This is a genomic window from Streptomyces sp. NPDC002088 (assembly GCF_040296605.1).
Lineage (GTDB): Bacteria > Actinomycetota > Actinomycetes > Streptomycetales > Streptomycetaceae > Streptomyces.
The window spans coordinates 1-53,332 of the sequence record NZ_JBEOXO010000045.1 but is presented as its reverse complement, the minus strand read 5'-3'; the positions used below and the strand labels follow the sequence as shown (position 1 = coordinate 53,332).

Genomic DNA, 53,332 nt, shown 5'->3' with positions numbered 1-53,332 from the left:
CGGCGCCGGCCCCCCGGGGGGGGGGGGGGCCGCCCCGCCGGGGCCCCCCCCCCCCTCCCGCCCCGCGGGGGGGGGCCCCGGGGGGGGGGGGGGGGGGCGCGCCCCCCCCCCCCCCCCCCGACGATGGCGGCGAAGTCGCGTGGCGGCAGGTCAGTTCCTCGAACGCCCAGCCGCGCCCGGTCGGAGGCGGGATGACGACCTCGGTGAGGAGCTCATCCGGTTCCACGGCGGTCCGGAAGGTCGCGACGAAGAAGTCCTCAGCGGTGACCGTGCGGGTGCCGCGCGGTCCGGCGATGACGAAACGGGCGTCCAGTGCCAGCGCCGTGGCGGGCAGTTCGGCGGCAGGGTCGTGGTGGGCGAGTCTGCCGAAGACGGTGCCGCGGTTGCCGAACTGTGGATGCCCGATGTGCTCGCTGGCGGCCGCCAGCAGGGGCCAGCCATCGCGCACCGCGGGGTGCGCGGCGGCCCGGGCCTGGCATACGGCGGCGCCGATGTGCAGGGCTCCGGACGCGTCCACGCCAAGACGGTCGGGCTCGGGCACTCGGCCGCGACGCGACGCGGACGTCCTGGCGGGCGGCGCACCGGCCCGCGAGCGGTACGGCGTCGGTGACGACGACGCCTTCTCGGCGGGACTGACCTGCGATGACGTTGTGCGACGCCCGACCCGCCTTCGCGGATGCGCACCGGTTCCCGGACGCCCACGAGGTCGTCATCCAGGAGTTCGCCCATGGCCCCGTTTGACGCGCCCGCCGATCTTCTGCAGCTGCGGCACCCCAAGGCGGTACGTGCGTGCTCCTGGGCCCTCCCTGCGCTGCCTCGGCCTCAGGCGTGACGACGGGTCAGTTCTCCCGGCATGCCACGTCGCTGAAGCCGGCAAGCGCGCAAACGGCGGGCCGCCCGTCAACGGTGCGGGGAGCGCCCGCCCACCCAGCACCGTGCCGAACGGTACGTCACTGTGTCACGAGCACGTCGTGTCACGTGCGGGGAGTGTCCCGTCGAGGAGGTAGGTGTCAACTGTCCTGCTCGCGCACTGGTTTTGGGGATACGACCCGTGGCCTTCGGCCCGCACGGTCAGCAGGACGCCGACCTTCTCGCCCAGCTCGCTCACCATGTGCCCGGCTCCCGCGTACGGCGTCGTCGGATCGCCGGTGTTGGCGACGACCAGGATCGCAGGAGCACCGTCCGCGCTGACGTCGGGGGTGGCGCGCTCACCGTGGAACGGCCAGTCGTAGCAGAGGTAGACACTGAGGGACCAGGCTTCCCCGAAGACGGGAGAGGCCGCCTCGGTCTCCTTGATCCATTGCTCGGCCCGGGTGTATCCGGGGCGCAGGTTGGAGTCGGCGCAGGTGATCGCGACAAGGGCGGATGTGCCATTGCCTCCTGTGGGCTCACTGCGGGCGCCGGCCCGGGGCAGGGCCCGGGCGCCCGGGGCGTGGTCGTACGCCTTCTTCATCAGTTTGCTGCCGGTGCCCTGCTCCATGACCTCGCGGAGCGCCTTCACCAGCGGCCCCCAGCCTTCCTTGCCGAGGTCCAGGTAGTTCGAAATGGCGTGGGCGGCGAGGTCGCCGTCGAGTTTCTCGTCGCCGCCGGTGGCGGCGGGAGTCTTCTTGAGCTTGTCCAGCAGCTCGATGACGCGTTGGTCGGCCTGCTCGGGGTCGCTGCCGGTGGGGCAGTCGTCGTAGGCGTCCGCGCAGTGGCGCGCGAAGCGGTCGAAGGCGGACTGGACGGCCTTGACCTGGCTGATGTTTTCCTGCAGAAGGTTCTGCGTCGGGTCGACCGGGGCTTCGAGCACGAGCCTGCCGACGTTCTTGGGGAACAGGTGGGCGTACACGCCGCCCAGTTCGGTGCCATAGGAGACACCGAAGTAGTTCAGCTTCTGGTCACCGAGGAGATAGCGCATCAGGTCCAGGTCGCGCGCCGTCTGCGCGGTGCCGACGTACGGCAGGAGCCTTCCGGAGTGCTTCTCGCAGACGTCGCTGCCCTCGTACGCCTTCTCCCCGCAGTTGACGGGGATGGTCCCGCCGACACCTCGCGGATCGAAGCTGACCAGGTCGTAGCGCTGCCCCAGCGAGGCGTAGTCGCCCGCGAACTCGGGGAGCCCCATGACACCGGACACGCCCGGTCCTCCGAAGTTCAGGACGAGCGAACCGATGCGCTTCCGCTCCGGTCCGGTGGCCCTCTTGCGAATCAGGGCGACGTCGATCGCGCGGCGGCCGGGCCTTCGGTAGTCCAGCGGCGCCTTCATGGTGGCGCATTCCCAGTCACCGCCCGGAGCGTCACCGCCGCCCTGAGCCGCGGAAGGTGCCGGGCAGGCGGACCAGTTGAGCCGCTGGCCGGCGGTGAAGGCCGCGGGCAGCCCCGCTGGCGGGTTCGTCGCCTTGGCCGACGTGGGCGGACGCGAGTCCGAGCCCCGGTCCGAGAGGGCATCGCACCCGGTCCCCGCCGCCACCACGACGACGGCGAGCAGGCCCGCGGCAGCGCGGCGCCCCAGAGCGGCCGACACCCCGCCCCACCGCACACGCCAGACCGAACACCCCGATATCCAGTTCCGCGCACCCATCCCCGAGTCCCCCACCTCCCGGCACACGTGAACGCCGTGTCCCCTCAAACGCCGCTCGCAGAAGCCTACGCAGCCGGTGCACCCACACGTACTTCAGGCCGGGACTCACGGCCGCGCCCCTCACCTGATGCACTGTGGTGCCGGGCAGGCTCGGCAGCGCAGCGCAGTCCGTGACGGACTCCGTGCCGGCCCGGCCCCACGGCAAGCGGACGACCCCGTCGGGATCCACGAAAGCGGTTCCGCGAGGGCACCGTGCTCATCGTGGACGGCACTCTCGTGCCCACCCGGGACCACGCCGTCGCCGAGCAGTCGAAGAATTATCGGTACGCCACCAACCACCAGGTCGTCATCGACGCCGACAGTCAGCAAGTTGTTGTCGTGGGTCGCCCGGTGCCCGGCAACCGCAACGACTGCAAGGCCTGGTCCGAGTCCGGAGCAAAGGCGGCGGTCGGCAACCAGAAGCAGGTGCGCGCCGGCGTCGAGCACGTCTTCGCACGGATGAAGACCTGGAAGATCCTGCGCGATTGCCGACTCAGGAGCGACGGGGTCCACCACGCCATGCTCGGCATCGCCCGCCTGCACAACCTCGTCCAAGCCGCATAGCGGGCTACCCCATTCGGCGTTCGATGGAATGGTCACAAGTGGCCATGCTCCCTGCCGCCGTGATCAGGTGCCTGATACCTCAGTACACTCTGATCCCGTGGTTGACGAGTGACCGCACCTTTGTCTCGCTCTCGAAATCGACGAACGTGGGGGCTCACTCGTGGATGGAGCACTGATTCGGCCGCACGCTTCGCCGTAGCTGCCGGAAAGGACCAAGGCGTTGAAAGAGTACATCCTCTTCGATCACGACGGCGTTCTGGTGGATACCGAATTCTGGTATTACAAGGCCGGCGAACGCGCCCTGGCGGACGTCGGTCTGACTTTGGATAAGGATCAATACCTCCGGGACATGAACCAGGGATTGGGTACGTGGACCCAAGCCAGGGCGGCAGGCATTGACGAACAGACCATCAGCAGGCAGCGCGTGGCTCGCGATGATTATTATCAGGAATATCTGAGAAAAGAAGCCATTGAGATCGAAGGCGTCGTCGAAGCTCTTGCCGAACTGTCAAAATACGTTCGCATGGCCATCGTGACGACTGCGAAGCGTCGGGATTTTGAAGTTATCCACGAAAAGCGCCAGATGAGACAATTCATGGATTTTGTCCTTGTTCGCGAGGACTACAAGCTCGCCAAGCCGCACCCGGAACCCTACCTGACCGGCCTCAAGCGCTTCGGAGCCACCAAAGAAGAGACGCTGGTTGTAGAGGATTCGGCCAGGGGGCTGAACTCGGCTGTGGCGGCCGGTATCGATTGCGCCATCGTCTATAACGACTTCACAAAATCACATGACTTCTCGCAGGCCAGCCATCGCATCGAAGCCCTGATCGAATTGAAGGACATCGTCCGTCATGTGAACTGAAGAAGCATTGATCAGCGTGCATCGGCGTCAGCCCCACGAACGCTCCGAGATCCGTATCGACAATCGGATCGCGACGGCGGCATGCGCCCTCGTCATCCGGAGTGAGTTCCTTCGCGCGTGGTGCGCTCGAGCCCCTCGACGTCGATGTGGCGGGTGGAGTACACGCCGACTCGCGAGCTGATCGGCCCCGAGGTTTGGGAGCCGGGTCGGCTGGAAGTGCACGACAGCGGCTCAAGGAGCACGGTCGCCACGACCAACGCCGCAGCCAGCAACCGCCCGAAGGGCAGAACTGGAGGTGACTCCGGGGAGTTGAGCGTTTCCCGTTCGGTTGGTTTGACCACCTGTTAGCGTGCGCGGATGGAAGATCTGGGACCCATAACCTGGCCGCCTGAGCCGATCAGGACCGAGAGGCTCGTACTCCGTGAGCCCGAGGCCCGGGACCGTGCGGCGTTCATCGAACTGCTCGCCTCGCCAGAGGTGCACACCTACCTCGGCGGCCCCCGGCCGCGTGACGAGATTGAGCGCGAGATGCCCGAGGTGCCCGAGCGGTGGCCGGGGAGTTTCGTCGTTGAGCTCGACGGGGCGATGATCGGCCAGATCCTGCTCAGGAGAGCAACGGGGCACCGTCGCCCGGCTGCCGCGGGGAAGGCCGATCTCGGCTACCTGTTCCTGCCGCGGGCGTGGGGATTCGGATACGCCGCCGAGTCGTGCGCGGCGGCACTCGGCTGGCTCGCAGGCGTGCTTCCCGGCGAGCCGGTGGTGCTCGCCACCCAGACTGCCAACGTCGGCTCGATGCGTCTCGCGGCGAAGCTGGGGTTCACTGAGGTAGAGCGGTTCGAGGCCTGGGGCGCCGAGCAGTGGCTCGGCCTGCGGTCCCCGGTCACACCGTCCGCTTGAGCCCAAGGTCGCCAGGTCGGGTAGCCCGAGGGTGAGACTCCCTCGGGCTACCCGACCTCGCGCGGGTGCACCCACAGAATGTCCAGGTGGTCGGTGCGGAGCCGGCGCAGCGACGCCTCTCCCACGGTGCCGACGGTGTCATGCTGCTGGCCCTGCGCGAGAACGATCCACTGGCGAAGGTGGCCGAGGCAGGGGGCGTCCCTGTCGTGCACGGAGGCCGCCCCCTGGACCGGGCCCCGCGCTGGTACGTGGACGCCGACAACCGGGGTGGGGCCCGCCAGGCCGTGGAGGACCTGATCTCGACGGGCCGTCACGCCATCGGCACCGTCACCGGCCCGCAGGACATGCACGCGGGTGTCTCCCGCTACCTGGGCTTCCGCGAGGCGGTCGCCCTGGCCGGTCTGACGGACCATCGTGTGGTCCACTCCGACTTCAGCGAGGCGGGCGGCGCCGAGGCGACCGCCCGCCTGCTCGACGAAACCCGGATCTGGACGCGGTGTTCGTCGCCTCGGACGCCATGGCGGCCGGTGCCCTGCGCGTTCTGCGCCAGCGCGGCCGTGCCGTCCCCGAGGACGTCGCGGTCGTCGGGTTCAACGACATCCTCACTGCCCAGCACACCCAGCCGGCCCTGGCCACGATCCACCAGCCCATCGTGGCCCTCGGCAGCGAGACGACCCGGATGCTGGTGCGCGTGCTGAGCGGCGAGGAGCCGACGCCCCTGCCGACAGAACTGGTCACCAGGGGATCCGCGTACCGCGACTGTCCCCACCTGTTGGAGCGCACGGCGACGGCCCTGTCCTCGTGACGCGCGGCCGCCGCCGTCCTTGGTCCCACAGTCCCTCAGTCCCAGAGGATCAATACGCCGTCGTCCGGGACTCCAGATAGTCCTTCAGGAACGCGTACTTGGCGTCGCTGTCGGCCGCCGGGAGGGTGGCGAAGTGGTCGCCGAGTTCCATGGAGAGCGGCTTCGTCGTACGCAGGGCGGGCCAGGCGGGCAGGGAGCGGCCGTTGGGGTTGCCGGTGGCCACGAAGTTCGCGACGTACGAGGACGTGGTGTCGGCGATCGCGTAGTCGGCGTCGGTCCAGGGGCGGTCGGTGCCGTAGAGGTTGCCGAAGAGGTAGTACTTCTCGGCGCCGTGGTACGCGCCGGCGCCGTTGGCGGGCTCGATCGGGTTGGTGGGGTCGGAGCCGGGCGGGGCATGGGTCCACCAGTAGTTGTAGATCGGGCTGCGGTTCCCGGCGGTGTTGCGGAACTGGGTGCCCCACAGGAAGGTGGAGACACGTTCCTCGTCGCGCGCGTAGTTGTTGTACTGCGCGGACGCCTCCGCGTCGGTGGTGGCGGGGTAGAGCGCGAGGAAGTCGGCTGCCTTGTCGCCGAAGGTCGTCGAGGCGTACGCCTGGTACTGGGCGACGGTCATCGCCAGGGTCACCGAGGCGCCGTTCTCGTCCTTGTTGTTGCCGGTGAACACCGGTACGTCGGCCTCGGCGCCGGACTCCATGGCGGCGGTGTAGCTGGTCGGCAGTACATAGCCGTCCAGGACGTTGCCGAAGTCGGTGCCAACGGCCGGTGCGCCGGACGCGTAGACCTTCGCCACGATCTCGTCGGCGGTCAGCGCCCGCAGGCCGGCCAGCGAGGAGGCGCCCATGTAGGTGCCGAACGCGGTGCCGTTGGCCTCCGCCGCGGCGAGGGTGTCGTAGCCGCCCGCCACATGGCCGAGCGCCGGGTCCTTGGTGTACTGCACGCCCGCCGCCAGCAGCGCCCGGTGGTACAGGCCCCGGGCCAGCTTCGAGATCATCAGGATGTTGACGAACGACGAGCCGTGCGACCAGCCGGCGATGGTCACCCGGTCCGGGTCACCACCGAACGCGGCGATGTTGTCCCGGATCCACTTCAGTGCCGCCACCGTGTCCAGCACGCCCCAGTTGCCGGAGCCGCCGTGCCCGCCCTCGGCGCTCAGTTCGGGGTGGGCGAGGTTGCCGAAGGCGCCGACGCGGTGGTTGTAGGTGACGACGACCGCGCCCTTGGCGGCCAGGTTGGCGCCGTCGTAGACCGGCTGTGAGGCCCACATGGCGGAGTTGCGGCCGCCGTAGATCCACACGAACACCGGGCGGCGCTCACGCGAACCGGCCGCGCCCGTCCAGATGTTGAGGTTCAGGCAGTCCTCGCTCAGCGGCGGCACCTTTTCGGCGGCGATGCCTGTGACCGGCTGGGGGCAGGCGGCGCCCCAGGTGTCGGCCGCGCGTACGCCCTTCCAGGACGGCGCGGGCTGCGGCGCGCGCCAGCGGTTCTCGCCGGCGGTCGAGGCCGCGTAAGGGATGCCCTTGTAGACGGTGATCCCGTCCAGGGCGGCCGGGACACCGGTCACCAGGCCGGATCGCGTGCGCACCGGACGGTCGGCGGCGGCGCGGGAGGTGGCCGATGCGGGCCCGGCCGTCAGGCCGCCCAGCAGAGTGGCGCCGGCCGCGGCGCCGACGGCGCTCCCGAGTACACGGCGGCGGCCGATGCCCTCGGTGTCGTGGTCGGGGTGGGGGACGTCTCTCAAGCTCACAGGGGCTCCCTGTCGCAATGGAGGAACGGACGCTCCAGACGCACGGCTCGGCGTCCGTCCCGTCTTCGGTTGAGTCGTCTCATGCTGTGGTCGTTTCAAGAAGTGCAACAAGCGGTGTCACATGGACTCACAGCTTCCACTGCGCACCCTCAAGTTGCGTTCCATGCGGTTGACAGCGCCGGGCTTGGACGGGGTGAGGCACTTGCCTTCACTTTTCGTGGCCAGCATCCCGAATCCGCAACTTAAGCATTCGCTCCCGAGGTGGACGGCTCCGCTTGGCTCCGTCCTAACGTGACGGCCCCGCAAGGTCGTTTGACGTGGAGGACTGGCATGAGCAGAAGCAGTGGACGTTCCCGTGTGCTGGGCGCAGCGCTCGTCATCGGGCTGACGGTGTCCGCCTGCTCGGGTGGGGGAACGGCCGCGCAGGCCGGAAAGGTGGCCAGCACCGACGGGGCCGCGCCCAAGGGTGTGACGCTCACGCTGTGGCACAACACAGCCGATTCGCAGGCTCTGTTGGACCTGTACAAGGCGTACGAGAAGAAGTCCGGCAACACGATCAAGCTGGTCGACATTCCGGCCGACAGCTTCCCCAGCACCGTGCAGACCAAGTGGGCCACCGGCGCCCGTCCGGACATCCTGGAGTGGCACGGCAACCAGACCGATGCGCTCTCGCTCAACGCCGCCGGAACCATGCTCGATCTGAGCGAACTCCCCTTCGTGCAGAAGGAGGGCGACCTGGCCGACGTCTCCGGCAGCGTCGACGGCAAGACCTACGCGGCCACGATCGGCCCCCTGTCGATTTCGGGGATCTTCTACAACAAGCAGGTCTTCGAGAAGGCCGGCCTGGAACCTCCGCAGACGTACGCCGACCTGGCCGCCGACTGCAAGGTCCTCAAGGCGAAGACGCCCGGTGTCGCCCCGATCTTCGAGGCGGGCGGCTCCCAGTGGCCGCCGCAGATCCTCAGCGCCTTCAACTACCTGGCCGACACCAACGAGAACCAGACGTACGACACCGCGGTCCTCACCGGCAAGGCCGAACTAAGCGACGCGAACGGCCCGTTCGTGGCCGGTCTGACCGCCTACGACCAGCTGCGCAAGGCAGGCTGCTTCAACGCGGACCGCACCACCGCCAAGTGGGAGGACCAGATGAAGGCGGTCCTCGACGGCAAGGCAGCGATGGTGGCGCAGAACTCGGACAGCATCGGTCTGCTGAACGCCGACGCGAACGGCGACACCGCCAAGGCCGACGCGGCGGTCGGCTTCGTCGGCGTCTCGGCCACCAAGGCGGTCACCACCTACGCGCCCAGCCCCCTCGGCACCTACTACGTGCCGAGCACCGGCGATTCACAGAAGGAGCGCGCCGCGGTCGACTTCATCGAGTTCGTCACCGGAGACGGGTACGCGGACTACGTCGCGGAAGCAAAGATCATCCCGACGCTGTCCGGTGTCACGACGCCCGAACTGCAGGGGCTTCTCCAGGATGTGAAGAAGGCGTACGACCAGGGCTCCACGCTCTCCTTCAACTCCGAGATCCCGGGCTTCGGCAACTTCGGCCCCGAGTCCTCCAAGCTGCTGGCCGCCCAGGAGACGCCCCAGCAGACGGCGAAGAAGATGCAGGCGTTCTACCAGCAGGCCGCGGCCGCGGCCAAGCAGTGACGCGGCTGGTGAGCAGCGAGATGACCTCACGTCGCCATGCGCCCCCGGCCGCCGAGACCGATACCGGTGGCGGGCCGGGACTCAACCGGCCCCAAAAAGGCGGAAGTCGGCCGACGGACCGCTCCCTCCTGCACCCGCGTCGCAGGCTGTACCACTACGCCTTCGCGCTGCCCTCGATCTGCCTGGTGCTCGTCTTCTTCGTCGTCCCGTTCGTCGCCAACGCGTTCTTCGCGTTCGTACAGTGGACCGGCTACAGCAGCACGCTGACGTGGACCGGTCTGAGCAACTTCGAACTGCTGGACCAGGTCGGCCTCCTCAAGCACGCGATCACGGTGACGGCCGTCTACGCCGTCACCGCGATGGCGGTACAGAACGCCGTCGGTCTCGCCCTGGCCACCGCGTTGCAGCGCACCAGCCGCGTCAACACGGTCTTCCGCTCGCTCTTCTTCGTCCCTGTCCTCATCTCCCCGCTGGCCGCCGGCTACATCTGGGCGGCGGTCCTGGACGAGCACGGCCCGGTCAACGCCTTCCTGTCGGCCGTGCTGCCGGGCGACTTCCACTACGCGTGGCTCGGGCACGACACCTCCGCGCTCCTGCTGGTCGCCTCCATCGACGCCTGGAAACTGAGCGGACTGATCACGCTGGTGTACATCGCCGGACTGAACCGGATCCCCGAACAGGTCCTCCAGGCGGCGACCCTCGACGGCGCGGGCGCCTGGCGCCGGTTCTGGTCGGTCAAGCTTCCGCTGCTCGCGCCGGCCGTGACGTTCAACGTCACCGTCTCGCTCGTCGGCGCGTTCAGCGCACTGGACGTCGTCTTCTCCACCACCGCGGGCGGTCCCGGTGACGCCACCACGCTGCTGAACGTCGCCGTCTACACGCAGTACGGGCAGAGCTTCTTCGGCACGGCGAGCGCGCTGAGCTTCGTCGTCACCCTGATGGTGATCGTCACCGCCGTCCCGCTCATGAGCTGGCTGCGCCGACGAGAGGTACAGATGTGACAGGGGTACAGATGTGACTACGACCCACCTGACCCCCAAGACGGCAGGGCGGCTGCGCACCGGCGTCCGCTACCTGTTCCTCACCCTCTTCGCCATCCCCTGGATCGCCGTCCCGTTCTGGCTGCTGATCGTCAACTCCTTCAAGACGCAAGGTGATTCGAGCGTCCTGTCGCTGAGCTGGCCCGAGCACTGGAACGCCGGCGCCAACTACCGCACGGTGATCGAACAGGGCTCGTACTTCCTCGGGCTGCGCAACAGCCTGCTGCTGGCCGCTCCGACCATCCTCGCCGTACTGCTGCTCGGGTCGATGGCTGCCTGGTCGTACGGCCGGTCCGGGTCCCGGGCGCTGCGGCTGGCGTACTACACCTCGGCGCTGTCCATCGTCCTGCCACCCGCGATCATTCCCACGATCTACGTGCTGACCCAACTCGGCCTGAACGGCACGCAGTTCGGCTACATGCTCGTGATCGCCGGAACCCGGCTCGGCGTGGTGATCTTCCTGACCACCGGTTTCGTACGCACCCTGCCGCACGACTTCGAGGAGGCGGCGCAGCTCGATGGGGCGAACAAGTGGCAGATCTACTGGCGGATCGTCCTGCCCATGCTCACGCCGGTGCTGTTCACCGGCGCGGTGATGCTGATCATCTCGGTGTGGAACGACTTCTACTTCGCGCTGTTCCTGCTGCGTGGATCCGAGCGGGCCACCCTGCCGCTGACGCTGTACCAGTTCGCGTCGACGTCCACGCACGGCGTCGCCTGGAACCTGGTCTTCGCCCATGTCGTGCTCACCAGCCTGCCGTTGATCCTCATCTACGTCGTGCTGCAGAGACGGGTGCTGAGCGGGCTCACCGAGGGAGGCGTGACCGGCTGAGCAACCTTCCGTAGACCTACTCAGAACCCCGACTTCATCGGAAGGCATCCATGCGCCTGACACCCCTGCACGACCTGACCGAGGAGCAGACCCGGCTCAAGTCGGGTCTCACGGCTCGCCGCGGCGGGGTCCACGGTCCCTTCGGGGCTCTGCTCCACAGCCCTCGCCCGGGAGAGCTGGTGGAGGAACTCAGCTCCTACTGCTCACGCGAATCCCGGCTTCCCGAGCGGCTGCGCGAACTGGCCCTGCTCGTCGCCGCGCGCTGCTTCGACGCGCAGCACTCGTGGATCGCCCACGTCGACAAGGCCGTGGCGGCCGGCGTGGACCGCGCCGCACTGGAGCGGCTGGCCCGTGGCGAGGAACCCCGGTTCGCCCGGTCCGACGAGGAGCTTCTGCACCGGTTCGCGAGCCAGGCGCTGCTGGAGCACTTCGTCGACGACGACACGTATGCGGGCGCGCTCAAGGAGTTCGGCGAACCCGCACTCGTCGACCTGGTCATCTCCCTCGGCACCTTCACGACGCTCGCCCTGATCCTCAACACCTTCCAGGTGGACCTGCGGCCCGACCGTGAACCGCCCTTCCCTGACGTCCGCGGCTTCCAGCGGCTCCACCCCTGACCCCCTCGGGAGAAACCCTTGCCCACGGAGTACTCGCAGCTTTCTCCGGACACCACCGGCCAAGCGGCCCCCCGTCTGCGCGCCGGGGCCGTGAAGGCCGAGATCACCCCGGACGACCTCACCAACCTGCACCCCATGCCCGGTGAGTTCTCCGGCGTGCACGACCCCCTCTTCCTGCGCGCGCTGTATCTCGGCGACGGGGAGACGGAGACGGCCCTGGTGTCCCTGGATCTCATCGAGGCCGGCGACATCACCCCGCTGCGCGAGCGGATCCAGCGGGAACTCGGCATCCCCGCCGACCACGTCGTCGTCACCGCGACCCACACCCACAACGCCCCCCGGATCGCGGACGTCTCACCCGGGGCGCTCGCCCACGCGGGGGGCCCGGAGTCGTACGCGTACACCGAGGTCGTCTACGACCGTGTCGTCGCCGCGCTCCACAAGGCCCGCGCCGAAGCCCGCCCCGCCCGCTTCGGCGTGGGGACCGGCACCGCCGACGTCAACGTCAACCGGGAGCAGTACGCCGACGGCAGATGGATCCTCGGGCACAACCCCGAGGGGCCGTCGGACAAGACGGTCTGGGTGCTGAAGTTCGAGGCCCTGGACGGCGATCCGATTGCCGTGGTGGTCAACTACGCGGTGCACTCGACGGTGGTGTTCGGCTCGGGCGAGATCAGCGGCGATCTGGCCGGTGCCGCCTGCCGTTACATCGAGGACCACTTCGAGGACTTCAGCGAGGGCCACCGCGACGGCGACACGGTGGCCCTGTGGACCCCCGGCCCGCTCGGCGACCAGGCGCCCCGCGTGGACCTCGGGCTGCCGTTCGGCGTCGCACCCACCGAGCGGCACAAGGCCCGCGCCTACGCGGCCATGGACGCCCAGGGGCTGATCGTCGGCGCGGAAGTACTGCGCGTGGCGGCCACCATCACCGAACTCACCTCCTCCGTCCGGATCGGCGCCGAACAGCGCACCGTGCCGTGCCCGGTGAAGGAGGGCCAGGACGTCATGTCGACGATGCGGCAGGAACTCGTCGACACCGTCCCGCTGCGCCTCGCCCTCATCACACTGGCCGACGTGGCCCTGGCCGGCGTGTCCGGCGAGGTCGTCACCGACATCTACCGGCGTCTGGCGGGACGTTCCCCGCTCGCCCGCACGCTGCTGATCTCCATCGCCAACGACCGGATCGGCTACCTGCCCGACGACGCGCGCTTCGACCGGCCCGTCCACTCGGTCAACGGATGCCCCATCGCGCGCGGCCACGCCGAGACCGCCATCGTGGAGGGCGTGTCCGACATGATCGCCCGTCAGCTCCGCCTGCTTCAGGAGGCTGCACGGTGACCGCTCCCGGGCGCTCCTTCACCGCAGGCGCCGGGAAAGCCGCCGTAGAACTGCCCTTCTCCCTCCTTCCCGTCGACGGCTTCAGCTCCGTCCATGACCCGCTCCAGGTACGGGTGCTCGTCCTGGACGACGGCGAGGCCCCGCTCGCGATCGCGGTGATCGACCAGACCTCGATCTTCGACGACCAGCTTGCCCGGACGCGGAAGATCCTCCGGCAGACGTGCGGGGTGCCGCCGGACCGCTGTCTGATCGTGGCGAGCCACACGTTCTCCGCCCCCCACGTCCTGCCGCCCGACCGCGTGCCCGAGGCCGAGCGGAAGAAGAACGAGTTGCTCGCCGCCGCCGTCGACACCGCGGTGGCACGGGCCGCACACGATGCCGCGCGGACGCGGGGACCGGCCCGGACCGGCTTCGGCCGCGGCATCTGCCGCGTGGGCGTCCAGCGGGACGTGCCCACGCCGCACGGCTGGTGGCTCGGCGCCGACGACGCCGGACCGACCGACGACAGCGTGGGCGTGCTGCGGATCGACCGACCCGACGGCCGGCCGGTCGCGATCCTCGTGAACCACGCCGTCCAGCCCTCGGTGATGAACGGATCGGTGACACGGTCGGGCGAACGCCGGATCACCGCCGATCTGGCGGGCGCGACCGCCGAACGCATCGAACGACGGTACGGCGACGGCACGGTGGCGCTGTTCCTGATCGGCGCCGCCGGTGACCAGGCCCCCTACCTGACCGCCGTACGCACCACGGTGACCGACGACGGCGCACTGCTCCGCACCGACGTCCACGACGACGGATTCGCCCTGGTGGAACTGCTCGGCGAACGGCTTGCCGACGAGGCCGTGCGGGTCGCCGAGCGGATACGCGCCACCGCCGCCGTCCCACCCCTGCGCGTGCTCCACGACCGGGTGAAGGTCCCCGCCCAGGTTCCCCCGGCGGGCCTGCACGCCCTCCACCCGACCAAGGAGTACGACTTCACCCCGGCCGGCGACACCGACGCCCCGATCGTCGTCGCCCGCGTCGGTGACGCCGTCCTCGCCTGCGTGCAGGCGGAGTTGAACGCCGGCACCGGACTGGACATCAGAGCCGCCTCACCGTTCCCCGCCACCTGTGTCGTCACCATGACGAACGGCGCCGCCAAATACCTTGCGGACGCCATGAGTTACGACCGGATCACCTACGAGGCCATGAACTCCCGCTATGCGAGGGGCGCGGCCGAGAGGGTCGCCGAACGGATCTCCGAGTTGCTGCGCTCGCTCCGTCCTTGGGCGTCAGACGCCGACGGCTGAAGGATTGACGCCCGTCCTCACCCCGAGCCGCTTCAAGAATTGTCGGAACTTTTGTCATGCATATTGCTCACAATATTGCTGCGCGGTTACGTTCTCGTACGCACCGTCACTCGCACAAGCCCCACTGATGCGTCGGCCAAGTGATCTGGGAGACCAGTCGCCATGTCGCACACCACAACGCGCCGCAGAACACTGGCTCTACGGGCCTTCGCCGCCCTGACAGCCGCCTTTGTCCTCACCGCCGGCGGCAGCAGCGCCCCATCCACCGGCAAGCACCGCCTCTCCCCCCAGATCATGCACACCGGCACCGGCCCCACCGGCTACCAGGTCACCTTCCGCTACCAGGACCCCGACGCCGACCGTGTGCAGATCAAGGGCGAGTGGTACTTCGCCGACCCCTACGAGCTGTCCACGCTCACCACCGACGACGGCACCGCTCTCGAAACGCCCGGCACGCTGCCCGCCCACTGGCAGCCCGGCGACATCCCGATCGCGTACCCCAACTCCCCAGCCGCCAACTGGCCCGTGATCGACATGAAGAAGGGCCGCGACGGCGTGTGGACGTACAGCACACCGCTGCCGTCCGGAGTCTTCACCTACTCCTTCTACGTCGACTGCGCCGACGCCACCCAAGCCACCTGCACCGCCGTCTCCGACCCCGCCAACCCGCCGTGGAACGAGCAGGGCGGCAAGGTCTCCGGGACCACCGAGCGCACCAGCCAGGTGTACGTGCCTTCGGACGCATCGTTCGGGACGGTCGACTACGCCTGGCAGGGCCCGAGTTCGACCAGCGGGCACGGCACGCTCACCCACGTCACGTATCCGGCCCCGACCTCGGTCACCCCGCCCGGCGAAAACCACCTCTCCGTGTACACCCCGCCGGGCTACAACTCCGGCCGGGAGAAGCCGTATCCCACGCTCTATCTCTTCAGCGGCGACGCTACCGAGATGGACTGGAGCACACAGGGCGACGCGGGCCGCATCCTCGACAACCTCATCGCCACCAGGCAGATCCCGCCGATGGTCGTCGTCATGCCCAACACGGCCGGCTTCCCCGACTCCACCGGCTACATGTCCTTCGACCAGAACCTCACCGACACGCTCATCCCATACGTCGAGTCCCACTACCGCGTCTCCACCGCCGCCACCGATCGCGCCGCCGCCGGCCTCGGCTACGGGGCGTCCCTGACCAACTCGCTGCTCTTCGGGCACACCGCCGAGTTCGGCTCGTACGGCGTCTTCGCCCCTGGCCGGCGCGGCAACTACACGCTGCCCGACGCAGCGTCCGTCACCAGCGCCCAGGTCGCCGCGCTCAAGCAGGCCCGCATCTACGTCGGCGGCGGATGGCAGGACCCGAGCCACAACTACCACGCCGGCGAGGTCTCCCTCCTGACCGGCCTCGGCGTCTCGGTCACACCCGGCTTCGTCAACGGCGGCCACAACTGGTTCGCATGGCGCATCAACCTCAGGGACTTCCTCACCCGTACCGCCTTCTTCCCTCCCACGGCGGGGTGAACAGCCGCCCCGCAGCCCCTCCACTCAGTGATCGGGAGACCCGTATGACCGCACCAGACAGCCATGACGCCCACCCGCCGGACTCCACCCTGCGCCGACGGGAGTTCCTCGGCCGCACCGCGGGTGTCACCGCGGCCGCCGCCCTCCTCGACGTCGTAGGAACACACCCCTCGTCCGCGGCCGCGGCACAGCCGCTCGGCAGCAGACCGGTGCGGACCCAATCCGGCCTCGTCGCCGGCGTGCCCGCCTCGGCATCCGGTGTCACCGTCTTCAAGGGGATTCCGTACGCGGCTTCCACCGCAGGAAAGAACCGGTGGCGCCCGCCGCAGCCGGCGCCGTCCTGGACGGGCATCCGCAAGGCCGACACCTTCGGCGACGCACCTCCGCAGGCGTCCAGCACGCTCACGATGAGCGAGGACTGCCTCAACCTCAACATCTGGACCGGCGCCACGAGAAACGGGGAACGGCGCCCGGTGTACGTGTGGATCTACGGCGGCGGGTTCTCCGCAGGAACCGGCTCGGACCCGAGCTTCGACGGTTCGGTCCTGGCCGCCAAGGGCATCGTCGTGGTGACCTTCAACTACCGCCTGGGCGCCCTGGGTTTCCTCGCCACACCCGAACTGAACGCGGAGTCCCGCCACGACGTCTCGGGCAACTACGGTCTGCTCGACCAGATCGCGGCCCTGAAGTGGGTCCGGCGGAACATCGCCGAGTTCGGCGGAGATCCGCGCCGCATCACCGTGGGCGGCCAGTCCGCCGGCGCCGGCTCCACGAACATGCTGTCCATGTCCCCGCTGGCGACCGGACTCTTCCAGCGCTCCCTCGCCGAGAGCCAGGTCCGCTGTCCCAGCGACCCCGAACTGCGCTACCTCGGCGTGTCGCTACGCAAGATGGACACCGCCCTTGAGCAAGGACCCGCCTACGGCGCGGCGAAGGGCGCGACCACACTCACGCAGCTGCGCGCCCTGCCCTGGCAGGACTTCACGGACGGCGCCTCCCTCAAGGACGAGACGGTCGACACGAAGTCCGTCGCGAAGCCTCCGCTGTTCCGGCCCGTCGTCGACGGCTGGGTGCTCCCGGCCGGCTATCGGGCGACGTACGCCGCCCATGCCCAGAACGACGTCTGGTACCTGGCCGGCAACAACCTCGACGAGAGCGGGGCCGTACCCGAGACCGCCTTCGACTACTGGCGCGAGGCGGGCTACCCGGACCGCCCCGGCGCCCCGCCCGTCCACGTCACCCTGGACGACTACGTCACCGCCGCGCGGCGGAAGTTCGACACGATGGCCGACGAGTTCCTGCGGCTCTACCCGGCGAGTACGGACGACGAGGCCGCCCTCGCCAGCAACGACGCGGTCCGCGACAACTCCCGGGTCTCGACGTACCTGTGGGGCACGGAGTGGACCAAGGGCGCCGACCGGCCGGTGTACACGTACTTCTGGACGCACCGCCCACCGGGCCCCGACCACGACATCCGGGGCGCCTACCACGGCTCCGAGATCGTCTACTTCTTCGGCAACCTCTACCCGGGCACCCAGGGGTGGACCGACCAGGACCGCGAGATCGCCGACACCATGTCCTCCTACCTGGCGAACTACATCACCACCGGCAACCCGAACGGCCGCGGTCTGCCCCGATGGCCCGCCTACAGGCCCGATTCGCCGACCGTGATGGAGGTCGGCGAGCACTACGGGCCGATGCGGGTGGCATCCCCCGAGAGACTCGCCTTCTGGAAGCGGTACTTCGCAACGCAGGAAGCCTGGTAGAGAGGAGCGCTTCAAGTCACTGACCAGACGCGCGGCAGCCCGCCCCATGGCTGCCAGCATCGGCGCCGCATCCTTCATCGCGTCGACCGTCGAAGCAGCACTGGCATCGGCCCGTCAGGAAGGAGTTTTCCGTGTCCAGCTCGCGGTTACGTCGCTCGAGTTCCTTCAAGCGCGACCGCTCGGAGAAAGAAATACGAGCCCGACATGTTCCCCGGTGAGGATCGCGAGCCCGCCGCGGCGGGCACACTGTCCACGTCGGACGACGTAGGCGCGGACGAAGGGCCGGCTCAGGACCAGTCGCGTGTAGAGGCTGGTGATGATCGCGGGCGGAGCCCCGAACGCGGAGCCGAGGACGTCGGCGAAGACCTCGTGCTCGTCCTTCCGCAGCGGCCGCACGGACGCCGACTCCCGGGCGGACTCCTGCGCGACCCGGTCGTCCGCCGGCTTCAGCAGCATGAAGGGCTGCCGCGTGAGCGTCGTGAGCCCGTGGTCGGCGGCGACGGCGACGACCCCTTCCTCCGGCTCGCGACGCAGCCGGATGCTCCACGGAAGGCCCTGGACGTGCACCTCGGCCGCATCGCAGAGCAGGGCGATCTCCGCCTTGTCCGGGGTGGGATCCACGCTCGTGATCCCGTTGAGCGAGGAATCAGCGAGCCGGTGGTGGCCAGCAGAGCGCCATCGGGGCCACGCTCATGAAATCCGTTCGGGATGACGGCGGCGAGCTCTTCCACCGCCGTCTGAAAGGTCTGAATCACCTTCCCGGAACTGGTCCGCGACTTCCGCGAGTTGCTGGAGAAGATCTCCCACCAGCTGGATCACGTCCTCGGCAGCCGAGTGGTGATCGCCGTCGACGGACTGGACCGCCTGGGCGATGGCCAGACGGCCCGCAAATCCCTCGGCCAGTCGGTTTCTCACCGCCGCCTGCGGGCAGCCCGTACGCCCCCGATCACACTCGCCCCCGGGCGGGACGAGATCGCCAGGCTCTCCAGGGCGTGCCGGAGCATGCGGGAGTTCGGCTTCCCGTCCCCGAACTGTGGAGGAGCACCCAGGTCTTCGCCGCTTCGAAACCATTCGTGTGTCCGCGGCGAGTGACGCCGAACAGGTCCCGTCCGCTCGGGGGTGCACAGGTCGCCCGCGCGCACCGTGCGGCCGGGCTCAGACCCAGGTGTCGAGCCACATTCTGGTGCGCCAGTCGGCGTACGGGATCGTCTGTCCGGTGTAGATCGGGAAGAAATAGACGAAGTTCCAGGCGATGAGCAGGACAAGCACGCCTGCGGCCAACGCACCTCGTATGCGGCGTTTGTCAGCCGCTCCCGGCGGACCCAGCAGGGCTCCCAGCATCATCGTCACGGCCAGGCACAGGTACGGCACGAACACGACCGCGTAGAAGGAGAAGATCGTGCGGTCCTGGTACAGGAACCACGGCAGGTAACCGGCACCCACTGCACACAGGACGGCGCCGGCGCGCCAGTCGCGGCGCAGTGCCCATCGGTAGAGCAGGTACACGAGTGCGCAGCATGCCGACCACCACAGGAGCGGTGTTCCCAGGGCGAGGATCGTCTGTGAACAACCGCCCGCCGCGTGGCAGCCTTCCTGCCCGGGTTTCGGCGACTCGTAGGCGAACAGCACAGGGCGGCCGAGGACCAGCCAGCTCCAGGGGGTCGACTCATACGTGTGGGGAGTGTGCAGCCCCACATTGAACCGGTACACCCCGTACTCGTAGTGCCACAGGCTGCGGAGCGGGGCGGGAATCCATGACCAGGTGCCGCCGCGGCCGTCCGCCCAGTGGCGTCCGTAGCCGTTGTCGGACAGGAACCAGCCGGTCCAGGACGTCAGATACGTCACGACAGCGACCGGAACGAGGGACAGCAGCGACCAGCCGAGGTCCTTGCGCAGCACCGCGCGGTAGGGGCGGTACGCCCCCGCTACGCGGCGAGCGCCGACGTCCCACAGCAGGGTGAGGATCACGAAGAAGGCGAGGAAGTACAGGCCGTTCCATTTGGTCGAGGCCGCCAGTCCCAGGAAGAGGCCGGCTGCGAGCCGCCAGGGACGCACTCCCGTCCCGGCATGGTCGCCGGTGTGTCCGTCCGGGCGTACCGGGCCGTCCTCGTCGACCGGCAGGGCTGCCGCGAGCCGGGATCGTGCGTGGTCCCGGTCGAGCAGCAGGCATCCGAACGCCGCCAGCACGAAGAGCATGACGACGAGGTCCAGCAGCGCGCTGCGGCTCATCACCAAATGCAGACCGTCCACCGCCATCAGCGCGCCGGCCAGGCAGCCCAGCAGTGTCGAACGGAACAGGCGGCGTCCTATCCGGCACAGCATCAGTACCGACAGCGTGCCCAGGACCGCCGTCATGAAGCGCCAGCCGAACGGGTTGAGGCCGAACATCCACTCGCCGAGGGCGATCACCCACTTGCCCGTCGGCGGGTGCGCGACGAAGGACCCGGTGTCGGAGAGCGGGATCACCTGGGGATCGGCCAGGATCTGCGGGTTGGCGATCTTGCCATCCGGCCAGGTGCTCTCGTAGCCGAGCCGCAGCAAGGACCAGGCGTCCTTGGCGTAGTACGTCTCGTCGAATACGACCGCCCGCGGGCTGCCCAGATGCCAAAAGCGCGGCAGCCCGGCGATGAGCGCCACCAGCAGCGGCCCGCCCCATCCGGACCAGCGCGCCAGCCGGCACGCCGCTGCCGGGGAGAGCCCGAGCGTGCACCACGGCCGGGAACCGGGTTCGGGAAAGGGCACGACCAGGCGGTCGCGTACGGATGTACGCGGGCGCTCGACGTGCCCGAAGCGGCGCAGCCGCTGCTCCCAGGAGATCGGCCGGCGATTCGCCGCCTCCTGTGGCTCGTCGACGAACGCGGGCGCGTTCTCATGGATCACGTGGTGAGCTTTCTGACTCGTGGAGAGCAGGACGAGCGGGGATCAGCTGCCCGGTGGCCGGTGGTAGGCACGCCGGCTCGGTCACCCCTCACCCATCGGGTCCGCTTGAACCTGGCGCTACTTGGGAGGTGGTTGCGGTCCCTGTCGGCATCAGGGCCGGCTCGGGTGTTCAGGGCCGGTACGGCATCGGCACCGGCTTGGTGGTTGACGTGTAGGTCGGCAGCGGCGTCCCCTTCGCAGCGGAGGCGGAGCGGGCCGTCGACGGCGTCGGGACCGACTCGGCAGAGGTGACGGGGCGGGGCTGAGGACCAGTAGGCCCGCCCTGAGCGAAAGAGCTCGCCAGGACCACCAGTCCGACTCCAAGTCCGGCAATGGTCAGCACGGATCCGGTGGCCATCCAGGCCTTCCGGGCCCGCTGCCGGGCGCGAACGCCGGCTTGCAGGCGGTATTGGTGCCGGTCCTCGTAGGGCGTGTCCTCCTGGCTGTCACGCATCATGCGGGCCAGCTCCTGCTCGAAGTGATCCATGGCTCCTTCTTCACTCGACCGGCTTGACTGCTTCGGCCAGAAGCTGCCGCAACCGTGCAACGCCGCGTGCCGTGAGTGAACGGGCGGTACCCACCGGACACCCCAGCACTTCCGCGACGTGCTGCTCGGGCAGGTCCTGGTAGTAGCGCAGCACCACCGCAGCCCGCTGTCGCGCCGGCAGCAACGCCAGCGTGGCCTCCAACCGGGTCCGTTCGTCCACGGCGGCGGTCTCGTCTCCCACCTCGGGCGGGTCGGGCAACTGGTCCACGGGCTGCTCGCCCCACCAGCGACGCCGTGCCGAGCGAGCCGCGGCGCGGGCCAGGACCTTACGCACATATGCCTCGGGTGCCTGCTCGGCCACCTTCGGCCAGGCGAACCACAGCTTGACCAGCGCCTCCTGCAGCAGATCCTCCGCCCGGTGCCGGTCTCCGCCAGTGAGCAGCCGCGCCAGGTGAAGCAACGCCGACCATCGAGCGGCCACGAACCGGTCGAACTCATCGGCCCGCAACTGCCCCATCAGCGTCGACCCCTTACCTCCCTGCCGAGCACGCCGGCCTCTACCGCAGCCTCATGGGGCCGCAGGGCAACGCACGCGTCATCGACCACGTACGCCGCCGCACGACCGCGGACACGTCCCTACGCCTTTAATAAAGACACTGGCCCCTACCCTGCTATGCACCCCCGCCGTGTGGCGTGGATCACACACGCCGCCCTGGAGGTCATCGAGACCAACTCCGGCCCCGTCGTCTTCCACTGCACCGCGGGCAAGGACCGCACCGGCGGGACCAACACCGCACTGCTCACCCTGCGGGGTGTGCCGCGGGCTACCGTCGAGGCAGACTTCCTGGCCGGCAACACCTGCACCGGCGACCCCGAGGCCGTCGAACGGTCCTGGCTGAAGGCCGCGTTCGACGACGTGGACAAGATCTGACGAGGTGGACAAGAGATACGGCGACTTCGACACCTGTTTCCACGAAGGGCTGATGCTCACCGACGCGAACCTCGCCGCGCTCAAGGCCGAGCTTCTGGTCTGAACCCGGAGTGGGCCGTGGCAGGACGACCCCGGCCGAGGACCGCCCGTAACTGACTGGCGGAAGCGGGCCGTTGGAGCGGCCAGGCTGTGCGTGCGGGACGAGCGCGTCGGGACCCGTGGTCGTGGCGGGTCCCGACGCGCTCGTCGTCCGATTCGGCCGGGATGGCGGCAGGCGTCGTCCACCGTGCCCACGGACCTCCCCACCGGGGCGTGTTCAGCAGGCGCCGTTGCGCAGTTCCGCCAGCGTCGCCTTGGTCAGGTGCCGGGGGGCGGTGCCGGAGTCGGGTTCGACGAGGACCACCGTGCAGGTGGCGCTGTGACTGAGCGCGGTGGTGAAGCTGCCGTCGGCGAACTGGGCCAGGGGGCCACGGGGTGAGCGTCCGATGGCAATCGTGCGCGCGTGGACGTCGGCGGCGTGCTGGGCCAGGGCGCGCGCGGCCGCGGCGTGGTCGCCGACGCTGGACAGGACCTGGCCGCCGGCGGTGACGCCCTGGGCGGCGAGGCGGTCCAGGTGGGCGGCGACGGCGGCGCGGGCCTGCTCGGGGGTCTCGGTGTCGGTGGCCTGTTCCTCGACCACCGCGGTTTGCTGAACGTGGACGACCTCCAGCGGGCTGCCGGTGTCATGGGCGAGCCGGGCGGCGGCGTCGACGACGGACGCGGCCTGGTCGTGGGCGCTGACGGCGACGATGACCGGCGGTGCGTCGGTCGCGGCGGGGCCGCCCACCGGAGTGAGGGACGGCGTCACGGGCTCGCTGTCACCCGTGTCCGTCTCCGCCTCGCGCAGCAGACGGTGGCCGCTGGCGAGGACCGGTATCGCCAGCAGGAACGTGCCGGCGCCCAGGTAGAAGGGCACGCTCAGATCGGTGGCGTCGGCAAGCTTTCCCGCCACATAGGGCGCCAGGCCGCCGCCGATGAAGCGCAGGAAGCCGTAGGCGGAGGAGGCGACGGGGCGCTCGACGGGGGAGACGAGCATGACCGCCTGGGTGGTGAGGGTGTTGTTGATGCCGATGAAGGCGCCGCTGACGATGACGGCCACGATCACCACGGTGGGCGTGGAGACGCCGACGGCGATGACGGCCATCGCGATGCTCAGGCCGAGGAGGTTGGCGTACAGGACGCGGGCCGTGCCGTAACGGGCCTGCAGGCGCGGGGCGAAGAACACGCTGAAGGCGGCCACCAGCAGTCCCCAGCCGGTGAAGACCAGCCCGAGCTGATGGGCGTTCAGCTCCATGGGGTAGGGGGCGTAGCCCAGCATGGTGAAGAAGCCCCAGTTGTACAGCAGCGCCATGATGCCCATGGTCAGCAGGCCGCGGTGGCGCAGTGCCTTGAGCGGTGCGATCGGCGAGGTGGGGCGGGCCGGTTTGGGCAGGGACGGGACGAAGGCGAGCGTGGCGACGAACGCGATGGCCATGAGGGCGGCGACGCCGAAGAACGGACCGCGCCAACTGATGGCGCCCAACTCGCCGCCCAGCAGGGGGCCTACGGCGATACCGAGGCCGAGCGCGGTCTCGTACAGGATGATCGCGCCGCCGAAGCCGCCGCTGGCAGAGGCGACGATGACGGCCAGCGAGGTGGCGATGAACAGGGCGTTGCCCAGCCCCCAGCCGGCCCGGAAGCCGACGATGCCGTTGATCGAGCCGGAGGTGCCTGCCAGGGCGGCGAAGGCGACGATGACCGCCAGCCCGGTGAGAAGGGTGCCCTTGGCCCCGATCCGGCTGGAGACCCAGCCGACGAACAGCATGGCGACGGCCGTCACGATCAGGTAGCTGCTGAACAGCAAGGACACCTGGCTGGGCGAGGCGTGCAGGCTCTCGGCGAGGGCGGGCAGGATCGGGTCGACGAGGCCGATGCCCATGAACGAGATCACGCAGGCGAAGGCCACGGCCCAGACGGCCTTCGGCTGCCTGAACGAACTGGCCGCCTTGGTATGCGGTGCGCTCATGTGTCTCTCTACCTTCGGTTCTGGGAACAGGTACGAAAACGTGGTGACAGGAACGCGGTGGGTCGGGTCAGGAGGAGCGGGCCTGGCGGTCCTCGATGGCGCGGGACAGGGCGGGCAGGGCGATCCGGACCGCCTGCCGTTCCTGCTCGGTCAGTCCTTGGACGAGCAGATCCAGCGCGTGTGCGCGCTCCGCCCTTCGCTGGTGGAACACCTCGATGCCGGTGTCGGTGACCTCCACCAGCACACCTCGGCCGTCGCTCGCGTCGGCGACACGGCGTACCAGGTCCGCCCGCTCCATGCGGGTGACCAACTGGGTCATGTTGGGCTGCGACACACCCTCGGCACGGGCCAGTTCGGTCAGCCGGCAGGGGCCCTCCCGGGTCAGGCGGCTCAGCACCAGCGACGACGCGGTACTCAGACCTCCGGCGGTCGCGCTCTGGCGGACGTAGCGGAGCATGTGCTCCAGGGCGACGGTCAGGTTCTCGGTCGGCTCGCCAGCCTCCGTAACCGGCTTATCCATAAGCTCATTATGCAACTGCATGTAGCGTGAATCAATATGCATGTAGGGCGAATTGATATGGGAGTGGAGCGAGGAGGCTCGCTCATCCCGCCGAACCAGCTTTCCGATGCATCTCGCGCATCTCGAACATCTCGTACATGTCGCGTATCTCGGCGGGTCCGCTGGCCACGGCAGGGAGATTCTGCGCGCGCCGGCTTCCCTCGGTCCAGCTCACACCGGGCTACGTCCACGGCGTGATCACAGACGAGATGGGGGCGCTATCTCTACGACTGCACGCTGCTCTCCGCGCGAGCGGAGGTGAACCGTTGCTCCTTGGCGCTTGAGGCGGGTACGACTTGTGGAACTCCACGTAATTCCCAGCACCAGCCCCACCTTCCCCGCCCAACCGTTCGACAGGGCGCACAATTCGAAGTTGCGGGCGGCTGGGTGCAGAAGTGGTGGCTACACGGCCCCCGACTTATACCGCCAGACGGCGTGCTCCAAGATTGCCGATGTAGTCGATGCTCTTCGGTCCCACCCCCTTTACAGTGCGTAGAGCGGCGCGATTGGCCGCAGTGGGCGAGGAGTGCGCCGCGGGCTGAGGGTACGGCGCGGTGCTGCTGCCCGGTTTCATAGGCGTGGTGGTTCGGCGCGGCATCGACTTGATGTGGATGGCCCAGCTGCCCATCCAGGTGTCGGCAGCGGGCGAGGGTGAATGGGACATCGCCGTCGGCGGTAGGGACGCGGCCGACATGACCGAGTTCTCGGCGACCGACGCTCGCGACCTGTCAACCCGACTCAAGACCGCGTACGACGCCGGGTAGACCACGAATGGGCGAGGAGAACGTGCCAGGTGCCCGGGTGGGGGCCGTCGCTCTCCCGGTTCGGGCGCCTGGCACGTTCAGGCCAGGTCAGGGGCCTTGGCGGGTGTGCGTAACGGGTGAGGGCGAAGAGTGTGCCGGTGGCCGGCAGGACGGCCGGAACGGCGTACTCGTAGGTGAGGTTGGCGGCGATGCCGTGGGTGCCGAAGGCAGTGGTGAACCCGGCCGCGTACAGCGGCCACGTGGTGCGTTGCGGCGCGGGAGTCCCTGCCTGCGCGGTCATATGCCCTCCGTGGGCGCTGACGCCGAACCATCACCCCCCTGTCATGGTTATGGACACGACGAAAAGGGGCAACGGTGCCTGTGAGACGGACGGAAGAGGAGGTGCGTGGGAAGAGGTACGGAACATGCGCAGAATCGGTATCGAAGCGCTTTCCGGAATCCGCTGTGACGCACAGTCAACTGTGATTAACCTTTATCCCCTAGATATCAGGCGCAGTTGGTCGCGCACCCGGACCCGAAGGGGTTTCCCGTGTCCACACCGCCCCCCATCCCGAAGGGATTCCCCGACGACGAGGGAGCCGACGACTTCGTACGGATGTTCCGGCAGGCCTTGGCGCCTGCTGAACGGGAATCGCTGGCCTACACTCCGCCCCTCGTCGTCCTCGACGTCGGAGACGGCGGGGCGGAGTACGACGCCCGGGTGCGCCGCGTCGTCGACGCGCTGGAGCGGGCCTCGCGGAACGACCAGGACCGGCAGACGGTTCCGCACGCCCTCGTCACGGCCTCGAAGGACAGTGACCTGCTCAGCGGCACCGCCGCGCGGGGTCTCTTCTTCGGCCTGCCCAGGAATATGACGCCGGACCGGCTTCCGGGCTTCTGGCCGCTGTCGGACTCCGTCTCGTACATACGCGCCCTCGGCCAGGGGGCCACCGCACCCGGCTCCCACACGCTGCGCGACCACGCCTACGAGCAGCTGCGTCTCAACCGACGGCAGCGTCACGAGGGAGGCCCGCAGGTCTTCCTCTGGGCGTTCGGCGGCGGCGACGCTCCCCCGGTCGGCGGGTTGCGCGGCTGGCTGCTCGGCTCCCTCTGGCACGGGATCACCCGTACCCTCCCATGCCGGCACTGGGAGCTGCGCAAGACCCGCAGGCTGATGCGCCCCGGACGCCTTGCGCGCCGCAGGCGCCAGGGGTGGCTGGGCGAGGCGCTGGGAATGGCCGAAGGCTCCGAGACCGTGTTCGAGGTCATGGACGAAGTCGCGGACCGGCAGCTGCCCCGGCTGGCCCTGCCCGAGGACCACGCACGGCACCAGGAATCCCTGTTCGCCCTCGAAAAGCTGCTGACCCGGGCGCTGCTCGAAGATCTCGCCGACCCCCCGGTCGGCCATCGCCGGCCCCGGCGGCGGCGCCGTACCGCCCGGCCCCTGCTGCTGGTTCCGATACCCCGGGACGGCACACCGGGCGCGGCGGCCGTCGAGCGGTTCCTGCGCGCCTTCCACGAGGAGCGCGGCCACACCGCGAGCCGGCCCGGTCCGCTCGTCGTCGCGGTCGGCCGGCCCTCGCCGCGGTTGCTCACCGCCCTGGGCGACCCGACGGCAATCGGCTTCGGGCAGGCGGGCCGGTTGCTCCAGCAGTCGCAGCCGCCCACCGGCCCGGCCCTGGTGAAGCTGCGCGATGAGCCGTTCGAACGGGACGGAATCGTCGTACGGCACTGCCTTCCACGGATGTTCCGGATCGGCGGACGCACCGTGGCCACCACGGCGGTGACCGGTGTCAGCCTGTTCTCGATCCTGCTCGGCGTCGGCGCGTGGAAGATCATCGATGGTCCGGACGTCTCCTACGAGTGCGTCGGCGGCACCCGGACCGTGGCCGAGGACGCGGGCGCCAGGGTCACCGTGCACGCCACGGAGTGGTACCAGGCGGCCAGGGACCGGATCGACAAGCAGAACGCGCGCGTCATGGCGAGCTACGCGCAGCGCAGGACCGTAAGGACCGTCGTCGCCTTCGTCTCCGATCCGCCCGCCGACGAGGACGCGATCCGTTACGACGGCCTCATCCCCGAGCTGCGCGGCATCGCACTGTGGCAGCAGGACCTGAACGCCGACGCCTCCAACGACCCTTCCCTGGTGCCGCTGCTCGTCGACGTCCGCACCACCGGTGAGTCGTTCGCCAACGCCGAGGCCGAGGCCGAGAAGCTGGTCGGCGAAGTCCGTGGCGAAGCCAAGCAGCCCGCGTACAAGAGAGTCGTCGGTGTCCTCGGATTCGCGCAGAGCCGCGAGTCGACCCAGGCCGCGCTCCGGGTGCTCGACCGGGCCGGGATCCCGGTCATCGGCACCACCGCGACCGCCGACGAAATGCAGGACGCCGCCCGCACCAGCTACTGGCCGTTCACCCCGAGCAACTCGACGGAGGCCGCCATCGAGGCCTCGTTCGCGAGCCGGGAGAACATCGTGACCCGCCATGGCTCCGAGACCCAGTGCACTCCCGCGCGGCACGCCATCGTGATCGAGAGCTCCGCCGATCTCTACAGCCGCAGCCTGGCCGGCAAGTTCATCGATGACTTCCCCGGCACCGAGGCGGTGTTCGACTACAACCAGAAGGGGCAGTACGGGGACGGACCGCCCGCCGCAGGCCAGACGTCCAGCGCCTACACACTGACCCGGCAGATCTGCAAGGCGCTGGGGGAGCAGCCCGACTCGGTCGTGTACTGGTCGGCCCGGGCCAAGGACTTCAGCGCGTTCGTCAACGCCATGCATCGGGCGGGCACCTGCACCGACCACGACATCACGATCCTCGGCGGCAACGAACTCACCAACGTGGCACAGACCGGCGTCTTCGCGAACAAGGACTGGCTGCGCCTCTACTACTCCGCGCACCGGCTCCCGTCCACGGACAAGCGGGCCAGCAAGAAGACCGAACAGTTCGTGACGGAGTACATCGACCTGGTCGAGGAGACCGCCAAGGGCACCGATCCCTGGCGGCAGGACGGCCACTCGGCGGTCTCGTACGACGCCTTCCACGTCCTGTCCCAGGCGGTGATCAACGCCTATCAGGCTGACCCTTCCGTCAGCCGGACGAACGTGCTCCAGGCGCTCCAGTACGGCATCACCTTCGACGGGGCCACCGGGTATGTCTCCTACGGCCCGGCCGTCAACGCCCCGCCCGTCGACAAGACCCTGGTCCTGCTCCGGCAGGTGGCGGACCAGCCGGAGGCGGTGGTGGCGTGCGGGGCGTACCAGCAGGGCAAGGATTACCGATACCAGAAACAGGGGGTCCCGTGCGACGCCGCGGGGTGACGCTCAGCTCAGCGCGCACAGTTTCGGCCCCGGAGTCCTGGCCCAGACACCAGGGAACAAGTAACCCGCCAGTAGGTTTGAGGGGATCCGGACTCGCCGAGGGTGTTGACGCGGTTGCGGTTCTGGGGCCGAGGCGTCCTGGTGGTCAGCGTTGTGCTCGGGCATGAGGTCGGCGACGGCGTGCGGATGGCGCCGCGGCTGACGCGGTGTTCGCGGCCCAGACCGGCGATGGACTGGCCGCCCAGGCACGCGGCGCGCACAGCGGCGGCCCTCGCGGCCGTGACGGCCGGGCGGCGGCCCCCCTTGCCGACATCCCGGCTCCGCGGACCGATCTCGCCACCGCCGAGCCGATGAACATGGAGAACGAGGGAGCGGCCTGCGACTTCTGCCCGAACGGCCCGCTCGTCGGCATTGAGTCGCCGCCCGTGGTGTGGGCCTTCCCCGCCGGGGAGGCCACCCGGTCCGTCGAACTCGGCGCCATCAGCGTCGGCTTCCCCATCGCAGCGATGCTCGTTCTTGGCCGCGGTGGCATCGGCCAGGTCGGGTTCGGGCGTTGAGCGAGGCTCTGTAGCGGCGGAGCGCCGCGACGTGATCTCCGGGCCGGGTGTAGTGTCAGAGCACTGGAAGTAGAAACGTGTGTTCACTGCTGGGCATCGACGCCGGTTGATGGAGTAGGGGCCACGCGCGCATACGCGGTATCGGACGGGCCGCCACTTCTTCACATCGAAGGAGTGCGCAGTGAATGTCCCTCGTAATGGAGCTGTCGAGAAAGTCGGCGCTCCCACCGAAGCCTCTCGTTCGCCCCGCTCCCTCCGTGAAGCGGGGGTAGCCCTCGCAGGGCTGTCAGCGGTGTTTCTGTTCGAGATGCTCGACAACTCGATCCTCAACGTCGCATTGCCGACCATCGGCCGGGAGCTGTCGGCGTCGACGACTGTGCTGCAGTGGGTCACGGGCGTGTATGCCGTCGTGTTCGGCGGGCTGATGCTGGCCCTCGGCGCGCTGGCTGACCGGGTTGGCCGCCGCAAGGTCATGCTGGTCGGGCTGGTGCTGCTGGGTGTGGCAAGTCTGGCAACCGCGTTCGTCACCACGGCGGAGCAGCTCATCGCGATCCGCGCGGCGATGGGCGTCGCGGCCGCGATGACGACGCCAGGCTCTCTCGCCTTGGCGTTCCGCCTGTTCGACGAAGACGGGCTCCGCGTCCGTGCGACGACGCTGATCTCGACCGTGGGCCTGGTCGGACTCGCGATCGGGCCCACGGTAGGTGGCTTCGTGCTCGCGTTCGCTCCGTGGCAGGTGCTGCTGCTGGTGAACGTGCCGATCGCCGCACTCGCGTTCACCGGCATTCGACGCGGCATCCCCGCTGACAGGGTGGACGAGCTGCACCGCGACCCGATCGATGGCACGGGTGCCCTGCTCGGCACGGCCACGATCGTGCTCGCGCTGGTCGCACCGACGCTGTTCGTCGACGCGGGCACCGCATCGCCACTCCCGTGGCTGTCCACGGCAGCGGCCATCGTGATGGCAGTGCTGTTCGTCGTCCGCGAGCGTTCTGCCCGCTATCCGCTGCTCGACCTCAAACTCGTCGCTCGCCCACTCGTGTCGAGCGGCCTGGCATTCAAGGCCGCCGCAGGCCTTGCGACCGCCGGCCTCGGCTACCTCGTAACCCTGCAGCTCCAGCTCGATTGGGGCTGGACGCCCGCCCAAGCGGCTATGGGAATGTTGCCGCAGGTCGTCGTACTCATCGCTGGCGGTGCTCTCATCGGTCCACTGGTCACGCGCGTCGGTCTCGACAAGGCCGCCTGGCTCAGCGCCGGAGCTGTCGTGTGCGGGCTCGCCGTCTACGGGCTGCTGGGCCGTTTCGGGTACGTGTGGGTCGCCCTCGCGCTCGTGCTCGTCGCCGCCGGTATGCGCGTCGTAGGTGTCGTCGCCGGGACCAACGTGATGCGTGGCCTCCCGACCAACCGCACCACCATCGGAGCGGCGCTAGTGGACACCGTCAGCGAAGTCACCACCGGAATCGGCATCGCTGTCAGCGGGACCATCCTCGCAGCGCTCTTCACTGGTGATATCGCCACGTCGAGCTGGAGCACTTACCAGACCACGAAGTTCCGCGAGGCGGTCACCTGGGCTGGCCTCGCGCTCACGGTCTTGGCTGCGGCGCTGGTGGGATGGGGCATCATCCGTGCCCGTCGCGTCGCGGACAGCACGACGCCATCGCCCGCGGCCGATGCGGACGGCGAGTAGGCGCAAGGAACGAGCAGAGATCGTGGCGAGCATGCGTTGGAGATTGTCCTTCGCTTCCAGAAGTTGGCCTCTGCTGGAGTCCTTGGGCGTACAGAAGTCGCAGCGCGCGCAGGCCATGCGGTGCGGCCACTGCTCGAAGAACGAGTAGGTGCACAAGCCGTGCCCCAGGTCGTAGTGCTGCCACGCTCGCCGGCAGCTGCCGCGCCCGATTCGACTCGACCGTGATGCAGGTCGTTCAGGCGTCGCCAGAGCCCGGGCCATAGAGCGCAGCGATGTCTTCGGACGCTGCCCACCGGCTGTATGTGGGTGACTGAGGCCAGCCCTCGGGTGAGTCCTGCCATTCCTCCTGCCGTCCGTACGGCAGGACGTCGATCAGCGCGAAGGTGTGACTGAGCTGCTCGGTGCCCCGGCCGTTGGTGTGCCAGGTGCGGTAGACGGTGTCGCCGTCGCGCAGGAATACGTTGACCGCGAATCCTCCGTCGGGCGGTGCGCCGACATCGGCGCCGAACGAGCTGTTGGCAGTCGAGTACCACGTCATCTGGTTGCCGACCCGCTGCTTGTAGGCGAGTGCGTCTTTGATCGGGCCCTGGGTGACGATGACGAATCGCGCATCGTAGTTGTCCAGGAACGCCAGGCGGGTGTATTGCGAGGTGAACCCCGTGCAGCCCGGGCACTGCCATTCCTTGCCGGCGAACCACATGTGGTTGTAGACGATCAGTTGCCTCTTGCCTTCGAAGACGTCCGCCAGCCGAACGGGGCCGTCCTCGCCTTCCAGGGTGTAGTCGGGCATCTCGACCATCGGCAGGCGACGACGCTCGGCGGCGATGGCGTCAAGTTCCCGCGTCGCGGCCTTCTCCCGGGTACGCAGAGCCTCGAGTTGGCGTTCCCACGTTGCGGCGTCGACGACGGGTGGTAGTGCGTAGGTGGTCATGGTCCCCTCACAGAGCTCGTGCGCAGCTTTCGCTTGTGCAGAGGTAGACCCCACCGGGCCCCGGAATTCATCGGTCGCCACGGGGGGAATGCGGCTGACGTGGTGGACCCGCCGACGCGCTCTGGCAGAGGAGCACCACTGGCGGCGCAGCCAGCCAGCCAGCCTGCCTGCTGGCTATCTCCTCGCCGCCCTGCCCCTCGAAGCTCGTCGACGGCCCCCGGCCCGGGAGGTACCGAAGCGGACCTCGATTGATTCAGCGGGTTTGATCCACTTTAGGTCATGCGTACACACCAGCCGCCCGTTTCGGGCCGTGGGGTGATGTGCCGCCGCCGTGCCCGGTCGCGAAACTGCTTGGCCTACACGCCGAGCGAGTAGGGGGCTTGTATGGCAGCGACGAGGGACCACGAACCCAACGGCTTGCCACAGGTCCGATTCCGACTGGATGCTGCACGTGCCGGGGCAGGCCGGCGGGGTGGCAGGTCCATCAGCGCGAGCTTGGCCGGGTCGATCACGACCGTGATGTCGGTGATCCAGCCGTCGACGACGGTGAACGCGAGGACCGGGAGCGGGGTGCCGTGCTCGCGCCAGGAAATGATCGCCGGGAGGCCGTTGACGGGCACCGGCCGCCCCTGCGTGGCTGCGCTGGCGGACAGTTGTGCGCCGGCTGCGACCTGGGTGGCGCCGAGGGTGACGACCACGCCGGACGGGGTGTCGACGGTCAGTTTCACCTCGGGGTCGAGTATCCGCAGCAACTCCTCGAAGTCGCCGCGGCGAGCCGCTGCCAGGAAGGCCTGGACCACCTCTCGCTGCTCCCGTCCGACGCCGGTCGGTCGCTCAATCGTCTGCACCTTCCTGCGGGCGAGGCTGGCGAGCATCTTGGTGGCGGCGGTGGACTTGCCGAGGATCTGGCCGATCTCGTCGAACGGCACCGCGAACAGGTCGTGCAGTACGAACGCCAGCCGCTCGCTCGGTTCGAGCGACTCCGGGACGACGAGGAGCGCGAGCCCGACCGAGTTGGCGAGCACCGCGTCCTCTTCGGGAGCAGGATTGTCGTCGAGCGTCACCACGAGCTCGGAGAGACCGTCGTCGTAGGACGCCTCGGGGCGGGCCTGGCGCGATCGCAGGACATCGAGGCTGATCCGGCCGACCATCGTGGTCAGCCAGCCGGCGAGGTTGTGGATGGTCGCCGTGTCCCGGTGGGAGAGCCGCAGTCAGGCCTCCTGGACCACGTCCTCGGCGTCGGCGTGCGACCCGAGCATGCGATGGGCGACCGCGCGCAGCCGGTCGCGCTGGGCCTCGAACGTCTCGGCCATGGGGTCCGTCGGCCATCGACGACCCGAGCAGCAAGCCCGGGACGTCAGTCCCGGGTAGCTGACGAGGTGGTATGCCTGCGACGTGGCAGGGTCCATGGAGGTGTGTCAGCGGTACGACTCCACGGCCAGGTGCAGGGTGTCGGCGTACGCCGTGAACAGGTGGTGCGCGGCGGTCACTTCAGCGGTCTCGCGCTTTCGTCGTCGCTCTCGTGCGGCACCAGCGCGAAAAGGCGTTCCAGGCGCGTGTGGGCGTCGAGCGGAAGTGGGACCGCGGTCTTGAGTCCTCCAGCGAGATGGGCAGGGTCGCGGGTGGGCGGCGCTGGGATGGGTGGTGCCGGGCTGGCCGGTCCTCTGCCCGGCGCCGCACCGCGTCAGGTGACGACGCGGTGCGGGGCGGGACGGGGGCCCGTCAGACCAGGGCGCCGATGGCGGCGCGGAGGAGCAGGGCCAGGGCGGCCAGGCTCAGGTCGACAGCGCGCCGCAGCTGGCGGTACTTGCTGACGGTGATCAGGGACAGCACGCGGATGCGGGCGGGCGGGTGTCGCCTTGCATGCAGGCGCGGATGGCGGTGTCGTCCAGGCGGACCCAGTACGGGAACGACGCGTGGTCGTCGCCGCGCAGGCGGGGACGGACGACCAGAAGCAGCAGGACGGCGGCCGCGGCCAGGGCGAGGACGGCGGCCACGCCGTAGGCCTGCGTGGGGCTACCGACGAAATGCGGCTCGTGAGGTGACGGAATGGCGGTCGCGGGGTCAGGAGCTGCGAGCACCTCCCGCCCCTGATTCCCTCACCGATGCCCGGGCTGGTGTCAGAGCGTGGTGACACAGTATCCGGGACTGATCGATAGGAGGGGGAGACGATGGGTGACTTCTTTGAACGGATCGTCGACGTCGAGGTGACCGGCGAGGAGGCCGGGCCGCTCGCGGAGCGGATGGTCGCCTGGATGGTCACTGAGGGCCTGATCACGCGTGAGGTGTCCAGCGACGGGGTGTACAGCCTGACCGTGGACGAGGGCTATGTGCCAGGTCCTAACTGGGCGCGGGCCGTTGCCGACTCATCGGACCCGGACTGGCTGCCGGGCCCGGTGGCCGTCGTCGTTGGGCGCGACTACCACGTGGGCGGTCAGGGAGCGGACGATGCGGAGTACGCCGTCTGCCCGCGGTGCGAAATCAAGACCGTGATCATCAACTATCCCGAGGAGTTCGAGGCGGACGAGGAGGTCTGGCAGCCGTTCAAGGACGGCATCGCCGCCTGGAAGGAAACGGGTGAGGGCAGTGCCCCCTGCGCCGCCTGCGGTGCCTCGGTCTCGGTCACAGAGTGGCAATGGGAGTCCAATTTCGCGGTGGGTGCCCTCGCCTTCGACTTCTGGGGCTGGCCGCCACTCTCCGTCGGCTTCTGTACGACGTTCAGCCAGCAGCTGGGGCATCGCACTGTGGAGCACATGGGCAAGTTCTGACGGGAACCCTCACGCCTCAGGACCCGTTGCTGATCTCACAAATCTGCCCTCGTATCCGGTGCGGAAGCGGGATGGTGGGGTGGAGGATCGGATTCGTTGGCGGTGATGTTCCAGCGTCGTTGGAGTCGTGGTCGGGTGGAGAGTTCTCGGAGTTGACCCGGCGGGTGGCCCGCAGAGCCTTCCCGAAGGGCTCGCTGGCGATACGGCTGCGCGACAATCTGGGACAGGTCTTCGATGACGCGCTGTTCGCGTCCGCGTTCCCGGCTGATGGTCGGCCAGCGGCCTCGCCCGGCGCGCTGGCCATGGTCTCGGGCCCGGCCCGGCTGCTGCTCGGCCAGCCAGCCGCGCGCGACCAGGCGTTTCGCCTTCGACCGCAGCGCCTCCACCCGCGTCGGCACCACGTCCATGCCGAACGCCGGGGCCATCTCCTGGCAGTCAGCGGCCCTTGATGGAGCCGGGCCCGGTCCGCGAGCGCCGTGAGAATGCGCTGGTAGTCCAACGACAGCACCGACCATGTCAGTCCCTCACGCCACATGGGCACCTGTGACGTCGGCTTCACCGCGTCCCGGGGCGCCGAGGGCGTGTCCGTATCCCGCACATCCAGGTGATCTTCGTGCCGGCAGTGTCGCCGCCGTCCGGAGCCAGCACCGTATCGACCCGTCTGCGTGCGATCACCCACTCCTGCCATTCCTGCTCGGCCGCGGCCAACCCGGCCTGGATACGGTCGGCCTCCTCACGCAGCTCGTCCACGCGACGGCGAGCGCCCAGCTCACGCTGTTCCAACAGCCCGACCACCGACGGCATCCACGACCTCCCGGGGAGCGACAGCACGACAGGCCACGACTCCCACGTGACCGCCGACCCTACGCCCGACCAGCGGAAACGCAGCCCTCAAGCCCGGAAAGACAACAGCTTCTAAACGGGGACCTCACCAATGGAGCAGCGACTGCCCAGGCGGACCAGTTGGAGTGGACAGGACCCGAGCCCCCGGGGCCAACTGGGAGAAGAGGTCCGCTGGGGTCGTTTCCCGCGGCTGCCTGGATGCGCCGTTCGACACCATGGAGCGCTCGTGAAAGGAATCGCCGCGGTGACAGTGCCGGCGGTTTCCGCCATGCCGCTTGCTGCTGCAAGCGGCTGTCCCAGCCGGACGATCTCGTCCGCCTGTGCCAGGCCCACATCTGGAGCGTTGCCGGCGGGCATCCCCGTATACATCGGCTCGGCCGCACCCGGCAGCGCGGCCGCCGCCACTGGTACGGCCACGGTGCACTTCAGCGAGCTCGGCCCCGTCCTGGATGACGCCAAGGGGCGGACGCTCTACCTCCCCGAGGCCGCCAAGTCGACTACGCCGACCGTCGGCGGAGCATGCGCGTTTGCCTGGCCGCCGCCGCTCACCTCCGGCACGCCCAAGGCGGCCCCGTTCGCCAGGAGCAACCTGATCAGCATCTCGAAACGCTCCAACGGCATCAATCAAGTGACCTACACCGGGCACCCGCTGCACTGCTTCGCGGGTGCCACGACGGCCGGTGACACCAACGGCGAGGAAACCAGCGCGTCCGGCGCCACAGTGGTACGTCGTAAGCGCGCCCGGCAGCAAGGCGAACCCGATTGATTGGGGACTGATGACCGGGCACACGGGCGCGCGGATGCGGCGTCCCGCACGAACGGTGGCGGGCTTTTTGGCAGCTTTGCTGCCGATCGCGGTCGCGGTGGGGATGTACGCGTTCGGCCGCACGCACACACCCGACTACACCAGCGGCCTGTTCGGGCAGCACGGCCTCGGCGTCTACGATCTCAAGGCGCGCCTGGGTAGCGCTCTGATGGCACTCGCGGTCGTCCAACTGCTGCTCGGGCTGTGGATGTACCGGCGCCTACCGGGAGCGGGGGCCGCGCCGCACCGGGTGCACCCCACACACCGGCTCATCGGCCTCCTTGCCTTTCTGCTCTCGCTGCCCATCTCCTACCACTGCATCACCGCCTACGGAGTTGATTTCACGACCAGCCGAGTAGCGGTGCACTCCATCACGGGCTGCGTCCTGTACGGCGCGTTCGTCGCCAAGGTCCTGGTGGTACACAGCCGCCGACTGCCCGGTTGGGCGCTTCCAGCCGCCGGCGGCGCCCTGGTCGCCGCCATCGCACTGATGTGGTACACAGCCGCCTTGTGGTTCTTCACCGGCTCCGCCCCCGGCTTCTGATGAACCGGCAGCTCACGGTGCAGGAGTTCCGTCACAAGCTCGCCGGGACGTCTGCCACGGCAAGTGCGGGCAGATCACGGTTCCTGGAAAAAGACCGTGCTGTTTGCGGCCCAACCGCCCTGTATGCGGAGCTTCTCGGTGCGCTTGCCGCGCTTCCGGCCGGTGGTGACCAGACCGCGGCGTGCGGAGTGCCCGGTGAGCTTTACGTCCAGGCCCGCGCGCTCGGCGGCCCGGGTGATGGCGAGGCGGCAGCCGTCCGGTCCGAGCCGCTGTTTCCCGAGGCGGCCCTTCTGGTCGACGGGCAAGAAGGCCGGGCCCCGCGGTGAGCCCGGCGGCCTCCTGCCGGGCCAGCCAGCAGCGCACCAGGCAAGTGTCGGCGTTCTCGCCGTACGCCACGGCGACGTCGCGGGGCGCACCTCGTGGCCGCGCTCCAGCAGTCCGTCCACGCCGCACGCGCCCACTACGGTCAGGACGTCAGGGAGTGAAGTCGGGCCCCTATTGCGTGACATCCCGTGAATTCCTGAGTACCTGCTGCACCGCATAGGCCCGTGGGGCTTCTCCCCGATGGTGGAGGAGTGCCGGGCGATGATGCATCTTCAAGGTTGCCGAGTTCTCCTCACCTCAGCCGAATGTCCCTCGGCCCACCCGAAGGCGAGGGGGACTCAAGTTGGCGTTGGCGGGTGCGGAACGAGCCCCGGCCGCCTGCTCGGCGGCTACACCGGTGGGTGAGGTGCCCCGAGGTTTCCGGACAGCGATCCTGATGGATCCCTGTCCGGAAACCTCGGGGCACCTCAATCGGAGTGCCACCTTGTCTCGACCCGGAAGGTACGGCGCATGTCCCGGGGGTGTACCAGGAGGCGACGTGGGATTCGATGAGGTCCATGCGGGCGCCGGTGGACAGATGGATCAGCCGCAGGCGCCGTTTGATGGCCTCCGCGTGCGCCGACTGGCAGAAGAGCCGGGGCAATTCGAATGAGAACGGCTTGCTGACCGTGTACGACAAGGGCGCCGAGACGCTGTCCAACGGCAAGTTCTAACCCGCAGGTCAGAGCGGGGGCCGTCACTCGACCCTCACTTCTCCTTCACTGATCAACCACATATGATCACGCCACGCACGAACCTGTGGGGGGTACAGCTATTGACCAGCCCGCCAGACACCACCTGCCGTCACCTGACGGACCACCACAACCCGTATCCCTAGGGGGGATCATGTCCAGCCCGTTCAACGCCCCGCAGCCGAAGCAGCCCGCCAGAGTCCCGATCTACAAGCGCAAGGGCTTCTGGGTCGGCGTTGTCGTCCTCACCGTCATCGGCGCCGTCGCCAACGGCACTAAGGAGCAGCCGAGCGCCGACAGCAACGAGGCCGCCCCGACGCCGACGGTCACCGTCACCCAGTCCGCCGAGGCCCCGCAGGAGACCCAGGCGGCCCAGGAGGAGGACTCCATCGACGCCGAGCCCGCCGTTGAGACCGGTGATCTGCCGGACTTCACCGGCATGGTCCTGCAGGACGCCCAGGACACCGCGCAGGCCGCCGGGTTCTACAACCTGCGCGACAAGGACGCCTCCGGCCAAGACCGTTTCCAGGTCCTCGACAGCAACTGGAAGGTCTGCTCCCAGGAGCCCGCGTCCGGCAGTCACGCCCTGGGGATCACCGTGACCATGTACGCGGTCAAGCTCACCGAGTCCTGCTGACGGCCCTAGTTTCACCCACACCATGTACGCATCCCAGGGGGGATCATGACCAACCCGTACACCCCGGCACCCGGCTCGGGCCCCGCCGACTCTCGCAAGCTGTACAAGCGCAAGCGCGTGTGGGCCGGAGCTGTGCTGCTCCTCGGTATCGGCTCGGGCATCGGCGCCAACGGCCAGGACAGCGCCTCCGCCTCGCCCGCCCCGGCCCCGACGGTGAGAGTCACCACGACCGCCACGGCGACCGCGACCGTCACGCCGGAGCCGACCGCCACGGTCACCAAGACCGCCAAGCCCAAGCCCGCCCCGACCGTCACCGTCACCAAGACCGTGCGCGCCGCCAGCGGGACCAGCAGCGGCTCGTCTAGCAGCAACAGTGGTACCAGCACGGGCGTCTGCTCGATCAAGTCCAACGCGGGCAACTGCTACAGCGCCGGACAGTACTGCCGCAACAGCGACCACGGCGCCTCCACCACCAACGCCGCCGGTACGTCGATCACCTGCCGCTACAGCTCCGGCGACTGGCGCTGGACCTACTGACCCACCCCATCCCAGTGGCCGCGCCCGACCCCATCGGGCGCGGCCGCCCCATCCCGCCTAGGAGCCCCCAGTGACCACCGAGCACCGCTACTGCGGCGAGGACCTCGGCCGCGACCACCCGCCGCACACGTGCATGAGGCGCCCTGGTCACAACACTGTGTGCTGCCACGTCCGCGACCGGGGCACCGAGCGCTTCAGCGATGTCTGGGCCGCGTACTTCGCCGACCACCCGGAGATCGCGGCGAGCTGGAACCACCAGAACGGCTACATGCCGCCGGGTTACGGCGAGAGCTTGAAGTTCGACTCCACCGGCGAAGTAGAGGAGGAGATGAGCGATGCCCAGGTGCCCGGGTCCACACCGAGTCCGGGATTTCATCAGAAGGTGACGTTGCGTCACGTGAGGGGGCGGTCGCTGTCAGCTCTTGCCGTCCGTCGAGTACTGCTGGTAATCGGCCGCCAACCGGCTCAGCGTCTGCGCCACTGCCGACCTGGCCGCGTGGTAGGAGGCATCGGAAGGCAGTTCGGGGAGCGCCTTGAGACGAGCGGCACGGCCTGCCGTTCGCTCGACAGCTGCGGCCATTTCGTCGGCCAGGATCTTTCCCGTGGTGGCGAGCCTGGCCCACGCGGCCCGCACGCTGACCCAGCCGTCGTCGAGCAGTTCGAGCCTCGCCTCGTCGCCCAAGGCCGCGGCTTCGTGCGGCGAGCCGGGGCGGACCGGGACATCGCCATCAGTACCCGTTCCGTTTCGCACTGCACGGCGTAGTCGCACAGCCCGCTGGAGAGCATCTCCCCGCGCAATGGGGTGCCCCGGTGACGCTCAGCCTTCCTGCGTGTCGTCCGCGAGTGGGGCGGTGTCCTTGGCTGGTGGGGCTTTGATGGTCGTGGGCTGATTGATGTCGAGGAAGGTGATGGTCAGATCCAGCGGCCCGTCTCCAGTGCCGGCAAGCATGTCGTTGTGTTCGGCCCGCATACGGAACTGTTTGGTGCGGTCGTCGCCGTCTGTCCACAGGTCCATGGGGAGCGGGTCGGAGATTTCCAGCTGCATGAACTGATCGAGGCGCTCTCGAATCAGGCCGTCGCTGTTGACCGTCCCCTTGTAGTGCGTGGTCCTGGCGCCGTCGACCGTCTCGGTCCCGATCAGCCGCAGGTCCTTGGACCCGGTCAGAAGCGTGGGCTGCGCAATTGGGCTTGCCTGCAGCTGACTGGGCAGTACGCCGTAGGACTGGTTGTCCCCTCCGCTGCGTCCCCATACGGCCGGCGCAGCGCTGAGCCAGTGCTTGCCGTTCAGCTTGTCGGAGTGGACCGCGCTGCCTGCGGCGTACATGACCTCGTCGACGAAGCGGATCTCCAGTTGGCCGTCCCCGCCCTGAGAGGCTGCAGCGGTGATCTTCATGCTCATGGCCAGCGGTTTTGTGGTCATGGAGGCCTCGGCCTTCAGTCGGCCCTTCGCCGGCACGGTCCCGCTGATCCGATAGTGGAGCGATGTGATGTCCTCGGAGTTCTTCGCTGCCTTCGCTACAGCCGCCGCGGGAGCCACCTTGGGCGGGTCGTCAACCGCGGAATCGCTCTTGGCGCCGCCTCCGCAGGCAATGGGTCCCCCCACGAGCAGCACGGCCGCGAACGCTACGCTCGTCGCTCTGCGCGGTACGGAAATAAGAACGGAAATCCCCACAAACCCCCCAATGGTGGATGGCAGATCCATGCCAAGATCGCGAGCCTATCTCGGAGTGTGTTTCGTGGTCAGCCGGGGTCTTGTGAGGTGTGTGTGTCAGCCGTGCTCGTGCCAACTCTGCCAGCCGTAGAAGTGGTCGGACTCTCAGCTTGGGAAGCTGAGGGGAGACAGCGCCGATTCGATCCCTGAGCTGGATGAACGGCCGCTTCGCGGCCTCGGCGGGCGCCGTCGCTGTTACCGCCGTTCCCCGCCCCATCTGGTGCGCTTGTGGTGCGGCGTATCGACAACGTGCTGAGCGCCGTGCATCGGCCGCGACGGCCGGTCACCGTCGGACCCGAGGGATAGTCCACCATGCCCAATCCGCAAACGCCGCTGAGCGTTGATGTTCTCGGCTTGTCCATGACGAACCCCGTTGTCGTGGGATCCGGCCTCCTCACCGATCAGGAGCGCAACATCCGTCGGCTGCTCGCGGCCGGAGCAGGCGCGGTGGTCACCAAGACGATCCACCGCGACCCGCCCCGCCAACTCGACGAACGGATAGTCCGGTTGCCGATCGGCATGTTCAACAGCACCACGTATTCGAAACGGCCGGTCACGCGGTGGCTGCAGACGCTGCGCTCCCTCGCGGCGGACGACCTACCGGTGATCGCCTCGATGCACGCCGACCGACCGGACGCCCTCGGTCGGCTCGCCGAGCAGGTTGCCGCAACTGGCTGCCGTGCACTGGAACTTCCAGCTCCTGCCTGAACGAGGACGGCGCACCGGACGACACGCCAGACCGCGTGTACGCCTACACCGCGGCGGTCCGGAGGTGCACCGACCTGCCGATCTCCGTCAAGCTGGCCGCGGGCGAGGGCGTCGAGGTACGGGCCAGGGCGGCCGAATCCGGCGGGGCCACCGCGATCACGCTCAGCGACTCGATCGCGGGTGCCGACGTCTCGGTCACCGGCGAGCTTCGCCTCGGCGGCGTCTTCGGGTACTCCGGGCCGGGCATCAGACCGCTCGTCCTCGCAGCCGTCTACACATTGCGCCGCCGGGGGTTCGACCTGCCGATCCTGACGGGCTGATCCGCGATTGATCTTGGGGCGTGCTGGTCTGGTGGTTCAGCAATCGCTGGTCGGCCCGTTACTCGTACCGGTACTTCAGCGAATCCGCCTCCGCCTGCTCGATGTCAGCGATCGTCAGCTCCGGCATCCGCAGCTGGGCCAGCGTCACCTCGGCCGAGGTCGGCTGGGCGTCCGCCGGCAGCCACTGCTCCGGCTTCCAGGCCGCGCTGCGCAGGAGCGACTTGGGGCAGTGCGGGTAGACCTCCTCGATCCCCAGCACCAGCGCACTGGCCGGCGGCTTGCCCACAGCGGTCAGCTGCGACAGCAGCTCCGGGCGGGTGGAGACGCAGGCCCGGCCGTTCACCCTGAGCGTCGTGGTGCGCCCCGGGATGACGAACAGCAGCCCGGCCCGTCCGGTGGCGACGACGTTCTGCAGGGTGTCCAGACGCTTGTTGCCTGTCGCGTCCGGTATCGCCACCGTCCGTGCGTCCAGGACGGCGACGAACCCGGCGGGGCCGCCGCGCGGGGAAACGTCACAGTTGCCCTCAGCATCCGCGCTGGCGACCAGGACCAGCGTTGAGCAGCCGATCAACCGCCGGGTCTGTTCGGTGAGTTCGGTCATCTGCTTGCGCATGGCCGCGTCTTTGGGGAGTTCGTAGGCCCGGCGCAACGCCTGCTGGTCGGGCACGGCGTCGAGGCGGAGCGAGTCGAAGGCACTGCCGGCAAGGGGTGTCGTCATGCCCCCGACCCTAATGGGCCGACCTGCGATTGATCTTGGTCGGTGAGTGCGGGGACATAGAGACACCCGCGCGAGTTGTCTGGTGTGTGAAGAACAAACAGGCCCGCGCGGCGATGTCCCATCCTGCCTTCTGCGGGCTGTCGCGCCAACATCTGGGCGAGTTGGTCGCAGAACTCGCCCCGCGTTGGGTGGCGCGCTGTGAGTCCGGGCGCCATGAGCGACGTGAGGGCGACCGTCGGCGGGAGACGGGCGGGTCTACGTGTTCTGGCGGCGCTGGCGCGACAAGGGCTGGGTCCGTGAACTGCACGATCGGCTGCCCCCGGCGTGAAGGCCGAGGTCGACGACGGCTACCGCGGCCTGGCCAACGAGTTCCCCGGCCAGGTCAGCGCCCCGCGACCAGGTACCGGACCGCGTCGACCATCTGCCGGTGGCCATAGCCCTCCGGCCGGCCGCCCCTGCCCTCCAGTCACCCCGGCACCGGCAGCGAGTCCCGCACTGCGGCCCACTCGGCGTCCGTCATGTCCGACGGATACCTCGGCCTCCTGTGCGGCCGATCCCCGGCGTTCCCGAACCGGTGCGCCAGACAATCTCACGACAGAGCAACCGAGTTGGACTCACCTGACAGTTGCGGATGGGTGATCGGCGTTCACGAGCCCGTACAGTGATCCACCAATCGAGGTCCGGAAGAGACGATGCCTGAGCGGAACATCGAGTTCGGCAAGTACGGCGCCAGCGGCATCAAGGGCGACTAAGCCGTCGCACGGCAGCTGGACGCGCTCGCCGGCTACATCGCCACGCACGTTACCGCGCGACGCGGCCTGCTCGCCCGGACGGTACCGGCCAGGACCGCGGTGGCCACGCCGAGGGCAGTCGGCTCCTCCAGGGCCCGGGCGAGGTATGCGCTCGGGCCCTCGGTGTAGCGGTCCAGGGCCTTTCGGAACAGCTCCTCCTTGTTCCCGAAGGCCGCGTACATGCTGGTGGTCGAGATGCCCATCGCCTCGGTCAGGCCAGCCAGGCTGGCGCCCTCGTAGCCGTGTTCCCAGAAGAACAGCATGGCGCGTTCGAGAGCCTCTTCGGCGTCGAATCCCCGGGGCCGGCCGATGGGGCCGCTCTGTCTGGTAGTCACCCTCGGAACCTACCTCTTCCGCATCGATCGATGCGGAAGAGGTAGGGGATCCACGACGAGGGCACCGCACCGCCGAGCGCATCCCCCGTGAGAGCTACCGGCGCCGTCCGCTCGGGGGTGAATCGCGGATGTCGCGGTGTTCCTAGCGTGGTCGTCGGGTCGCCGCCGGAGCAGCCGACTACCAAGGGGAGGCCATGATGCACACGTCATCCACCACGCGCCACGAGGCGGGCCACGACCGGCTTGCGGACGTCTCCGGTCCGAGCGATGCCTGCGGTCCGAGCGGCGTCTCCGGTCCGAGCGGCGGCCGCGTCGGCCGGATCTGCCGCTCTCCGCTCGGCTGGATGCTGATCGGAATCGCCGGCGTCGGCGCGGTCTCGGCTGCGACCGCGACCGGCCCCGGACCGGTGCCGGTGCTGGGAGCGGCCGTTGCGGTGGCTGTCTACTGGGCGGTCATGCGCTTCGTCGCGCGACGGCCGATGCCGGAGATCGCCCGGCGCGGGGCCGTGCGGGAGGCCTTGCTCGGCGGCGGGATCGGCCTGGGCTTCATCCTCGTATCCGCCCTGGTGATCACGGCGTTCGGAGGCTACTCGTTCTCCTGGGCCGGAAACGGTTTCTTCTCCGTCGTGGCGTCCGCGGGCGCCGTGTCGGCGGGCGCGGTGGTCACGGAGGAGCTGATGTTCCGCGGCCTCGCCCTGCAAGCCCTGGAGCGGCTGTTCGGCAGCCGTGCGGCTGTCGCGATCACCGCGCTGCTCTTCGGCGCCGCGCACCTGGCCAACCCCGGTGCCACCGCGTGGAGCGCACTGGCGATCGCCCTCGAGGCGGGCGCGCTGCTCGCAGCGGCGTTCCTGTGGCGGCGCAGCATCTGGTTCGTCGCGGGTCTGCACTTCGCCTGGAACGCCACCGAGCAGCTGCTCGGCATCCCGGTCTCGGGCAACACCGCCAAGGGGCTGCTGTCCGTGCACGTCAGCGGTTCGGGCCTGCTGACCGGCGGCAGTTTCAGTCTGGAGGCGTCGATCGTTACCGTCCTCATCGGTGTGGCGCTGGCGGTCCCGATGTTCGTCCTCGCCCACCGGCGGGGCGCTCTGCTGCCCCGTCAGCACGTCGCCCGCTGAGCCCTGCGCGCGGCACCGCCTCCGGCTGACCGGAACGGAACGGAGACGGAAGTGATGATGCTCAGGTGGTCTCGGAGACCACCGCTGTTGCGAAGGCCGCTCGATTGGTTGACGGGGCGTCAGCAGTCCGTCAAGGACGGCGTTCTCGCGCTGGTTCTCACCGTGCTGGCCTTCGTACCGACCCTGTCGCAGATCGGGGCGCAGCTCGGCGACCTGCCTGATCACCCGTCAAGCCCGCTGAGCATCGGGCTGACCCTGGCGCAGACCCTGCCGCTGACGGTACGCACCCGACGGCCCGCGGCCTGCCTCGCCGTCGTCGGCTGCGCCTTCGCGGTGCACCAGGCGCTGGGCTGTCCGGCGACGTTCGGGAGTGTCGGGCTCTATGCGGCCCTGTACTCCGCCGGAGCCCACCAGGTCTCCTTCCGCCGCGCTCTCGCCGCCGCGGCGAGCACGGGCTACGCCGTGCTGGCGGTCGTCCTGCACCACTTCGGCTCACCGCAGCGGATCCCGGACTACCTCGCGTTCTCTCTGGTTCTGGCCGGGGTCTGGGCGGTGGGCAGCGGCGTACGCAGGCGTCGGGCGGAGGAGGCCGAGCGGCGGCGGCTGGCCGCCGAGGTGGCCACGGCCGCCGAGCGCGCACGCATCGCGCGTGAACTGCACGACGTGGTGACCCACCATGTGACGGCCATGGTGGTCCAGGCCGACGCGGCGCAGTTCCTGCTCACGTCCGCGCCTGAACGCGCCGGTGACAGTCTGACAGCTGTCAGCGACACCGGTCGCCGGGCGCTCACCGAACTGCGGTACCTGCTCGGCGTGCTGGAGGCGACCGGTCAGTCCGCCTCCGCCTCCGCGGACCGGGCACCCACCCTGGGAAAGGTGGGGGACCTGGTCGCGCAGGCCCGCATGTCGGGCCAGCCCGTCGAGTTCACCGAGCGGGGCGAGTGGCGGGCGCAGAGCGTGGACGTGGAACTGGCCGCGTATCGCGTGGTGCAGGAGGCGCTTACCAACGCGATGAAGCACGCGGTCGGGCAGCGGACGAGGGTCCTGGTCCAGCACGGTGACGAGCACATCGAGATCGAGGTGGCCACCGAAGGATCCGCCCCTCCTCGGCGTCCGCACCCGCTGCCCGAAAGGTGGGCCGTGGTGGCGGACGAGGCCTGACGGGGCTGCGTGAACGGGTGCGGATGCTCGATGGTGAACTGGTGGCCGGACCCCGGCCCGACGGCGGGTTCCGTGTCCGTGCCGTGATCCCCACCCAGCCCACGCAGGAGTGACCCGTGAGCGATGAGCCGCCGCCGATCCGCGTACTCGTCTGCGACGACCAGGCATTGGTGCGCACCGGCTATGTCACCATCTTCTCCGCCCAGCCCGACCTGGAGGTCGTAGGGGAGGCCGAGAACGGGCACGCCGCAGTCCAGGCCACGCAGCAACTGCGCCCCGACGTGGTCGTGATGGACATCCGGATGCCCCTGCTGGACGGCATCGAGGCGACCCGTCGGCTGGCCGGCCCCGACGCCGTGGCACCACCGAAGGTACTGGTCGTCACCACCTTCAACGTCGACGCCTACGTCTACGACGCGTTCCGAGCCGGGGCGAGCGGCTTCCTCCTCAAGGACTCGCCCCCTGCGGAGTTGGTGGGCGGCATCCGGACGGTCGCCCGGGGCGAGGCACTGCTCGCACCGGCCGTCACCCGCCACCTCATCGGCCACTTCGCCGAACGGCTGCGCCCGGCGGACACCTCCCGGCCGGCCAGGGAGGAAGTCATGAGCGCGCTGACCGTCCGCGAACTGGAAGCGCTCCAACTGATCGCCGAGGGACTCTCGAACGCGGAGATCGCCGCGGCGATGTTCATCACACCCGAGACGGTCAAGACCTATGTGTCGCGGATCCTGACCAAACTCGACCTGCGCGACCGCGTCCAAGCCGTCGTCCTCGCCTACCGGATCGGCCTGGTATCCGCCACGTCCTGAGCCGGCACGGCCTCAGAAGGCCGTCACGACGATCTTCTTCCCGGCGTGCAGCCCCTTCTCGAGGTGGCGGTGTGCCTCGACGACGTCGTCAAGGGAGAACACCTTGTCGTCGACGGCGGGCCGCAGTGCACCGAGGCGCACGCCCGCGTTCAGGAAGGCCGCCATACGCTTCACCACGACGGCGTCGAGGGTGTGCTCGAAGCTCCGGTAGCTGAAGATCGTGAGCGGTGGGCCTCCCGGGAAGGGCGTGGGCCGCGGGTCCAGGAAGCCTGCGGCGACCAGTGTTCCGCCGGGGCGGGCCGCCTTCAGGAGATCCTGCTGGCCGGGGCCCATGACAAGGTCGAGGACGATGTCCGCGCCGGTCCCGCCGGTGTGGTGGTCGACGGCTTCGGCGATGTCCGTGTGGTCGGTGGCGACGACCGCGGCGGCGCCGGCGGCGAGCAGCTCGTCCTTCCTCGCGGTGTGCCGAGTGACGGCGATGGGCACGGCACCGATCTGATGGGCGATCTGCATCGCCGCCCGGCCGACGGCGCCGGACGCGGCGGTGATGAGGACGTGGTCGCCGGGTCGGATCCTCGCCTTCTCGACGAGCGCGCCGTAGGCGGTGGAGTAGCCGACCCAGATCGCCGCTGCCTCCGTGATTCCGAGCCCGGCCGGCCGGGCGACGACCCGGCTTGCGGGGACCGTGGTGTATTCGGCGTAGCTGCCCCTGGCGCTCGCGTCCGGAACGGCCGTGAGAATGACCGGATCGCCGATCTTCAGCCCGGTGGTCTCGGGGCCCAGCGCGTCGAGGACGCCGGTTCCTTCGACACCGAGGCGAGCGTGCGGCAGGGGGACGGGTGCGGGCGAGGTGCCGGAACGCATCATCTGGTCGAGCGGGTTGACGGCGAACGCCTCCATCCTGACCCGGACCTCGTCGGCTGCGGGCTCGACGACGGGCTCCTCGACGACGTGCATGACCTCCGGCCCGCCGAACTCGTCGAACACAACGACTCGTGGCATGGTGACTCCTCCGCATCCGGTGCTGGTTGGTTGCTCGAGGAAGACGTTACGGAGCCGTGGGTTACCTCCTGGTACCTTCGACCTTCATGCAGAATGTGGACGGAGCAGCCTCCCTCGCCGACTGCCCCACGCGTCTGGCGGTCGAGATCATCTCTGACAAATGGGCCGTGCTCGCGCTCTTCGGGCTCAGCCAGAAGCCTCGCAGGCACGGTGAGCTCGTCGACCTCATCGGCGGCGTCTCGCGCAAGGTCCTCACCCAGACGCTGCGCCGGCTCCAGCAGTACGGTCTGGTCGACCGCCATGCCGAAGCGCCGCGGCGGGTCGAATACAGCCTCACCGACCTCGGCCGGACCCTCATCGAGCCCATCGAGGTCCTGACGAACTGGGCGAGGGAGTACGGCGGGGACATCGCCGATTTCCAGGATGCGGCGGAAGCCGCTCCTTCTGCTCGGGTTCGCCCGGCGGGTTGATCTCGGCGATGGGCGTCGCCCCGCCGGTGGGGCGACGTCGACGCCGCTCGGCCTCCGCTGCCGCTCCGTTCGGTCGCCACCGCCCGCAGCACACCCATTCCGCATCGATCGATGCGGAAATAGAAGGAGGTTGTTCGCATGGGACTGCTTGAGGGGAAGACCGCTCTCGTCACCGGAGGCGGCTCGGGGATCGGCCTGGCCAATGCCGTACGGCTGGCGGCCGAGGGCGCGCACGTGTTCATCACGGGCCGGCGCAAGACCGGCGGGCAAGCAGTGATCATGTCACGCGCACTTGGTCTTCACGCCCAAGTACCGGCGCGGCCCGTTCACCGATGAGATCCTTCGGCGCTGCGAGGAGGTCATGCGTGACGTGTGCGCGGACTTCGACACCGAGCTGGCGGAGTTCAACGGGGAGAGGGACCACGTCCACCTGCTGGTGCACTACCCGCCCAAAGTCGCCTTGTCCCGGCTGGTCGGATCCCTCAAGGGCGTCTCCGCCCGGCGGCTCCGTCAGGAGTTCCCAGCCCATATCCGTAAGTACCTGTGGGGTGACCACTTCTGGTCGCTGGCTCGATCTACTTTGACCGAGAGGGCTTCGTCATCCCCGGCGCATCGTGCCTGCCGCCTTCGCCCGCTGGAACCGCAGCGGGTTCGCTCTCGCCTTCCCCGCAGCCTCCGCCTGACCACATGATCACGACTGGAGACGGGCCCTGGGCGTTCGCGTCGGGTGACTGTCCCGGCGTGGAGAGGACCTGCCCGGTCCGGCGGGGTGTCACGGCGTGTGGGGAAGCGATCGGCAAGGGAAGCGGTCGACGAGGTTCATGTGTCGGTGCGGGCCTGGCCGTGGTCGGCGTGGCGGGCGCTGAGGGCCAGAGTGCCTTCGCCTTGCGTGCGGCGTTCGTCTCAATGCGGGTGCGGACCGCCGTGGGGCGCGCGATCCGGGATCCTGGTCGGCCGGGGGTGCGGTCGTGTTGCTGTGTGGGCAGGCGCCGGCGTTCCGGAGTGGGGCGGCTCGGACCGCGTCAGCTGTGGTTCAGGGACCACACGACCTGGTCCTCGTACCAGTGGGCGGTGCTGACACTGTGCCACGAGGCCGCTTCGTCGACTTGGTCCTCGTACCAGCGGGCGGTGCTGACACTGTGCCACGAGGCCGCTTCCTCGACTTGGTCCTCGTACCAGCGGGCGGCGCTGACACCGTGCCACGAGGCCGCTTCGCCCTCGTGGTCCGCAGCCCGTACGTAGCGCACAGTGTCCTGCCCACGGTGGTCGTCGCGGCGGTCGTCGTCCGTGTGGCGGCCGACTTGCTCGCTGCTGGTCGCGGAGGTGGCGGACACGTACTGCGTGTGCTGCACGGGCACCGACGTCGTGGCTGCCGACGCCGAGCCGCCGGCTCCGAGAAGGGCTCCGCCGGCCAGTGCCGTGGAGGCGAGTGCGATCGAGACGCGCTTGGTCATGCTGTTCATGGTCATTTCCCTTGCGAGACTGCCGCGGTTTCGCCGAACTGGCGGCCGCCGCTTCTATGTGAACCGAGATCCGGAAATCCCGGGTCAGTCGGCTTGCCGCAAGGTCATCCGGAGGGGTGCCTCATGTTCGGCTCTGCCACCGTACCCGAGGGGTGCCTCATGTTTGCGGTGAGGCTCATCACAGCACGTCAGAGGGGCGAGATTGCGATCGGAAACATGACAACAGCCGAATTCGAGGGGGGCCTCATGTTACGCTCGAGTCATGAGCCACCACCACGCCCCGTCCGCGAGGGAGACACCGGCGAAACCCCTGCGCCGTGACGCACAGCGCAACAGGGACGCGATCGTGGCCGCCGCCCGCACGGCCTTCTGCGAGCAGGGCCTCGGGGCGTCCCTGGAGGGCATCGCCCGCGAGGCCGGCGTCGCGATCGGCACGCTCTACCGCCACTTCCCCACCCGGCTCGACCTGGTCGAAACACTCTTCAACGCGAAGTACACGGAACTGCTCACCGCCGCGGAAGAAGCCGCGGCCATGGACGACGCCTGGGAGGGGTTCTGCCGCTACCTGGAGAAACTCTGCGAGCTGCAGGGCTGCGACCGCGCCTTCAACGACCTGGTCTCGGCACGGCTGCCCCTTCACGTGGCCGGCCGCGAGATGTACGAACGCACCAAGGAGCTCTGCGTCCAGATCATGCGCAACGCCCAGGAACAGGGCGTCCTGCGCGGCGACGTCACCGCGCAGGACATCGCCTTCGTGATCTGGTCCCAGGCCGGGATCATTCAGGCCACACGCACCATCGCCCCCCAAGCCTGGCGCCGCCACCTCCACCTGATGCTCGACGCCTTCCGCACCGAGGGCGCCCACGAACTGCCCGAACCTCCTCTGACCAGCCAGCAGGTCGACCAGACCCTCGTCACTCTCGAGTGCACCGAAGAGGACTGCCGCGAGCAGTCCTGACCACACGAGAGACGAGGCCGCGGACAACAGCTGCGCATCACACCGCACCGGCGCCACACCGGACCGGCGCCACACCGGACCGGCGCCACACCGGACCGGTACCTCGGCCGACCGGCCGGGAAGACCCCGGACAGCACTCCGGGCGGCAGGACCACGGGCCGTCCGACCGCCGTCTTCCGGCTGCCCCGGCCCGTGCTGTCACACGCCGCTCAGCGGGTCTCTGCGCGGGCTGCGGGGGTGCTGCGGTTCAGCAGCGGACTGGACCAGTTGACCCACGGCTAGGCAGGCAATGCGCCCCAGGAGATGGCCTGCAGGATGTGTCAGAACGCACTCGCAGCAGTCGGGCCCGCAGCCTCACAGGCAGGATCTCAGCACGTCGACTTCACAGCCTGGCGCGGTCGGGTCGAAGCCATGCTCGACCAGCCAGCGAACCACCAGCAGGCTTCGCAACGACCACCACGCGCGGATCACGTCGAGGTCCACGTCGGTGCCATAGCCGGCGACGACGTTGCCGAGGTGCTCCTCGTGTCCGAGCGTCAAGGTGGCGAGGTCGAACAGCGCATCGCCCTGGCCCGCCTCGGACCAGTCGATGATGCCCGTGATCTCGTCGCCGTCGACGAACACGTGAGCGATCTGCAGGTCGCCGTGCGTGAACACCGGAGTCCACGGCCGGAGCGCGGCCTCGGCGACCTGGCGGTTGCGGGTGACCAGGTCGGCGGGCAGGACGCCGTTCGTCACGAGCCACTCACACTCGCCGTCGAGATCCGCCGCCAACTCGTCGAGGCCCCGGCTTTGCCAGGGCGGCAACGGCGCGTCGTGCAACTTCCGGATCGCGGCGCCCGCCGCGGCCCACGCCGCTGGCGATGCGGTCGACGGCTCGCCGAGGCGGCCGAGCGCCGTCCCTGGGACCACGGCGATCGCGAGCACGGGCGGCTTGCACCACAGGACTTTCGGGGTGGGGACCGGCGCCAGGGCCATCGCCTCGACCTCGACGTCGATACGCGCCTGATCGGCATCCACCTTCAGGAACACGTCGCCGACGCGCAGCGTCGCACGCTCGGAATGGGCGACGACGACTTTGACCTCATCCATGGGCGACCAGTATCCCGGGGGCGATCGTCGACGTCGCCGGGTTTATCGCGTGCGATTGCGCGGCTGACCGCGTCCCGCTCCCCGGCAACGTCGTGCGCGACACCGACTGCTGACCAGGTCAAGTCCCCACTTGCGTTGGGAGCCCTAAGCTTCGCTTTTATCCCTGAGGGCGGTGGGTCGCGGGTCTTGCGGCTGTTTTGACTGCGGGGTGGCGGGGTGCGGGGCCTCGACGGGTGCCTTGTGGACGGCCTGCGGAGCGTCCGCAGGGTTGTGGCGGGTTGGCTGGTGTTCCCACTGCTGCTTGAACGTGACGAAATCGTCGGCGGACACGGCCGGGTGTGAGCCGGGCAGGCGGCAGTGGTTTCTCCCATGGCAGTCGGTGGTCGGCCACCAGGGTTCGGGCGAGGCGAAGTTGGGTGTAGGCGGCGATGATCAGCCAGGTCCACCGGTCAGCCTGCTCGGGCGTGCGGGGCCGAGGCAGGGTCCAGTTCAGAGTCTGGCGGGCGAAGCGGAAGGTGTGTTCAACGTCGAAGCGGCGGGTGTAGGCCCGCCAGAGCAGGTCCGGATCGGGGGTATGGCCGGGTGGCCCTGTCCACCACAGCCACAAGGTCTTCGGTGCCCGGCTCCGGCCGGGCAGCCGGTCGACGGTGAGCCGGACCAGGGTGCCGCGGACGATGGGGCGCGGGCCGCGGCTGCCATGGCCGTCGTGCTGCTGGGTCTTGGCGTGCAGGCGGTGCCACATCTGCACGGTCACTGCGCCGTACTGCTCGTCCGTGCACTTGTGGACGGTGTCCGGGGCCGGCCAGGTGGGGTGGGGTCGGGGCAGGCGAATTTCGCGCCGTGGCGGCGCGGTCGTCCGGCAGCTGTGCTGCGCCGGTGGGTTGGCGTAGAAGGACCGGTCGGACCGGACCCGGACGAGGATCTGGGCCGGGACGGCGGTGAGTTCGAGGGCCAGGCGGACGGAGTCGTAGCCGCCGTCGAACACGAACAGTGGTGTCTGCCGGCCCAGTCCGGGTCGTCGTCGCAGCAGTCCTCGGATCTGGCGGGCGGCGACCGTGCTCGGGTTCTCGCCCGGGACCAGGCGCCGGGCATCGACCGGAGCGGTCCACGAGTTCGTCGTCAACTCCAGGCCGACGAGCCAGGAGTAGGCCCAGCCGGCCACGATCGGCTGTCCCGCCGAGTGCCTGGAGGGATGGTAGTAGTAGCCGCGCCCGGGTGAGCACTCCGCGTCGCTGCGGACCCAGACGCTCACGTCCACCGCGAAGACCGGGCATGACGCGCCGGGCAGCGAGCCGGCCAACAGCGCACGTGCCGCTTCGGCACCCACGCGGCCGTTGGCCAGGTCCGCATAGGTGCCTGCCGTGACCACGATGGTGCAGCCCGTCCAGCGACAGATAGGGCAGGGAAAAGACCGGACCGGCTGCCAGCAGGGCGTCGGTCAGCTCGAACAACGCATCCGCCCGTCGGGACAGACAGTCGTACCAACCCCTGCGGAAGCGCATCAGGTTGGCCTTGCCCTGGCGGCCTGCCTCCGCCCCGAGCACACTGACAGCGACGGCCATCGCACCCTCCCCTGGTCTTCACCTACCTGGAGAGTCCCGCGATGGCCGTTCCATGTCCCCCACCTCACCCAACCAACCGTCCACGGGCAGAGCACAGGGATAAACGCGAAGCTAAGCGCGGGTGGCAGGGGGTGTCGACGTACTTCTCTGAGTGCTCCGCCAAGTACAGACAAACGTGCACCGCTTGGTGGTCTGCGTGATGGTTGGCCGTGGGCGGTGCAGGGGTC

General features: G+C 69.1%; 49 protein-coding genes and 8 pseudogenes. 33 read left to right on the top strand and 24 right to left on the bottom strand.

All coding sequences use genetic code 11. The annotated features are described in order from the left end of the window. Both ABT114_RS47120 and ABT114_RS47115 read right to left on the bottom strand, forming a co-directional pair. A partial coding sequence (locus ABT114_RS47120) for an FAD binding domain-containing protein (RefSeq protein ID WP_351152631.1) occupies positions 1-517 on the bottom strand: 517 nt, incomplete at its 3' end. Positions 518-958: 441 nt separating this feature from the next. Then, positions 959-2,560, bottom strand: a complete 1,602-nt coding sequence (locus ABT114_RS47115) for an alpha/beta hydrolase (protein WP_351152628.1) — start codon at positions 2,558-2,560, stop codon at positions 959-961. A 225-nt stretch (positions 2,561-2,785) separates the two neighbouring features. Here ABT114_RS47115 and ABT114_RS47110 point away from each other — a divergent pair. From ABT114_RS47110 to ABT114_RS47100, 3 genes and pseudogenes are all read left to right on the top strand, one after another. Continuing rightward, positions 2,786-3,163 (top strand): annotated as a pseudogene (locus tag ABT114_RS47110) (transposase); the annotation flags it as partial. Between the two features lie 220 nt (positions 3,164-3,383). After that, positions 3,384-4,025, top strand: coding sequence for an HAD family hydrolase (locus ABT114_RS47105; protein WP_351152626.1), 642 nt, complete (start codon positions 3,384-3,386; stop codon positions 4,023-4,025). Positions 4,026-4,382: 357 nt separating this feature from the next. Then, positions 4,383-4,922 (top strand): GNAT family N-acetyltransferase, encoded by a 540-nt coding sequence (locus ABT114_RS47100; protein ID WP_351152624.1) that lies wholly within the window; start codon positions 4,383-4,385, stop codon positions 4,920-4,922. A 47-nt stretch (positions 4,923-4,969) separates the two neighbouring features. Here ABT114_RS47100 and ABT114_RS47095 read toward each other — a convergent pair whose 3' ends face one another. After that, positions 4,970-5,335 carry a hypothetical protein gene (locus ABT114_RS47095; protein WP_351152621.1) on the bottom strand — a complete coding sequence of 122 codons (366 nt, stop codon included), beginning with the start codon at positions 5,333-5,335 and terminating at the stop codon, positions 4,970-4,972. Positions 5,336-5,418: 83 nt separating this feature from the next. Between ABT114_RS47095 and ABT114_RS47090 the strand changes: the two genes are divergently transcribed. Beyond that, positions 5,419-5,727 (top strand): substrate-binding domain-containing protein, encoded by a 309-nt coding sequence (locus ABT114_RS47090; RefSeq protein ID WP_351152619.1) that lies wholly within the window; start codon positions 5,419-5,421, stop codon positions 5,725-5,727. 49 nt (positions 5,728-5,776) lie between these two features. Here the strand turns inward: ABT114_RS47090 and ABT114_RS47085 are convergent, their stop codons facing one another. Continuing rightward, the gene (locus ABT114_RS47085) at positions 5,777-7,471 is read right to left on the bottom strand and encodes a carboxylesterase/lipase family protein (RefSeq protein WP_351152616.1); all 1,695 of its coding nucleotides are present in this window, start codon (positions 7,469-7,471) and stop codon (positions 5,777-5,779) included. 330 nt (positions 7,472-7,801) lie between these two features. Between ABT114_RS47085 and ABT114_RS47080 the strand changes: the two genes are divergently transcribed. The 8 genes from ABT114_RS47080 to ABT114_RS47045 all read left to right on the top strand — a co-directional run bounded on the left by ABT114_RS47080 (position 7,802) and on the right by ABT114_RS47045 (position 17,527). After that, positions 7,802-9,127, top strand: coding sequence for an ABC transporter substrate-binding protein (locus ABT114_RS47080; RefSeq protein ID WP_351152613.1), 1,326 nt, complete (start codon positions 7,802-7,804; stop codon positions 9,125-9,127). Positions 9,128-9,135: 8 nt separating this feature from the next. Then, positions 9,136-10,128, top strand: a complete 993-nt coding sequence (locus tag ABT114_RS47075; RefSeq protein ID WP_351152610.1) for a carbohydrate ABC transporter permease — start codon at positions 9,136-9,138, stop codon at positions 10,126-10,128. Between the two features lie 13 nt (positions 10,129-10,141). Then, entirely contained in the window at positions 10,142-10,999 is an 858-nt protein-coding gene (locus ABT114_RS47070) for a carbohydrate ABC transporter permease (protein WP_351152607.1), read from the top strand. Positions 11,000-11,049: 50 nt separating this feature from the next. After that, positions 11,050-11,616 carry a carboxymuconolactone decarboxylase family protein gene (locus ABT114_RS47065; protein ID WP_351152605.1) on the top strand — a complete coding sequence of 189 codons (567 nt, stop codon included), beginning with the start codon at positions 11,050-11,052 and terminating at the stop codon, positions 11,614-11,616. Between the two features lie 18 nt (positions 11,617-11,634). Then, on the top strand, positions 11,635-12,954 hold the full coding sequence (locus ABT114_RS47060; RefSeq protein WP_351152602.1) for a neutral/alkaline non-lysosomal ceramidase N-terminal domain-containing protein: 1,320 nt from the start codon (positions 11,635-11,637) through the stop codon (positions 12,952-12,954). Next, positions 12,951-14,246 (top strand): hypothetical protein, encoded by a 1,296-nt coding sequence (locus ABT114_RS47055; protein ID WP_351152599.1) that lies wholly within the window; start codon positions 12,951-12,953, stop codon positions 14,244-14,246. Before ABT114_RS47060 ends, ABT114_RS47055 begins: the two co-directional genes overlap by 4 nt. Before the next feature lie 162 nt (positions 14,247-14,408). Continuing rightward, a complete protein-coding gene (locus ABT114_RS47050; RefSeq protein WP_351152596.1) occupies positions 14,409-15,761 on the top strand; it encodes an alpha/beta hydrolase-fold protein in 1,353 nt (450 codons plus the stop codon). A gap of 44 nt (positions 15,762-15,805) precedes the next feature. Continuing rightward, positions 15,806-17,527, top strand: coding sequence for a carboxylesterase/lipase family protein (locus tag ABT114_RS47045; protein ID WP_351152594.1), 1,722 nt, complete (start codon positions 15,806-15,808; stop codon positions 17,525-17,527). Positions 17,528-17,692: 165 nt separating this feature from the next. Here the strand turns inward: ABT114_RS47045 and ABT114_RS47040 are convergent, their stop codons facing one another. The 4 genes from ABT114_RS47040 to ABT114_RS47025 form a co-directional block, all read right to left on the bottom strand. Beyond that, positions 17,693-18,148 carry a hypothetical protein gene (locus tag ABT114_RS47040; protein WP_351152591.1) on the bottom strand — a complete coding sequence of 152 codons (456 nt, stop codon included), beginning with the start codon at positions 18,146-18,148 and terminating at the stop codon, positions 17,693-17,695. Between the two features lie 534 nt (positions 18,149-18,682). Beyond that, positions 18,683-20,407, bottom strand: a complete 1,725-nt coding sequence (locus ABT114_RS47035; RefSeq protein ID WP_502988519.1) for a dolichyl-phosphate-mannose--protein mannosyltransferase — start codon at positions 20,405-20,407, stop codon at positions 18,683-18,685. Between the two features lie 169 nt (positions 20,408-20,576). Continuing rightward, positions 20,577-20,933, bottom strand: a complete 357-nt coding sequence (locus ABT114_RS47030) for a hypothetical protein (RefSeq protein WP_351152588.1) — start codon at positions 20,931-20,933, stop codon at positions 20,577-20,579. Between the two features lie 10 nt (positions 20,934-20,943). Further along, on the bottom strand, positions 20,944-21,450 hold the full coding sequence (locus ABT114_RS47025; RefSeq protein WP_351152585.1) for a SigE family RNA polymerase sigma factor: 507 nt from the start codon (positions 21,448-21,450) through the stop codon (positions 20,944-20,946). Between the two features lie 171 nt (positions 21,451-21,621). Here ABT114_RS47025 and ABT114_RS47020 point away from each other — a divergent pair, with 171 nt between their 5' ends. Then, complete coding sequence (locus ABT114_RS47020; protein WP_502988518.1) at positions 21,622-21,864, top strand: tyrosine-protein phosphatase; 243 nt, start codon at positions 21,622-21,624, stop codon at positions 21,862-21,864. Positions 21,865-22,180: 316 nt separating this feature from the next. Here the strand turns inward: ABT114_RS47020 and ABT114_RS47015 are convergent, their stop codons facing one another. Together ABT114_RS47015 and ABT114_RS47010 are read right to left on the bottom strand one after the other, a co-directional pair. Further along, entirely contained in the window at positions 22,181-23,908 is a 1,728-nt protein-coding gene (locus tag ABT114_RS47015) for an MFS transporter (protein WP_351152583.1), read from the bottom strand. A 67-nt stretch (positions 23,909-23,975) separates the two neighbouring features. Then, a complete protein-coding gene (locus ABT114_RS47010; RefSeq protein WP_351152581.1) occupies positions 23,976-24,428 on the bottom strand; it encodes a MarR family winged helix-turn-helix transcriptional regulator in 453 nt (150 codons plus the stop codon). A 593-nt stretch (positions 24,429-25,021) separates the two neighbouring features. On the opposite strand from ABT114_RS47010, the gene ABT114_RS47005 reads away from it, so the two are divergent. Further along, positions 25,022-25,231 carry a hypothetical protein gene (locus ABT114_RS47005; RefSeq protein WP_351152578.1) on the top strand — a complete coding sequence of 70 codons (210 nt, stop codon included), beginning with the start codon at positions 25,022-25,024 and terminating at the stop codon, positions 25,229-25,231. On the opposite strand, the gene ABT114_RS47000 is transcribed toward ABT114_RS47005, so the two are convergent. Then, a complete protein-coding gene (locus ABT114_RS47000) occupies positions 25,206-25,511 on the bottom strand; it encodes a hypothetical protein (RefSeq protein ID WP_351152575.1) in 306 nt (101 codons plus the stop codon). The genes ABT114_RS47005 and ABT114_RS47000 overlap by 26 nt on opposite strands. Positions 25,512-25,760: 249 nt before the next feature. On the opposite strand from ABT114_RS47000, the gene ABT114_RS46995 reads away from it, so the two are divergent. The 3 genes from ABT114_RS46995 (at position 25,761) to ABT114_RS46985 (ending at position 30,770) form a co-directional block, all read left to right on the top strand. Then, positions 25,761-28,526 (top strand): type 1 periplasmic-binding domain-containing protein, encoded by a 2,766-nt coding sequence (locus ABT114_RS46995; protein WP_351152572.1) that lies wholly within the window; start codon positions 25,761-25,763, stop codon positions 28,524-28,526. 206 nt (positions 28,527-28,732) lie between these two features. Next, positions 28,733-29,083, top strand: a complete 351-nt coding sequence (locus tag ABT114_RS46990; RefSeq protein WP_351152570.1) for a hypothetical protein — start codon at positions 28,733-28,735, stop codon at positions 29,081-29,083. A gap of 292 nt (positions 29,084-29,375) precedes the next feature. Then, the gene (locus tag ABT114_RS46985; protein ID WP_351152567.1) at positions 29,376-30,770 is read left to right on the top strand and encodes an MFS transporter; all 1,395 of its coding nucleotides are present in this window, start codon (positions 29,376-29,378) and stop codon (positions 30,768-30,770) included. 235 nt (positions 30,771-31,005) lie between these two features. On the opposite strand, the gene ABT114_RS46980 is transcribed toward ABT114_RS46985, so the two are convergent. The 3 genes and pseudogenes from ABT114_RS46980 to ABT114_RS46970 form a co-directional block, all read right to left on the bottom strand. Further along, entirely contained in the window at positions 31,006-31,701 is a 696-nt protein-coding gene (locus tag ABT114_RS46980; protein WP_351152565.1) for a DUF899 domain-containing protein, read from the bottom strand. 473 nt (positions 31,702-32,174) lie between these two features. Further along, positions 32,175-33,014: pseudogene (locus ABT114_RS46975) on the bottom strand (sigma-70 family RNA polymerase sigma factor); the annotation flags it as partial. A 507-nt stretch (positions 33,015-33,521) separates the two neighbouring features. Continuing rightward, complete coding sequence (locus tag ABT114_RS46970) at positions 33,522-33,782, bottom strand: Pycsar system effector family protein (protein WP_351152562.1); 261 nt, start codon at positions 33,780-33,782, stop codon at positions 33,522-33,524. 90 nt (positions 33,783-33,872) lie between these two features. On the opposite strand from ABT114_RS46970, the gene ABT114_RS46965 reads away from it, so the two are divergent. Beyond that, positions 33,873-34,469: a hypothetical protein gene (locus ABT114_RS46965; RefSeq protein ID WP_351152560.1), complete on the top strand. Its 597-nt coding sequence runs from the start codon at positions 33,873-33,875 to the stop codon at positions 34,467-34,469. 314 nt (positions 34,470-34,783) lie between these two features. Here ABT114_RS46965 and ABT114_RS50815 read toward each other — a convergent pair. Next, positions 34,784-35,273, bottom strand: a pseudogene (locus tag ABT114_RS50815) (hypothetical protein); the annotation flags it as partial. A 382-nt stretch (positions 35,274-35,655) separates the two neighbouring features. On the opposite strand from ABT114_RS50815, the gene ABT114_RS46950 reads away from it, so the two are divergent. Both ABT114_RS46950 and ABT114_RS46945 read left to right on the top strand, forming a co-directional pair. Continuing rightward, positions 35,656-36,078: a COG4315 family predicted lipoprotein gene (locus tag ABT114_RS46950; protein WP_351152555.1), complete on the top strand. Its 423-nt coding sequence runs from the start codon at positions 35,656-35,658 to the stop codon at positions 36,076-36,078. A 10-nt stretch (positions 36,079-36,088) separates the two neighbouring features. Next, positions 36,089-36,661, top strand: coding sequence for a DUF6529 family protein (locus ABT114_RS46945; RefSeq protein WP_502988517.1), 573 nt, complete (start codon positions 36,089-36,091; stop codon positions 36,659-36,661). Between the two features lie 74 nt (positions 36,662-36,735). Here ABT114_RS46945 and ABT114_RS46940 read toward each other — a convergent pair whose 3' ends face one another. Next, the gene (locus ABT114_RS46940; protein ID WP_351152552.1) at positions 36,736-36,966 is read right to left on the bottom strand and encodes a site-specific integrase; all 231 of its coding nucleotides are present in this window, start codon (positions 36,964-36,966) and stop codon (positions 36,736-36,738) included. Positions 36,967-37,870: 904 nt separating this feature from the next. On the opposite strand from ABT114_RS46940, the gene ABT114_RS46935 reads away from it, so the two are divergent. Together ABT114_RS46935 and ABT114_RS46930 are read left to right on the top strand one after the other, a co-directional pair. Beyond that, entirely contained in the window at positions 37,871-38,353 is a 483-nt protein-coding gene (locus ABT114_RS46935) for a hypothetical protein (protein ID WP_351152549.1), read from the top strand. A 45-nt stretch (positions 38,354-38,398) separates the two neighbouring features. Next, a complete protein-coding gene (locus tag ABT114_RS46930) occupies positions 38,399-38,890 on the top strand; it encodes a hypothetical protein (protein ID WP_351152546.1) in 492 nt (163 codons plus the stop codon). A gap of 415 nt (positions 38,891-39,305) precedes the next feature. On the opposite strand, the gene ABT114_RS46925 is transcribed toward ABT114_RS46930, so the two are convergent. Together ABT114_RS46925 and ABT114_RS46920 are read right to left on the bottom strand one after the other, a co-directional pair. Beyond that, positions 39,306-39,572, bottom strand: a complete 267-nt coding sequence (locus tag ABT114_RS46925; protein ID WP_351152543.1) for a hypothetical protein — start codon at positions 39,570-39,572, stop codon at positions 39,306-39,308. Between the two features lie 135 nt (positions 39,573-39,707). Beyond that, on the bottom strand, positions 39,708-40,592 hold the full coding sequence (locus tag ABT114_RS46920) for an SCO4651 family lipoprotein (RefSeq protein WP_351152540.1): 885 nt from the start codon (positions 40,590-40,592) through the stop codon (positions 39,708-39,710). Positions 40,593-40,913: 321 nt separating this feature from the next. Here ABT114_RS46920 and ABT114_RS46915 point away from each other — a divergent pair, with 321 nt between their 5' ends. Further along, positions 40,914-41,309 (top strand): beta/alpha barrel domain-containing protein, encoded by a 396-nt coding sequence (locus ABT114_RS46915; protein WP_351152538.1) that lies wholly within the window; start codon positions 40,914-40,916, stop codon positions 41,307-41,309. A gap of 35 nt (positions 41,310-41,344) precedes the next feature. Beyond that, the gene (locus ABT114_RS46910) at positions 41,345-41,629 is read left to right on the top strand and encodes a beta/alpha barrel domain-containing protein (protein WP_351152535.1); all 285 of its coding nucleotides are present in this window, start codon (positions 41,345-41,347) and stop codon (positions 41,627-41,629) included. Positions 41,630-41,687: 58 nt separating this feature from the next. On the opposite strand, the gene ABT114_RS46905 is transcribed toward ABT114_RS46910, so the two are convergent. Then, on the bottom strand, positions 41,688-42,347 hold the full coding sequence (locus tag ABT114_RS46905) for an MSMEG_1061 family FMN-dependent PPOX-type flavoprotein (protein ID WP_351152532.1): 660 nt from the start codon (positions 42,345-42,347) through the stop codon (positions 41,688-41,690). A gap of 692 nt (positions 42,348-43,039) precedes the next feature. Between ABT114_RS46905 and ABT114_RS46895 the strand changes: the two are divergent. After that, positions 43,040-43,177, top strand: a pseudogene (locus ABT114_RS46895) (transcriptional regulator); the annotation flags it as partial. On the opposite strand, the pseudogene ABT114_RS46890 reads toward ABT114_RS46895, so the two are convergent. Then, a pseudogene (locus ABT114_RS46890) lies at positions 43,135-43,473 on the bottom strand (TetR/AcrR family transcriptional regulator); the annotation flags it as partial. The pseudogenes ABT114_RS46895 and ABT114_RS46890 overlap by 43 nt on opposite strands. A gap of 194 nt (positions 43,474-43,667) precedes the next feature. On the opposite strand from ABT114_RS46890, the gene ABT114_RS46885 reads away from it, so the two are divergent. The 3 genes from ABT114_RS46885 (at position 43,668) to ABT114_RS46875 (ending at position 46,558) form a co-directional block, all read left to right on the top strand. Further along, the gene (locus ABT114_RS46885) at positions 43,668-44,588 is read left to right on the top strand and encodes a CPBP family intramembrane glutamic endopeptidase (RefSeq protein ID WP_351152529.1); all 921 of its coding nucleotides are present in this window, start codon (positions 43,668-43,670) and stop codon (positions 44,586-44,588) included. 108 nt (positions 44,589-44,696) lie between these two features. Next, positions 44,697-45,749, top strand: a complete 1,053-nt coding sequence (locus tag ABT114_RS46880) for a sensor histidine kinase (protein ID WP_502988516.1) — start codon at positions 44,697-44,699, stop codon at positions 45,747-45,749. 116 nt (positions 45,750-45,865) lie between these two features. Further along, positions 45,866-46,558: a response regulator gene (locus ABT114_RS46875; protein ID WP_351152527.1), complete on the top strand. Its 693-nt coding sequence runs from the start codon at positions 45,866-45,868 to the stop codon at positions 46,556-46,558. Between the two features lie 12 nt (positions 46,559-46,570). Here ABT114_RS46875 and ABT114_RS46870 read toward each other — a convergent pair whose 3' ends face one another. After that, on the bottom strand, positions 46,571-47,560 hold the full coding sequence (locus ABT114_RS46870) for a zinc-dependent alcohol dehydrogenase family protein (RefSeq protein WP_351152525.1): 990 nt from the start codon (positions 47,558-47,560) through the stop codon (positions 46,571-46,573). Between the two features lie 86 nt (positions 47,561-47,646). Between ABT114_RS46870 and ABT114_RS46865 the strand changes: the two genes are divergently transcribed. The 4 genes and pseudogenes from ABT114_RS46865 to ABT114_RS46850 all read left to right on the top strand — a co-directional run. Then, positions 47,647-48,030, top strand: coding sequence for a winged helix-turn-helix transcriptional regulator (locus tag ABT114_RS46865; RefSeq protein WP_351152522.1), 384 nt, complete (start codon positions 47,647-47,649; stop codon positions 48,028-48,030). A 138-nt stretch (positions 48,031-48,168) separates the two neighbouring features. Beyond that, positions 48,169-48,309, top strand: a pseudogene (locus ABT114_RS46860) (SDR family NAD(P)-dependent oxidoreductase); the annotation flags it as partial. Between the two features lie 13 nt (positions 48,310-48,322). Beyond that, positions 48,323-48,595: pseudogene (tnpA, locus tag ABT114_RS46855) on the top strand (IS200/IS605 family transposase); the annotation flags it as partial. 122 nt (positions 48,596-48,717) lie between these two features. Continuing rightward, a pseudogene (locus tag ABT114_RS46850) lies at positions 48,718-49,014 on the top strand (DUF6207 family protein); the annotation flags it as partial. Between the two features lie 38 nt (positions 49,015-49,052). Here the strand turns inward: ABT114_RS46850 and ABT114_RS46845 are convergent. After that, on the bottom strand, positions 49,053-49,493 hold the full coding sequence (locus ABT114_RS46845) for a hypothetical protein (RefSeq protein WP_351152639.1): 441 nt from the start codon (positions 49,491-49,493) through the stop codon (positions 49,053-49,055). Positions 49,494-49,755: 262 nt separating this feature from the next. Between ABT114_RS46845 and ABT114_RS46840 the strand changes: the two genes are divergently transcribed. After that, complete coding sequence (locus ABT114_RS46840) at positions 49,756-50,451, top strand: TetR/AcrR family transcriptional regulator (RefSeq protein ID WP_351152519.1); 696 nt, start codon at positions 49,756-49,758, stop codon at positions 50,449-50,451. Between the two features lie 354 nt (positions 50,452-50,805). Here the strand turns inward: ABT114_RS46840 and ABT114_RS46835 are convergent, their stop codons facing one another. Continuing rightward, positions 50,806-51,543 carry a phosphotransferase family protein gene (locus tag ABT114_RS46835; protein WP_351152517.1) on the bottom strand — a complete coding sequence of 246 codons (738 nt, stop codon included), beginning with the start codon at positions 51,541-51,543 and terminating at the stop codon, positions 50,806-50,808. A gap of 157 nt (positions 51,544-51,700) precedes the next feature. Continuing rightward, positions 51,701-52,912, bottom strand: coding sequence for a transposase (locus ABT114_RS46830; protein ID WP_351152514.1), 1,212 nt, complete (start codon positions 52,910-52,912; stop codon positions 51,701-51,703). Positions 52,913-53,332: the final 420 nt, after the last annotated feature.

Excerpts from the sequence above, each read along its gene's own strand:
- ABT114_RS46920 (WP_351152540.1), bottom strand. The coding sequence starts at position 40,592 with ATGGATCTGCCATCCACCATTGGGGGGTTTGTGGGGATTTCCGTTCTT.
- ABT114_RS46935 (WP_351152549.1), top strand. The coding sequence starts at position 37,871 with ATGTCCAGCCCGTTCAACGCCCCGCAGCCGAAGCAGCCCGCCAGAGTC.
- ABT114_RS47100 (WP_351152624.1), top strand. The coding sequence starts at position 4,383 with ATGGAAGATCTGGGACCCATAACCTGGCCGCCTGAGCCGATCAGGACC.
- ABT114_RS46905 (WP_351152532.1), bottom strand. The coding sequence starts at position 42,347 with ATGACGACACCCCTTGCCGGCAGTGCCTTCGACTCGCTCCGCCTCGAC.
- ABT114_RS47000 (WP_351152575.1), bottom strand. The coding sequence starts at position 25,511 with ATGACCGCGCAGGCAGGGACTCCCGCGCCGCAACGCACCACGTGGCCG.
- ABT114_RS47095 (WP_351152621.1), bottom strand. The coding sequence starts at position 5,335 with ATGGTCCGTCAGACCGGCCAGGGCGACCGCCTCGCGGAAGCCCAGGTA.
- ABT114_RS47065 (WP_351152605.1), top strand. The coding sequence starts at position 11,050 with ATGCGCCTGACACCCCTGCACGACCTGACCGAGGAGCAGACCCGGCTC.
- ABT114_RS47025 (WP_351152585.1), bottom strand. The coding sequence starts at position 21,450 with ATGGGGCAGTTGCGGGCCGATGAGTTCGACCGGTTCGTGGCCGCTCGA.
- ABT114_RS46865 (WP_351152522.1), top strand. The coding sequence starts at position 47,647 with ATGCAGAATGTGGACGGAGCAGCCTCCCTCGCCGACTGCCCCACGCGT.
- ABT114_RS46915 (WP_351152538.1), top strand. The coding sequence starts at position 40,914 with ATGCCCAATCCGCAAACGCCGCTGAGCGTTGATGTTCTCGGCTTGTCC.
- ABT114_RS46930 (WP_351152546.1), top strand. The coding sequence starts at position 38,399 with ATGACCAACCCGTACACCCCGGCACCCGGCTCGGGCCCCGCCGACTCT.
- ABT114_RS46885 (WP_351152529.1), top strand. The coding sequence starts at position 43,668 with ATGATGCACACGTCATCCACCACGCGCCACGAGGCGGGCCACGACCGG.
- ABT114_RS46835 (WP_351152517.1), bottom strand. The coding sequence starts at position 51,543 with ATGGATGAGGTCAAAGTCGTCGTCGCCCATTCCGAGCGTGCGACGCTG.
- ABT114_RS46845 (WP_351152639.1), bottom strand. The coding sequence starts at position 49,493 with ATGAACAGCATGACCAAGCGCGTCTCGATCGCACTCGCCTCCACGGCA.
- ABT114_RS47050 (WP_351152596.1), top strand. The coding sequence starts at position 14,409 with ATGTCGCACACCACAACGCGCCGCAGAACACTGGCTCTACGGGCCTTC.
- ABT114_RS46965 (WP_351152560.1), top strand. The coding sequence starts at position 33,873 with ATGGGTGACTTCTTTGAACGGATCGTCGACGTCGAGGTGACCGGCGAG.
- ABT114_RS47030 (WP_351152588.1), bottom strand. The coding sequence starts at position 20,933 with ATGGATCACTTCGAGCAGGAGCTGGCCCGCATGATGCGTGACAGCCAG.
- ABT114_RS47045 (WP_351152594.1), top strand. The coding sequence starts at position 15,806 with ATGACCGCACCAGACAGCCATGACGCCCACCCGCCGGACTCCACCCTG.
- ABT114_RS46870 (WP_351152525.1), bottom strand. The coding sequence starts at position 47,560 with ATGCCACGAGTCGTTGTGTTCGACGAGTTCGGCGGGCCGGAGGTCATG.
- ABT114_RS47080 (WP_351152613.1), top strand. The coding sequence starts at position 7,802 with ATGAGCAGAAGCAGTGGACGTTCCCGTGTGCTGGGCGCAGCGCTCGTC.
- ABT114_RS47115 (WP_351152628.1), bottom strand. The coding sequence starts at position 2,560 with ATGGGTGCGCGGAACTGGATATCGGGGTGTTCGGTCTGGCGTGTGCGG.
- ABT114_RS47015 (WP_351152583.1), bottom strand. The coding sequence starts at position 23,908 with ATGAGCGCACCGCATACCAAGGCGGCCAGTTCGTTCAGGCAGCCGAAG.
- ABT114_RS47010 (WP_351152581.1), bottom strand. The coding sequence starts at position 24,428 with ATGGATAAGCCGGTTACGGAGGCTGGCGAGCCGACCGAGAACCTGACC.
- ABT114_RS46980 (WP_351152565.1), bottom strand. The coding sequence starts at position 31,701 with ATGACCACCTACGCACTACCACCCGTCGTCGACGCCGCAACGTGGGAA.
- ABT114_RS46945 (WP_502988517.1), top strand. The coding sequence starts at position 36,089 with ATGACCGGGCACACGGGCGCGCGGATGCGGCGTCCCGCACGAACGGTG.
- ABT114_RS46840 (WP_351152519.1), top strand. The coding sequence starts at position 49,756 with ATGAGCCACCACCACGCCCCGTCCGCGAGGGAGACACCGGCGAAACCC.